Origin of the sequence: Enterobacter cloacae complex sp. SHL022 (assembly GCF_049237785.1) — a bacterium.
Taxonomy (GTDB): Bacteria; Pseudomonadota; Gammaproteobacteria; order Enterobacterales; family Enterobacteriaceae; genus Enterobacter; species Enterobacter hormaechei_C.
This window is the reverse complement of the sequence record NZ_JBMKJH010000007.1, coordinates 227,816-284,846: the sequence shown is the minus strand read 5'-3', so window position 1 is coordinate 284,846 and position 57,031 is coordinate 227,816. Positions and strand designations below refer to the sequence as shown.

Genomic DNA, 57,031 nt, shown 5'->3' with positions numbered 1-57,031 from the left:
TGGGGACCAAAGAACCGTACCGCATGTTTACTTCTCGTGCGGAATATCGCCTGATGCTGCGCGAAGACAATGCCGATCTGCGTCTGACCGAGGTGGGCCGCGAGCTGGGTCTGGTGGATGACGAGCGCTGGGCGCGCTTCAACGAGAAGCTGGAGCGCATTGAACAGGAACGTCAGCGCCTGAAAACCACCTGGGTGAATCCGCAGGCGGAAACTGCTGCTGAAGTGAATGCTCACTTAACAGCACCGCTGTCGCGCGAAGCCAGTGGGGAAGATCTGCTGCGCCGTCCTGAAGTCACCTACGAGAATCTGGTCAAACTGACGGCGTTCGCACCGGGCCTTGAAGACGCTGAAGCTGCCGAGCAGGTCGAAATTCAGGTGAAGTACGAAGGCTACATCGCGCGTCAGCAGGATGAGATCGAAAAACAGCAGCGCAACGAAAACACGCTGCTGCCGGAAATGCTGGACTACCGTCAGGTGACGGGCCTTTCCAACGAAGTGATCGCTAAGCTGAACGATCACAAACCTGTGTCGATTGGCCAGGCCTCACGTATCTCTGGCGTCACACCTGCCGCGATTTCGATTCTGCTGGTGTGGCTGAAAAAGCAGGGCATGCTGCGCCGTAGCGCGTAATGCTCTGTAAATAGCCCGGTGGCGCTGCGCTTACCGGGCCTACTGAACCCGTAGGGCGGGTTAGCGAAGCGCCACCCGCCACTTAAGTTTCTCAACAGGTATCCACCGTGCTCAATAAACTCTCTCGTCTGCTGGAACAGGCAGGTATTTCGCTCACCGATCACCAGAAAAATCAGCTGGTGGCCTATGTCGATATGCTGAACAAATGGAATAAAGCGTACAACCTCACCTCCGTACGCGATCCCAACGAGATGCTGATTCGCCATATTCTCGATAGCATCGTCGTGGCGCCGTATCTGAACGGTGAACGTTTTATCGATGTGGGCACCGGTCCGGGCTTGCCGGGCGTTCCGTTGTCTATTGTTCGACCGGAGAGTCATTTCACGCTGCTGGACAGCCTGGGCAAGCGCGTACGCTTTTTACGCCAGGTTCAGCATGAGCTGAAGCTGGAAAACATTACGCCCGTACAGAGCAGGGTAGAGGAGTTCCCGGCAGAGCCACCGTTTGACGGTGTTATCAGCCGCGCGTTTGCCTCACTCAATGACATGGTGAGCTGGTGCAAACACCTGCCAGCGGAGAAGGGGCGTTTTTATGCGCTGAAAGGGCAACTTCCGGGGGACGAAATCGAGCAGCTTCCGGACGGTTTTGTTGTCGAATCTATTGAGAAACTCCAGATCCCTCAGCTCGAAGGTGAGCGTCATCTGGTGATAATTAAGCCAAACACTTTTTAAAAAATTAATAAAAAATGTGGAATTTGTGCTGTTCTGATCGTGTTAAAAAGCAGCACATTCAGTCTGATTTGGTCGTCGTTAATTTAACCTTGTTGTTACCATGGATTTTCTTATGGTTAACCTGACGTGATTCGTTCACTCAGAGGATAGTCAACCATGAAATTATCAGTCTGCTAAAAGTGGGTAAAAGCAACAAGAATGGAATGTTAAATATTTATTAAGAATGTCAATAAAAGGTTTTTGTTGTATACGGCTCTGTTTTAAAAATAGTTGCGGTTTTTTTGCTTTAATTTCATGCAGATGAAATTAATCGTTTTACGTCTTTGATAAATACCATTTTATCGCAAATGTGTATTTTGTGATCTCGTGCACGCTTTATCACCAACGTTTCCGCGCTGTTTGCAGTTTTGCCTGAAGGTCAACGCTTGGGTCAAAAGTTGAAAAATAGGACTGGGGAAAAATATTTAAACATTTATTCACCTTTTCGCTACTTAATGTTTGAAATCACGGGTACGCACCGTATAATTTGACCGCTTTTTGATGCTTGACTCTGAGCCTTAAAGGACGTTTTATACGACACGCGGCATACCTCGAAGGGAGCAGGAGTAAAAACGTGATGTCTGTGTCGCTCTTGAGTAGAAACGTTGCTCGTAAGCTTCTGTTCATTCAGTTTCTGGCTGTGATAGCAAGTGGACTGCTGTTTAGCCTCAAAGACCCCTTCTGGGGCATCTCCGCCGCGTGCGGAGGTTTGGCGGTGGTTCTGCCAAACGTGTTGTTTATGATTTTTGCCTGGCGTCATCAGGCGCATACACCTGCCAAAGGCCGCGTGGCTTGGTCCTTCGCTCTCGGCGAAGTGTGTAAGGTGTTGCTGACCTTTGCTCTACTGGTGATGGCGCTGGCGGTTTTGAAAGTGGTATTCATGCCGCTGATAGCAACGTGGGTTTTGGTGCTGGTGGTACAAGTTCTGGCTCCAGCTGTAATCAATAACAAAGGGTAAAAGGCATCATGGCTTCAGAAAATATGACGCCGCAGGATTACATAGGTCACCATCTGAATAACCTTCAGCTGGACCTGCGTACATTCTCGCTGGTGGATCCACATAACCCCCCGGCCACCTTCTGGACGATCAACATCGACTCCATGTTCTTCTCGGTGGTTTTGGGTCTTCTGTTCCTGGCCATGTTCCGTAGCGTTGCTAAAAAGGCGACCAGCGGTGTTCCAGGGAAATTCCAGACGTTCATCGAGATGATCATCGGCTTCGTCCATGGCAGCGTGAAAGACATGTACCATGGTAAGAGCAAACTGATTGCTCCGCTGGCCCTGACCGTGTTCGTTTGGGTCTTCCTGATGAACCTGATGGACCTCCTGCCTATCGATTTCTTACCTTGGATCGGTGAGCACGTACTCGGCCTGCCTGCACTGCGCGTGGTTCCGTCTGCCGACGTGAACATCACCCTGTCGATGGCGCTGGGCGTATTTATCCTCATTCTGTTCTACAGCATCAAAATGAAAGGCGTAAGCGGCTTTGTGAAAGAGCTTACCTTGCAGCCGTTCAACCACTGGGCGTTTATTCCGGTCAACCTGATTCTGGAAGGCGTTAGCCTGCTGTCCAAACCTGTTTCACTGGGTCTGCGACTGTTCGGCAACATGTATGCGGGTGAGCTGATTTTCATTCTGATCGCGGGTCTTCTGCCGTGGTGGTCACAGTGGATTCTGAATGTGCCATGGGCCATTTTCCACATCCTGATCATTACGCTGCAAGCCTTTATCTTCATGGTTCTGACGATCGTCTATCTGTCGATGGCGTCTGAAGAGCACTGATTTTTTACCAACACTACTACGTTTTAATTGAAACAAACTGGAGACTGTCATGGAAAACCTGAATATGGATCTGCTGTACATGGCTGCCGCTGTGATGATGGGTCTGGCGGCTATCGGTGCTGCGATCGGTATCGGCATCCTCGGGGGCAAATTCCTGGAAGGCGCAGCGCGTCAACCTGATCTGATTCCTCTGCTGCGTACTCAGTTCTTTATCGTTATGGGTCTGGTGGATGCAATCCCAATGATCGCTGTAGGTCTGGGTCTGTACGTGATGTTTGCTGTCGCGTAGTAGTTGTTTTAAAACCCCAAGCCACAGAAATTTAAGAGGTATTGTGCTGTGAACATGAACGCAACAATCCTCGGCCAGGCCATCGCGTTTATTCTCTTTGTCTGGTTCTGCATGAAGTATGTATGGCCGCCTTTAATGGCTGCCATCGAAAAACGTCAGAAAGAAATTGCTGACGGTCTGGCTTCCGCAGAACGCGCTAAGAAAGATTTGGACCTTGCACAGGCCAACGCGACAGACCAGCTGAAAAAAGCGAAAGCTGAAGCTCAGGTAATCATTGAACAGGCTAACAAACGCCGTTCTCAGATCCTGGACGAAGCCAAAGCTGAAGCAGAACAGGAACGTACTAAGATCGTGACACAGGCTCAGGCTGAAATTGAAGCTGAGCGTAAACGTGCTCGTGAAGAACTGCGTAAGCAGGTTGCGATTCTGGCTGTTGCTGGCGCCGAGAAGATCATCGAACGTTCCGTGGATGAAGCTGCTAACAGCGACATCGTGGACAAACTTGTCGCTGAACTGTAAGGAGGGAGGGGCTGATGTCTGAATTTGTTACGGTAGCTCGCCCCTACGCCAAAGCAGCTTTTGACTTTGCTGTCGAACACCAAAATGTCGATCGCTGGCAGAATATGCTGGCGTTTGCCGCTGAGGTGACGAAAAACGAACAAATGGCCGAGTTGCTTTCTGGTGCGTTAGCGCCTGAAACCCTCGCCGCGTCGTTTATCGCCGTGTGCGGAGAGCAACTGGATGCCAACGGCCAGAACCTGATTAAGGTGATGGCGGAAAATGGTCGTCTCCGTGTGCTCCCGGATGTTCTCGAGCAGTTTGAGCACTTACGTGCCCTTAGTGAAGCTACCGCTGAAGTTGAAGTAACTTCCGCGACTGAACTGAGTGACGAACAGCTTGCGAAAATCACCGCCGCGATGGAAAAACGTCTGTCACGCAAAGTTAAGCTGAATTGCAAAATCGATAAGTCTGTAATGGCAGGCGTAATCATCCGCTCGGGTGATATGGTCATTGATGGCAGCGTACGCGGCCGTCTTGAGCGCCTTGCAGACGTCTTGCAGTCTTAAGGGGACTGGAGCATGCAACTGAATTCCACCGAAATCAGCGAACTGATCAAGCAGCGCATTGCTCAGTTCAATGTTGTGAGTGAAGCTCACAACGAAGGTACTATTGTTTCTGTAAGTGACGGTGTTATCCGCATCCACGGCCTGGCCGATTGTATGCAGGGTGAGATGATTTCCCTGCCGGGTAACCGTTACGCTATCGCACTGAACCTGGAGCGCGACTCCGTAGGTGCCGTTGTGATGGGTCCATACGCTGACCTCGCCGAAGGCATGAAGGTTAAGTGTACTGGCCGTATTCTGGAAGTGCCGGTTGGCCGTGGCCTGCTGGGTCGCGTTGTTAACACCCTGGGTGCGCCAATCGACGGTAAAGGTCCGGTTGAGCACGATGGCTTCTCACCAATCGAAGTTATCGCACCAGGCGTTATTGACCGTCAGTCTGTTGATCAGCCAGTACAGACGGGTTATAAGTCTGTTGATGCCATGATCCCAATCGGTCGTGGTCAGCGTGAACTGATCATCGGTGACCGTCAGACCGGTAAAACCGCGATGGCAATCGACGCCATCATCAACCAGCGTGACTCCGGCATCAAATGTGTGTACGTGGCTATCGGCCAGAAAGCGTCCACCATTTCCAACGTGGTTCGTAAACTGGAAGAGCACGGCGCACTGTCTAACACCATCGTTGTGGTAGCAACCGCGTCTGAATCTGCTGCACTGCAATACCTGGCACCATACGCCGGTTGCGCAATGGGCGAATACTTCCGTGACCGCGGTGAAGATGCGCTGATCGTATACGATGACCTGTCTAAACAGGCTGTTGCTTATCGTCAGGTTTCCCTGCTGCTCCGTCGTCCACCAGGACGTGAAGCATTCCCGGGCGACGTATTCTACCTCCACTCTCGTCTGCTGGAGCGTGCTTCCCGCGTTAACGCGGAATACGTCGAGAACTTCACCAAAGGTGAAGTGAAGGGTAAAACAGGTTCTCTGACCGCCCTGCCGATCATTGAAACCCAAGCGGGTGACGTTTCTGCGTTCGTTCCGACCAACGTAATCTCCATTACCGATGGTCAGATCTTCCTGGAAACCAACCTGTTTAACTCCGGTATTCGTCCGGCGGTTAACCCGGGTATCTCCGTATCCCGTGTGGGTGGTGCTGCTCAGACCAAGATCATCAAGAAACTGTCCGGTGGTATCCGTACCGCGCTGGCACAGTATCGTGAACTGGCTGCGTTCTCTCAGTTCGCATCCGATCTGGACGAAGCAACCCGTAAACAGCTGAGCCACGGTCAGAAAGTGACCGAGCTGCTGAAGCAGAAACAGTACGCGCCAATGTCTGTTGCTCAGCAGGGCCTGGTACTGTTCGCGGCTGAACGCGGTTACCTCGAAGATGTGGAACTGGCGAAAATCGGTAGCTTCGAAGCCGCTCTGCTGGCTTACGTCGACCGTGATCACGCTCCGCTGATGCAAGAGATCAACCAGACCGGTGGCTATAACGACGAAATCGAAGGCAAGCTGAAAGCTATCCTCGATTCCTTCAAAGCAACCCAATCCTGGTAATCGTCCGGCGGCTTGTCTCAGGACAAGCCGTCTGGCATTGAGGAGAAGCTCATGGCCGGCGCAAAAGAGATACGTAGTAAGATCGCAAGCGTCCAGAACACGCAAAAGATCACTAAAGCGATGGAGATGGTCGCCGCTTCCAAAATGCGTAAATCGCAGGATCGCATGGCGGCCAGCCGTCCTTATGCAGAGACCATGCGCAAAGTGATTGGTCACCTTGCAAACGGTAATCTGGAATATAAGCACCCTTACCTGGAAGAACGCGACGTTAAGCGCGTGGGCTACCTGGTGGTGTCGACTGACCGTGGTCTGTGTGGCGGCTTGAACATTAACCTGTTCAAAAAACTGCTGGCGGATATGAAAGGCTGGTCCGATAAAGGCGTTCAGTGCGATCTGGCACTGATTGGCTCTAAAGGCGTCTCTTTCTTTAACTCCGTTGGTGGCAACATTGTCGCTCAGGTGACCGGTATGGGTGATAACCCGTCCCTGTCCGAACTGATCGGCCCGGTTAAAGTGATGTTGCAGGCCTACGATGAAGGCCGTCTGGACAGACTGTACGTTGTCAGCAACAAATTTATTAACACCATGTCTCAGGTGCCTACGCTCACTCAGATGCTGCCGTTACCGGCATCAGAAGATGACGAGCTGAAACAGAAAGCCTGGGATTACCTGTATGAACCCGATCCGAAACCGCTGCTGGATACCCTGCTGCGTCGTTACGTTGAATCTCAGGTTTATCAGGGCGTTGTAGAAAACCTGGCCAGCGAGCAGGCCGCACGAATGGTGGCGATGAAAGCCGCGACCGATAATGGCGGCAGCCTGATTAAAGAGCTGCAGTTGGTTTACAACAAAGCTCGTCAGGCCAGCATTACTCAGGAACTCACCGAGATCGTCTCGGGGGCCGCCGCGGTTTAACCAGGTTTACGAATTACGTAGAGGATTCAAGATGGCTACTGGAAAGATTGTCCAGGTAATCGGCGCCGTGGTGGACGTCGAGTTCCCTCAGGACGCCGTACCACGCGTGTACGACGCGCTTGAGGTACAGAATGGTAACGAGAGCCTGGTGCTGGAAGTTCAGCAGCAGCTCGGCGGCGGTATCGTGCGTACCATCGCCATGGGTTCTTCCGACGGTCTGCGTCGTGGTCTGGAAGTAAAAGACCTTGAGCACCCGATCGAAGTCCCGGTAGGTAAAGCAACACTGGGTCGTATCATGAACGTATTGGGTCAACCAATCGACATGAAAGGCGACATCGGTGAAGAAGAGCGTTGGGCTATCCACCGCGCGGCACCTTCCTACGAAGAGCTGTCCAGCTCTCAGGAACTGCTGGAAACCGGCATCAAAGTTATCGACCTGATGTGTCCGTTCGCGAAGGGCGGTAAAGTCGGTCTGTTCGGTGGTGCGGGTGTAGGTAAAACCGTAAACATGATGGAGCTGATCCGTAACATCGCGATCGAGCACTCCGGTTACTCCGTGTTTGCGGGCGTAGGTGAACGTACTCGTGAGGGTAACGACTTCTACCACGAAATGACCGACTCCAACGTTCTGGATAAAGTATCCCTGGTTTACGGCCAGATGAACGAGCCACCAGGAAACCGTCTGCGCGTTGCGCTGACTGGCCTGACGATGGCTGAGAAGTTCCGTGACGAAGGCCGTGACGTTCTGCTGTTCGTTGATAACATCTACCGTTACACCCTGGCCGGTACTGAAGTATCTGCACTGCTGGGTCGTATGCCTTCAGCGGTAGGTTATCAGCCTACGCTTGCGGAAGAGATGGGTGTTCTTCAGGAACGTATCACCTCTACCAAAACTGGTTCTATCACCTCCGTTCAGGCGGTATACGTACCTGCGGATGACTTGACTGACCCATCTCCAGCCACCACCTTTGCTCACTTAGATGCAACCGTGGTACTGAGCCGTCAGATCGCGTCTCTGGGTATCTACCCGGCCGTTGACCCGCTGGACTCCACCAGCCGTCAGCTGGATCCACTGGTTGTTGGCCAGGAGCACTACGACACCGCGCGTGGCGTACAGTCCCTGCTGCAACGTTATCAGGAACTGAAAGACATCATCGCCATCCTGGGTATGGATGAACTGTCTGAAGAAGACAAACTGGTGGTAGCACGTGCGCGTAAGATCCAGCGCTTCCTGTCCCAGCCGTTCTTCGTTGCGGAAGTATTCACCGGTTCTCCAGGTAAATACGTTTCCCTGAAAGACACCATCCGTGGCTTTAAAGGCATCATGGAAGGCGAATACGATCACCTGCCAGAGCAGGCGTTCTACATGGTTGGTTCCATCGAAGAAGCCGTGGAAAAAGCCAAAAAACTTTAACGCCTTAATCGGAGGGTGATATGGCAATGACTTACCACCTGGACGTCGTCAGCGCAGAGCAACAAATGTTCTCTGGTCTGGTCGAGAAAATCCAGGTAACGGGTAGTGAAGGTGAACTGGGTATTTTCCCGGGTCACGCACCGCTGCTCACCGCCATTAAGCCTGGTATGATCCGCATCGTTAAACAGTTCGGTCATGAAGAGTTTATCTATCTGTCCGGCGGCATTCTTGAAGTGCAGCCAGGCAGTGTGACCGTTCTGGCCGATACCGCTATTCGTGGCCAGGATCTCGACGAAGCGCGAGCCCTGGAATCGAAGCGTAAGGCTGAAGAGCACATTAACAGCTCTCATGGTGACGTGGATTACGCTCAGGCGTCTGCGGAGCTGGCCAAAGCGATCGCGAAACTGCGCGTTATCGAGTTGACCAAAAAAGCGATGTAACACCGGCTTGAAAAGCACAAAAGCCAGTCTGGATCCCAGGCTGGCTTTTTTTTTCGGCCTTAATTCATGATGAAAAAGATGTAGAATTTTAAGCATCAAACGTTTTTACTTCTCACACAAACTACCGTCAGGATGCGTATGTTAAACAGTGCGATGAGCGTGGTGATCCTTGCCGCAGGCAAAGGTACCCGCATGTATTCCGATCTGCCTAAGGTGCTCCACACGCTGGCAGGAAAGCCAATGGTTCAGCATGTTATTGATGCAGCGAATGAATTAGGCGCCAGCCAGGTGCATCTGGTTTATGGACATGGCGGCGATCTGCTGAAAAAAACGCTGCGTGACGACAATCTCAACTGGGTGCTTCAGGCAGAACAGCTGGGTACGGGTCATGCAATGCAGCAGGCTGCACCCTTCTTCGCTGATGATGAAGATATCCTGATGCTCTACGGCGACGTCCCGCTGATCTCCGTTGAAACCCTCACCCGCCTGCGTGAAGCCAAACCGCAGGGTGGCATCGGTTTGTTGACCGTCGTGCTGGACGATCCAACCGGCTATGGCCGCATTACGCGTGAAAACGGCAACGTGACGGGGATTGTTGAGCATAAAGATGCCACTGACGAACAGCGCCAGATTCAGGAGATCAACACCGGCATCCTGATTGCGAACGGTGCGGATATGAAGCGCTGGCTGTCCAGACTCAACAATAACAACGCGCAGGGTGAATACTACATCACCGACATCATTGCGATGGCTTACCAGGAAGGGCGTGAGATTGCTGCCGTTCATCCGGCGCGTATCAGCGAAACGGACGGGGTAAACAACCGTCTCCAGCTTTCCCGTCTTGAGCGTATTTACCAGTCCGAGCAGGCAGAAAAGCTGTTGCTCGCGGGCGTTATGCTGCGCGATCCGGCGCGTTTCGATCTGCGTGGCACGCTGACCCACGGGCGCGACGTTGAAATAGATACTAACGTTATCCTGGAAGGTAACGTCACGCTGGGCAACCGCGTCAAAATCGGCACCGGCTGTGTGATTAAAAACAGCGCGATCGGTGACGACTGCGAAATCAGCCCGTACAGCGTGGTGGAAGATGCCCATCTTGAGGCGGCCTGTACGATTGGCCCATTTGCGCGTCTGCGCCCGGGCGCTGAGCTGCTGGAAGGTGCTCACGTAGGTAACTTCGTGGAAATGAAAAAAGCGCGTCTGGGTAAGGGCTCTAAAGCGGGTCATCTGACCTATCTGGGCGATGCGGAAATTGGCGACAACGTAAACATTGGTGCAGGGACGATTACCTGTAACTATGACGGCGCCAATAAGTTTAAAACCATCATTGGTGATGACGTGTTTGTAGGCTCCGATACCCAGCTGGTGGCGCCTGTTACCGTGGGCAAAGGCGTGACCATTGCCGCCGGGACAACCGTTACGCGCGATGTGGCCGAGAACGAGCTGGTGTTAAGCCGCGTTCCGCAGGTCAGCAAGCAGGGCTGGAAACGCCCGGTGAAGCAGAAGTAACGGATTTATACCCCTCACCCTAACCCTCTCCCCACAGGGGAGAGGGGATTGTTCGGTGCGGTGTTTTTCTCCCTCGCCCCTTTGGGGAGAGGGCCGGGGTGAGGGGATAACATAATCCTCCCCCCACAAGCAGTACCCATAAAAATAACCCCACTCTCTACAAGGCTCGGGGCGCCCGGAAAGGGCAAATACAGGTCAGCGACAACGCATGGCATAACGCCATAATCAGGAAATATAACTATGTGTGGAATTGTTGGCGCAGTTGCGCAGCGTGATATTGCTGAAATCCTTCTCGAAGGTTTACGTCGTCTGGAATACCGTGGTTACGACTCAGCCGGGCTGGCTGTCGTTGATGCAGAAGGTCATATGACCCGTCTGCGCCGTCTCGGTAAAGTACAGATGCTGGCCCAGGCTGCGGAAGAACATCCGCTGCACGGTGGCACCGGTATTGCGCATACCCGCTGGGCGACCCACGGTGAGCCATCTGAAGGCAACGCACACCCGCATGTGTCTGAACACATCGTGGTCGTGCATAACGGCATTATCGAAAACCACGAACCGCTGCGTGAAGAACTGAAAGCGCGCGGCTATACCTTCGTCTCTGAAACCGACACCGAAGTGATTGCTCACCTGGTGCACTGGGAGCTGGCAAAGGGCGGTACACTGCGTGATGCGGTGCTGCGCGCTATCCCTCAGCTACGTGGTGCTTACGGTACGGTGATCATGGATTCCCGCGACCCGTCCACGCTGCTGGCCGCGCGTTCCGGTAGTCCGATGGTGATTGGTCTGGGCATGGGTGAAAACTTTATCGCTTCCGACCAGCTGGCGCTGCTGCCGGTTACCCGTCGCTTTATCTTCCTCGAAGAGGGAGACATTGCCGAGGTGACACGTCGCAGCGTGACCGTATTCGACACGAAAGGCGAGCAGGTTAAGCGTCAGGAGATCGAATCAAACCTGCAATACGACGCGGGCGACAAAGGCGCTTACCGTCACTACATGCAGAAAGAGATCTACGAACAGCCAAACGCCATTAAAAACACCCTGACTGGTCGCATCAGCCATGGTGAAGTGGATCTGAGCGAGCTGGGCGCCAATGCCAACGAACTGCTGAGCAAAGTCGAGCACATTCAGATCGTGGCCTGCGGTACCTCTTACAACTCCGGTATGGTCTCGCGCTACTGGTTTGAATCCCTGGCGGGTGTGCCGTGTGATGTGGAAATCGCCTCTGAGTTCCGCTATCGCAAATCTGCGGTGCGTCGTAACAGCCTGATGATCACCCTTTCTCAGTCTGGCGAAACGGCCGATACCCTGGCGGCGCTGCGTCTGTCTAAAGAACTGGGTTACCTCGGCTCGCTGGCCATTTGTAACGTTCCGGGCTCTTCGCTGGTACGTGAATCCGATCTGGCGCTGATGACCAAAGCGGGTACCGAAATCGGCGTGGCTTCCACCAAAGCGTTTACTACTCAGCTGACCGTTCTGCTGATGCTGGTGGCGAAACTGGCGCGTCTGAAAGGCCAGGATGCTTCCGTTGAACACGACATCGTGCATGGCCTTCAGGCGCTGCCGAGCCGTATTGAGCAGATGCTGTCTCAGGACAAACGCATTGAGGCGCTGGCTGAAGATTTCTCTGACAAACATCACTCCCTGTTCCTGGGGCGTGGCGATCAGTATCCGATTGCGCTGGAAGGCGCACTGAAGCTCAAAGAGATCTCTTATATTCACGCTGAAGCCTATGCGGCAGGCGAGCTGAAGCATGGCCCGCTGGCGCTGATCGATGCGGATATGCCAGTTATCGTGGTGGCACCTAACAACGAACTGCTGGAAAAACTGAAATCTAACATCGAAGAAGTGCGCGCCCGTGGTGGTGTTCTGTACGTCTTTGCGGATAAAGATGCCGGTTTCGCCAGCAGCGACAACATGCACATCATCGAGATGCCGCATGTGGAAGAGGTGATTGCGCCGATCTTCTACACCGTACCGCTGCAACTGCTGGCTTATCACGTCGCGCTGATCAAAGGCACCGACGTAGACCAGCCACGTAACCTGGCGAAGTCCGTCACCGTAGAATAATCTCCAGCCTACCCGAGGCTGCCAGTATTCTGGCAGCCTCATAGCCCTCCCCTCAGCGATTATTTCTTTTTATCGCAACCTGTTTCTTTTTTCATTTTTTCTTACATTTTTGCTCTATCTGCTCATTTCACCTATGTCTGCTTAAAAAAGAATCTGATTTAGCTATGACAAAGAAAAGATATTGATAAATTCTTAAAAAAATAGAGAAGAGATATCAATAGCATTTTTTAATTATGTTTTGTTCTTATTTTTAAGGGTTTTTTTATTTTTAATTTTTATTGTTCCATTTTAAAGATATTTCATGTAGGAAAACATATTTGTCATAGAGCAGGAATGAACTGTACTATCGCCACGCGTTAAAGGATGGTGTGTTTTATTTGAATGTATAAATGAGACGCATACAAATAATGTAAATTATGGAGAGTTTCATGAAATTAAACGTTATAGCCACTTCACTGGTTTTATCTTCCGTCCTGTTTTCAGGTGCGACATTAGCGGCTGACGGTACTGTTCATTTCCGTGGCGAGGTGATTGATTCTACTTGTACAGTCACGACTGATACCAGTAATCAGACTGTTAATATTGGTCGTGTATCGGTAAAAACCTTCGCGGGTATTGATTCCACCGCGTCTGTTAAAGATTTCCACATCCGTCTGGAAGGCTGCCCGGCAACCTATACTCAGGCGGCGGTACGCTTTGACGGGACGGAAGATAAAGATACCATCGGTAAAGGTTATCTTTCAATCGGTACGCCGGTGAACGAAGACGGTACGGACGGTGAGTTCACTGGCAGCGGCGACGCCATTGCGGCGACGGGCGTGGCGATAAAACTGTTCAACCTGAGCGATGATACCGCGATCCCTTTGTATAACAATTCTAAATACGTTGCCATTGCAGATGGTAAAGCGGATATGGGATTCAAGGCGAAATTCGTCCAGACTCTGGCAACAGTGACGCCGGGTACTGCGAATGCTGACTCTCAGTTTACTATTGAATACCTGAAATAATCAGCGGTTATGGATTCGGAGCCTGTTAAGAACTTATTTACAGGCTCCTTTATATATAAGGACATTGGATTATGCCAGGGCGTATAGTGAATGTATTATTAGCGTGTTGTCTTACGGGTATTTCTACAATGGCATCGGCAGGTGTGGTTATCGGTGGCACACGAGTGGTTTATTCGAGTGATAAATCCGACGCAACCATTACTGTCAAAAATAACGAAGCGGCTATCCCTTATCTTATTCAAACATGGGTTGACCCCTTCAGTAATACAGGAACCGCGAAAAAACCACCGTTTACCGTCATTCCACCGGTATCTCGTCTGGAGGCTGGGCAGGAAAAAATTCTGCGCATTATGAAAACCGAGGGCAATTTACCGCAGGATCGGGAGTCGGTGTTCTGGCTGAACATCAAAAATATTCCCCCGGCGAGCAATAAGCCGAACGCGATGGAAATCGCCATTAAGACACGTATCAAGCTGATCTGGCGTCCGGCCTCGTTGAACATTACCCCGGAGCGCGCCGCCACGCAGGTGAAGTGGCACAGAGAAAATCGGCAGCTGGTAGTTGAAAATCCCACGCCGCTAAATATCAACGTTATGAATGTGACAGTGGACGGCAAAGATGTGCCGCTCAATATCGTCCATCCCTTTGAAACCCTGCGTTTACCCTTACCGGAAGGCGTGAATGGCCATGCGCTGGTTTGGCGGTATGTGAATGATTTCGGTGCGATTAGTCAGGATTTAAAAGCAGCGCTTTAAGCAAAGGATGGTTTATTTATGGAGTGTTACCGTATTTTCATCGCGCTTGCTTCCGGGATGGTGCTTGGTTTATCCGGCGAGGTGGCCGCGAGGGATATGTTTAACCCTGCGCTGCTTGAAATCGATCATCCGGTGGACGTGGATATCCACCAGTTTAATCGCGCGAACAGTCTGCCTGCCGGGAACTATAAGGTAAGCATCTATGTAAACGGCGAATATGTTGACCGCCGGGAGGTGACCTTTGTCGAAGATACTGCCACCAGCAACCTGCATCCTTGCTTCTCAGACATCAAAACCGTGCTCGCTGAGCTTGGGGTCAAAGTGGCGGCTATCAAGGCCCTTAACGACATAGATGACAAAGCCTGTCTGGACCCCGCGCCGCTCGTTCCTGGCTCAACCTGGACGTTTGATACGGATAAACTCCAGCTTAACGTCACGTTGCCGCAAATCTATATTGATGTATCGGCGCGCGGCTATATCAATCCCTCACGCTGGGATGAGGGCATCAATGCGCTGATGGTGAACTACGATTTTTCCGGCTCCAGCACGGTGCATTCGAACGAGGATGATAACAACGATTTTTATTATCTGAACCTGCGCAACGGTGCCAACCTGGGGGCATGGCGTTTACGTAACTACAGTACGCTAAACGTGACCGATGGCGAGTCTTCGTATCATTCGATCAATACCTATTTACAGCGCGATATCGCCGCGTTACGCAGCCAAATTATGCTGGGGGATACATGGACCGCAAGCGACGTGTTTGACAGCACGCAACTGCGAGGGATGCGTCTCTACACGGATGATGACATGCTGCCTTCGAGCCTGACGGGGTTTGCGCCAGTGGTTCGCGGCGTGGCGAAAAGCAATGCGACCGTGATTGTGCGGCAAAATGGTTACATCATTTACCAGTCTGCCGTACCGCAGGGAGCGTTTGCTCTCAAGGATTTAAACACCACCAATTCGGGTGGCGATCTGGATGTTACCATCAAAGAAGAGGATGGCAGCGAGCAACATTTTACCCAGCCTTACGCCTCACTGGCGATCCTGAAGCGTGAAGACCAAACCGATGTCGATATCAGCGCGGGTGAACTGCGCGATCAAAACGATTTTCAGCCGACCGTTTTTCAGGCGCAGGTGTTACACGGTTTTCCTGCGGGTATTACCCTCTACGGGGGCGTGCAGGGAACCAGCGATTACACCTCCGCCGCGCTTGGCGTGGGGAAAGATATGGGTTCGCTGGGCGCCCTTTCGCTGGACGTAACGCATGCCCGCTCGCGGTTTGAGGACGATGACGAAAGCGGGCAATCTTACCGTTTTCTCTATTCCAAACGTTTTGATGAAACGAACACAACGTTTCGGCTGGTGGGCTACCGCTACTCCACAGAGGGCTACTACACCCTGAACGAATGGGCGTCCCGGCAGAATAACGAGAGCGACTTCTGGACGACAGGTAACCGCCGTAGCCGTCTGGAGGGAACATGGACGCAGACCTTTGGCGACGGGATGGGAAATATTTATCTTACCCTTAGCCGCCAGCAGTACTGGAAGACGGATGAAGTCGAGCGGCTGGTGCAGCTGGGCTACAGCAATAGCTGGCGCGCTATTTCCTGGAACGTCTCCTGGAACTACACCGATTCACTCACCTCGGCCCAAAATAGCACCGACACTGACGTCAGCGACAGTCAGGGCAGCGAACAGATTTTTATGCTCTCCCTCTCCATACCGTTGTCAGGCTGGCTGCATGACAGCTACGTCAACTATGGGTACACCCAAAACAACCACGGAAAAGGGATGCACCAGGTGGGGCTGAGCGGTAACGCGCTGGATGCGCACAACCTCTCCTGGAACGTTCAGCAGTCTTACGATGCGGATAACGAAGATTACAACAACAGCGCAGGGGTGGGCTATGACGGCACCTATGGTTCGGTAAACGCCAGTTACGACTATACCCAGGACAACCAGCGCCTCAACTATGGAATGAAGGGCGGGATTCTGGCCCACAGCGATGGCATAACTTTCTCTCAGGAACTGGGGGAAACCGTCGCGCTGGTTAAAGCCCCGGGAGCTTCCGGCCTGGCGCTGGAGAATGGTACGGGTAAGGCGACGGACTGGCGCGGCTATACGGTACAGACGCAGCTCAACGCCTACGATGAAAACAGAGTGGAGATCGACAGCGATTACTTTGCGAAGGCCAACGTCGAAATCGACAACAGTATCCTCAGCGTTATCCCGACGCGCGGCGCGGTGGTACGGGCGGAGTTTGTCACTCACGTGGGCTATCGCGTCCTGTTCAATGTGCGGCAGAAGAGTGGCAAACCGGTGCCGTTTGGCGCCATGGCCTCGGCTGATTTACCCCACGGCAGCGTAACCGGCATTGTGGGCGAAAATGGCGAGCTTTATCTGTCCGGCATGCCGGAAGAGGGGGCGTTTGTCCTGAAGTGGGGCGCAGATAACACGATGACCTGCCCGGTTAACTACCACTTTACCCCGCCAGAAGGCGTCGAACTGATACAAATATCGGCAGTATGCCAATAGGGAAATAAGATGAAATTCAGGACACCTCTGTTTTTAAGCGCGTTGATAATATTTATGACGCCAGTATGCAAAGCGTACACCACGGGCGACGGGATTTGTCACTCCGAAGGTGGCGCTTATATCTATAACCTTAATCTGAACGGGCAGTCGATCCCGGCGGATAAAAATAAAGCAGGTACAGAGATCAGGGATCTGGAAACGCTCAGTTCATCTGCGAGTTACAAAGCGCAATGCAACTGTCTTACGCATTACTCTACGGGCTTTCGCCAAATCTACTACACCGCACGATCGTCGTTAAGTGAAGATGTGGTAAAGAACGGGTATACCTATTTTACCCTTAATAACAACCTCAGCATCGCCACGTCGATACTTGTGCTCGGCAGAGATTATATACCGGTACCTTTCAGCGCAGAACCAAACGTAATGTCTCATAGCTCCTATTGTTATGCGCCTGGTGAGGAAGGGAGCGAACCAACACTCAATACCGGTTCAAAAATAAAAATATCATTCTTAATTAACAAGCCGTTTATTGGCCGGGTGAGTGTGCCAGGTACGATAGTCGCCGATCTTTATGGCGGGCTGGATGCGGCCTCCTCGACCTCCAGCACCGAAAAAATGGCAGAGATCAAAATCGCTGGCGATATCGTCGTGCCGCAAAACTGCGAGATAGCGCCCGGGCAGACGCTTGAGATAGATTTTGGCAAAATCCCGGCCCCGGAATTTTCCGCTACCAAAGGCACCGCCGTGACGAGTCACAAGGTAAAAAAGACGATTCAGGTACAGTGCACAGGCATGCTGGATGAGAATATTGTCTACTCCACTTTCCATGGAGACCCTGTCGACGCCGATGCCACGATGATGAAAGTCAACGGCAATGATGATGTAGGCATTGTGGTATACGACAAGTGGGATCGTCAGGTCAGCGTCAACGGCGGCAGGATGGACATGGATAGGGGAGAAAACAATAACGGCGCCGAAAACAATTCGCTTACCTTTTCCGCTGCGCCTGCAAGCGCAACGGGGGCGCAGCCAAAACCTGGAACGTTTGAAGCGTACGCAACGGTCACGCTGGAAATTGAACATTAATCACCCAACGGCTGTTTATGACAGCCGTTGTCATTTTTCCTCTTTTGCACCAGGCTTATCCCTTTCTATATGACAACTCTATGATGCTCCCCTGAACAAATAATCATTAATATCAGTGGCTTATTTTACACTCTCTCATTGTCATAAAACTGTCATATTTCGTACATTTATCTGTCACCTGTTTGTCCTATTTTGCTCATCGTAGCCACTTAAACAATGATTTACGAAATCCTTGCAGGAGACATTATGAAAGTTATGCGTACCACTGTCGCAACTGTTGTCGCCGCGACCTTATCGATGAGCGCTTTCTCTGCCTTCGCAGCAGCAAGCCTGACTGGCGCTGGTGCAACCTTCCCTGCGCCGGTGTATGCCAAATGGGCGGATACCTACCAGAAAGAGACCGGTAACAAGGTCAACTATCAGGGTATCGGCTCCTCCGGTGGCGTAAAACAAATTACCGCGAATACCGTTGATTTCGGCGCATCCGACGCTCCGCTGTCTGATGAGAAACTGAATCAGGAAGGCCTGTTCCAGTTCCCGACCGTGATCGGCGGCGTTGTGCTGGCTGTTAACATCCCTGGCCTGAAATCAGGCGAGCTGGTGCTGGACGGCAAAACCCTGGGTGACATCTACCTGGGCAAAATCAAAAAATGGGATGACGAAGCCATCACTAAGCTGAACCCGGGCGTTAAGCTGCCTTCGCAGAATATCGCGGTGGTTCGTCGTGCTGACGGCTCTGGCACCTCTTTCGTGTTCACCAGCTACCTGGCGAAAGTGAACGAAGAGTGGAAATCTAAAGTCGGTTCCGGCTCTACCGTTAACTGGCCAACCGGTCTGGGCGGTAAAGGCAACGACGGTATCGCAGCCTTCGTACAGCGTCTGCCTGGCTCTATCGGCTACGTAGAGTACGCCTACGCTAAGCAGAACAATCTGGCCTACACCAAACTGGTTTCTGCCGACGGCAAACCGGTTAGCCCGACCGAAGAGAACTTCGCCAACGCCGCCAAAGGCGCTGACTGGAGCAAATCCTTCGCTCAGGACCTGACTAACCAGAAAGGTGAAGACGCGTGGCCAATCACCTCTACCACCTTCATTCTGGTTCACAAAGAGCAGAAGAAACCAGAGCAGGGCGCAGAAGTGCTGAAGTTCTTCGACTGGGCATACAAAAACGGCGGCAAACAGGCTAATGACCTGGATTACGCCAGCCTGCCAGACAGCGTGGTTGAGCAGATTCGTGCTGCATGGAAAACCAACGTGAAAGATAGCAGCGGTAAAGCGCTGTACTAACAGGATATTTTTAACGAAGATGGCGGGTGGCGCGCAGCGATCCCGCCCTACGGTTTACTCTGTAGGCCCGGTAAGCGTCAGCGCCACCGGGCATATTCGTAAGACGTCTCATAAAGAAGAGTAATTTATGGCTGCAACCAAGCCTGCATTTAACCCTCCGGGTAAAAAAGGTGACATGATTTTCAGCGCGCTGGTGAAACTGGCTGCGCTGATTGTGCTATTGCTGCTGGGCGGCATTATCGTGTCCCTGATTTTCTCCTCCTGGCCGAGCATTCAAAAATTTGGTTTCGCCTTCCTGTGGACCAAAGAGTGGGATGCGCCGAACGATATTTACGGTGCGCTGGTGCCGATTTACGGCACGCTGGTGACCTCTTTTATCGCCCTGCTAATTGCGGTTCCGGTGAGCTTCGGTATTGCCTTGTTCCTGACGGAACTGGCGCCAGGCTGGCTGCGGCGTCCGCTGGGTATCGCCATTGAACTGCTGGCGGCCATCCCAAGTATCGTTTACGGCATGTGGGGCCTGTTTATTTTTGCTCCGCTGTTTGCAACTTACTTCCAGGAGCCGGTCGGTAACGTGCTTTCTGCCGTTCCGTTTGTGGGGGCGCTGTTCTCCGGCCCGGCATTCGGTATCGGCATTCTGGCGGCGGGTGTGATCCTCGCCATCATGATTATTCCGTACATTGCGGCGGTCATGCGCGATGTCTTCGAACAAACCCCGGTGATGATGAAAGAGTCCGCCTACGGCATCGGCTGCACCACCTGGGAAGTTATCTGGCGCATCGTCCTTCCGTTCACCAAAAATGGGGTGATTGGCGGCATTATGCTGGGCTTAGGTCGCGCGCTCGGTGAAACCATGGCGGTCACCTTTATCATCGGCAACACCTACCAGCTCGATAGCGCTTCGCTCTATATGCCGGGGAACAGTATTACTTCTGCGCTGGCGAACGAATTTGCCGAAGCGGAATCCGGGCTGCACGTCGCGGCGCTGATGGAACTGGGCCTGATCCTGTTTGTTATCACCTTTATTGTGCTGGCTATCTCCAAGCTGATGATTATGCGTCTGGCTAAAAACGAGGGGGCACGCTAATGGCAACTCTCGATATGCAAAATACCGCTCAGCTTGCGGAATCCCGTCGCAAAATGCAGTCAAAGCGCCGGATTAAAAACCGCATTGCGCTGACGCTTTCCATGGCCACGATGGCGTTCGGCCTGTTCTGGCTGATCTGGATCCTGATGTCAACCATCACCCGCGGCATCGATGGAATGTCCCTGGCGCTGTTCACGGAAATGACGCCGCCGCCGAACACGGCGGGCGGTGGTCTGGCAAACGCCCTGGCGGGTAGCGGCCTGCTGATCCTGTGGGCGACCGTTTTCGGTACACCGTTGGGCATCATGGCGGGTATCTATCTGGCGGAGTATGGGCGCAAGTCCTGGATCGCTGAAGTCATCCGCTTTATTAACGACATTCTGCTTTCTGCCCCGTCGATTGTCGTGGGTCTGTTTGTTTACACCATCGTGGTGGCGCAAATGGAACACTTCTCCGGCTGGGCGGGTGTGATTGCGCTGGCGCTGTTGCAGGTGCCTATCGTTATTCGTACTACTGAAAACATGCTGAAACTGGTGCCGGACAGCCTGCGTGAAGCGGCTTACGCGCTGGGCACGCCGAAATGGAAAATGATTTCGGCGATCACCCTGAAAGCGTCCGTCTCGGGGATCATGACCGGTATCCTGCTGGCTATCGCCCGTATCGCCGGTGAAACCGCACCGCTGCTGTTTACCGCCCTCTCCAACCAGTTCTGGAGCACGGACATGATGCAGCCGATCGCCAACCTGCCGGTGACGATCTTTAAATTTGCGATGAGCCCATTCGCGGAATGGCAGCAGCTGGCCTGGGCCGGGGTGCTGATCATCACCCTTTGCGTACTGTTGCTGAACATTCTGGCGCGCGTCATTTTCGCGAAGAAGAAACACGGTTAAATTTTTACGGCGCGGCAGCTCGCGGCGCCGAATGAGGAAATGAGTCAATGAGTATGGTTGATACTGCCCCGGGTAAGATTCAGGTTCGTGATTTGAACTTCTACTACGGCAAATTCCATGCCCTGAAGAATATCAATCTGGATATCGCGAAGAACCAGGTAACGGCATTCATCGGTCCGTCCGGCTGTGGTAAATCCACGCTGCTGCGCACCTTTAACAAAATGTATTCGCTCTATCCGGAGCAGCGCGCAGAAGGTGAAATTCTGCTGGACGGTGACAACATCCTGACCAATACCCAGGATATCGCCCTGCTGCGTGCGAAAGTGGGGATGGTATTCCAGAAACCCACGCCGTTCCCGATGTCGATCTATGACAACATCGCCTTTGGTGTGCGTCTGTTTGAGAAGCTCTCCCGTGCGGATATGGACGAGCGCGTGCAGTGGGCATTGACCAAGGCCGCATTATGGAACGAAACCAAAGATAAACTTCACCAGAGTGGGTACTCTCTCTCCGGTGGTCAGCAGCAGCGTCTGTGCATTGCGCGCGGTATCGCCATTCGCCCGGAAGTCTTGCTGCTGGATGAGCCGTGCTCAGCCCTGGACCCGATCTCAACCGGGCGTATCGAAGAGCTGATCACCGAGCTGAAGCAGGATTACACCGTGGTGATCGTGACCCACAACATGCAGCAGGCTGCACGTTGTTCTGACCACACGGCGTTTATGTACCTGGGCGAGTTGATTGAGTTCAGCGATACGGATGCGCTGTTCACCCGTCCGGCGAAGAAACAAACCGAAGATTATATTACTGGCCGCTACGGTTGATTTGCCTTAGTGCATGTGGAGAAACCATGGACAACCTCAATCTTAATAAACACATTTCCGGCCAGTTTAACGCAGAGCTGGAAAGCATTCGCACCCAGGTGATGACCATGGGCGGCATGGTCGAGCAGCAGCTTTCTGATGCGATCACGGCGATGCACAACCAGGACAGCGAGCTGGCGAAGCGCGTTATTGAAGGCGACCACAACGTCAATATGATGGAAGTCGCCATCGACGAAGCCTGCGTGCGCATCATTGCGAAGCGTCAGCCGACGGCGAGCGACCTGCGTCTGGTGATGGCGATCATCAAAACCATCGCCGAGCTGGAGCGTATCGGTGACGTGGCCGATAAAATCTGCCGCACCGCGCTGGAGAAATTCTCCCAGCAGCACCAGCCGCTGCTGGTGAGTCTGGAGTCTCTCGGTCGCCACACCGTGCAGATGCTGCACGACGTGCTGGACGCTTTCGCGCGCATGGATCTGGACGAAGCGGTCCGTATCTACCGTGAAGACAAGAAAGTTGACCAGGAATACGAAGGCATAGTGCGTCAGCTGATGACCTACATGATGGAAGATTCCCGTACCATTCCAAGCGTACTCACCGCGCTGTTCTGCGCGCGCTCAATCGAGCGTATCGGTGACCGCTGCCAGAACATTTGCGAATACATCTTCTACTTCGTGAAGGGGCAGGATTTCCGACACGTGGGCGGCGACGAGCTGGACAAGCTGCTGGCGGGTAAAGATCCGAAAGAGTGATTTTTACCCTCACCCTAACCCTCTCCCACAGGGAGAGGGGACCATTCGGTTTTCTCCCTCTCCCTGTGGGAGAGGGCCGGGGTGAGGGGAAAACTCAGCGAGTAATATCCCACCCGCGCGCCTTCCACAACGCTGGCAGTTGCGCCAGATCGGTAAAGGTCGTCACTTTTGGATGATCGATCGGCTTGTTGTGCGGATCGGCGCAGAAGTAAAACACCTCCATCCCCGCATCAATCCCCGACTGCGCGCCCGCAGACGAGTCATCCACCAGGATGCAGTTCTCCACGTTGACGTTCATCGCCTTCGCCGCGTGGAACATCAATGCCGGATCCGGCTTCCAGCGCTGGATATCGTAGCCACTGAACAGTTTTTCCGGGAAGTGGTGCAACATGTTCAGCTTGCCGAGCGAGTGCTGCATTTTGCTGACCGGGCCGTTAGAGACCACGCAGATCGGCACCGTCATCGCATCCAGCAGCGTGTTAGCGCCAGCGATAACTTCCAGCTCGGCGTCGAAGAGGCGTGCGACCTCGGCGCGGTACACCGGTTCCAGATCCGCTTTCGCCAGATCCACCCCGTGCTCTTCGTTAATGATGTCGATGATCTCGTACAGCTTCACGCCCTTAAAGCGTTTAAACACCTCTTCGAGATCGAGCGTAATGCCAAATTCCTGGAACATGGCGACATACGCGCGGGAACAAATGACCTCACTGTCGACCAGCGTACCGTCACAGTCGAAAAATACCGCTTCAATTCCGGACATGCCTTTCCCTTTTAACAAGTTTAACGTTTTCGTACGGCAGTTCACCGGGACGCAATCGTTGCCGTATAAGCAAAATCAATGAAAAAAGTATCCCGTAACCGCCACTATTGTCGCATTTTGGTATAGGATAGCGACGAATTTTCCCTCCTTGTTCGGAAATTGATGATGAGTCAACAACACACTACCCAGACGTCTGGTCAGGGGCTGCTTGAGCGCGTGTTCAAACTGCGCGAGCACGGCACAACGGCACGCACCGAAGTGATCGCCGGTTTTACTACCTTCCTGACGATGGTCTATATCGTTTTCGTTAACCCGCAAATTCTGGGCGTGGCTGGCATGGACACCAGCGCCGTCTTCGTGACCACCTGTCTGATCGCGGCGCTTGGCAGCATCCTGATGGGCGTTTTCGCTAATCTGCCCGTGGCGCTGGCCCCGGCAATGGGTCTGAATGCGTTCTTTGCGTTCGTGGTGGTTCAGGCGATGGGCCTGCCGTGGCAGGTCGGGATGGGCGCTATTTTCTGGGGCGCGGTCGGCCTGCTGCTGCTGACCATCTTCCGCGTGCGCTACTGGATGATTGCGAACATTCCCGTGAGCCTGCGCGTGGGTATCACCAGCGGTATCGGTCTGTTTATCGGCATGATGGGGCTGAAAAACGCTGGCGTTATCGTGGCGAACCCGGAAACGCTGGTGAGCATTGGTAACCTGACCTCTCACAGCGTGCTGCTGGGCGTGCTGGGCTTCTTTATCATCGCGATCCTGGCGTCGCGCAACATCCATGCTGCGGTGCTGGTCTCTATCATTGTGACCACGCTGCTGGGCTGGATGCTGGGTGACGTACATTACAACGGTATCGTCTCTGCGCCACCAAGCGTCTCTACCGTGATTGGCCACGTTGATCTGGCGGGCTCGCTGAACCTGGGTCTGGCCGGGGTGATTTTCTCCTTCATGCTGGTCAACCTGTTTGACTCCTCCGGTACGCTGATTGGCGTGACCGACAAAGCGGGTCTGGCGGATGAAAAAGGCAAATTCCCGCGCATGAAGCAGGCGCTGTATGTGGATAGCATCTCGTCCGTCGCTGGCTCTTTCATCGGCACCTCGTCTGTTACCGCTTACATTGAATCCTCTTCCGGTGTGTCCGTGGGCGGTCGTACTGGCCTGACGGCGGTAGTTGTGGGTCTGCTGTTCCTGCTAGTGATCTTCCTCTCTCCGCTGGCGGGGATGGTGCCACCATACGCGGCAGCCGGCGCGCTGATTTACGTCGGCGTGCTGATGACCTCAAGCCTGGCGCGCGTGAAGTGGGAAGATTTGACGGAAGCCGTTCCGGCGTTTATTACCGCGGTGATGATGCCATTCAGCTTCTCGATCACCGAAGGTATCGCGCTGGGCTTTATCTCTTACTGCGTGATGAAGATCGGTACCGGCCGCTTCCGCGAACTCAGCCCGTGCGTGATTATTGTTGCGCTGCTGTTTGTGCTGAAGATTGTGTTTATTGATTCACACTAAAATGCTGGTGGTGTCAGGTGGCGCTTCGCTTACCTGACCTACGGGCAAAGTTCCCTCTCCCTGTGGGAGAGGGTTAGGGTGAAGGCTTACGCCTTCACCCGCTTAATATAATCCCCAAACGCGGTCAGCTGGCCAGAGAGATGGTCACGCGTACTCTGATCCACCACTTCACCCGTCTGCGGGTCGACCTTGTTCTGAATCACGCCGCCCATAAATTCCGGCTTGTTCATCACCATCGCATCCAGGAACACCAGGATCTGACGCAGGTGATACTGGCAGCGCGCGCCGCCAATGGCGCCCATTGAGCTGGTCTGGATCAGCACAGGTTTACCAGACAGCGGCTGCTCCGGTAAACGGGACAGCCAGTCAATGGCGTTCTTCAGACCACCCGGCACCGAGTAGTTATACTCAGGCGTCACAATCACCACGCCGTCAGCCTGACGGATCTGCTCGGCTATCGCTTCCACGCTTTGCGGGAACCCTTCTTCCTGCTGAACGTCAGCATCATAAAGCGGGATGTCGCCAATGGACGGCAGGGCACTGATCTCCATTCCCGCAGGCGCCAGCTGCGGCAGCGTACGGGCAACCATCCCGTTAAAAGAACCTTTGCGCAGGCTTCCCAGTAACGTAACAACTTTCAACGTATCAGACATGATTACTCCTGTTTCATCATGATGACCCTGGACGGATCAGCTATGGGTGTATGCTTTTTCTGCCGGTAAACTGGTTAATCGCATCAGGCGCGCGGCGGGCTCGTTGGCGCGCTCAGGGACATCCGGAAGACTACGCCAACCGCGAATACTGTCAAATTCCCAGATTTTCAGCCGTTCGATGGCGGGGCTCACCGCAACGGACCAGATCAGTACGTCCTCAGCGTCGCTGAGCGCCTCTACCAGCGAGGCTTTTGTCGCGCGCAGGCGTCCGGAGCCGGGGAGCAGCTGTAACAGGCTGGCGTCGTCTGACGCCGCGCCGTTCAGTTTGCGGATGCTCTGGCGAAGGGTGATGAGCTGCGCTCTGGCTTCAACAGGGTCGTTCTGGTTACGTATCCACAGCTTTTCATTGCTGGAGAGCGGGTATTCATCGAGCGCGTTAGCACCATGGAAGCTACGCGTGACGCGTTGCAGCTCCATATCCAGGCCACAATCACCTTCAGTCGTCAGCGCGACGCCAACAATGTTGCCGGTGTACGCAATGGAAAAATGGGGGAGTGCCGGGTCCGCAAAAACCGGGCGACCTTCTGGCTGGGTGAGTATGTCCGGTAGTTCGCTAGTGCCGTAGAGCATAAAAAGCAGTTCTGCGAGGAGCGCTCTGGAAGCTAAAAACCGCGTCCTGCGGTGTTCAGGTAGTTTGAGCGCCTCACTGTGACAGGCTGAAGAAAGTCTGGCCGATACGAGATGCCCTTCCGTTAATGTTCCTCGTGCAAAGTGCGTAGCCATTTTTCGCTCCTTGATAATGGTCGTAGTCGGTTAAACGGTTACATGATTATCGCTTAACTTAGCTTCTGTTTTAATCAGTAAATGGAAATAAGAGAAGCCTGAGCACCGAACTTTACATTATCTTAGGCAAAAACCTGATCTGGTGCGGTATACAGCGCTTTAATCGTCTCACGCAGCCAGAGGATTTTCGGATTATGGCTGTTCCGTTTATGCCAGATCAGCGTGAAGGGTACGGTGAGCTTTTCTGCCTGCGCCTCATCGATGGGAATGGGCAGACAGACCAGATTACGCTGGTGGAGTTGATTGTAGTGATGGCAGTAGTGCGGCGCAGTGGCTATGTAGTTGTGATCCGGCTGGGCCGCCATAAACATCGACTGTTCAAAACCGGGCAAACTCATGGCGATGTTACGCTCCCGGCCCATCTCCCTTAGCACCTCGTCGAGCGCCCAGGTGTCACTGCGTTCCCAGAAGATGCTGATATGCGGGTAGCGCAGAAACGTCTCCAGATCCCACGCTTCCTGGAGCGCGGGATGATCCTCGCGCAAATACACGCACGGACGGTCACTGAACAGGATTTCGTAGTCGATAAACCACGGCATCAGCTTTAGCAGTTCGCGCGAGCGAGGGTGCGTTTCACGCCCGGTGAAGCCCAGATCCACTTCTCCGCGCGTAATGGCGTCCAGCGAATCGTAATCCCATTGCCGCAGCTTCACCGTCGCCTGTGGGTAGCGCTCGTTCACCTGCTCCAGCAGGGTATTAAAGCGGATCAGCATCAGCGGTGTTTCGGCGGCGAGCACAAACTTAAGCCCGCCTGGAGAGCTATGGTGGAATTTATCGAGGATCTGATTGCCAATCTGCATCCAGTCGGCCAAATCCTGTTCCAGACTCACCGTCAGAGGCGTGGGCAGTAGCCCTAAAGGCGTTTTCACAAACAGCGGATCGTCGAACCAGTCGCGCAGCTTCGCCAGCGATTTACTCACCGCGGACGGCGTCACGTTCATCCGCTTCGCGGCTTTGGTGACGCTGCGCTCCTGCAACAAAAGTTGCAGGCAAAGTAAAAGATTAAGATCGAGACTGCTGATGGGCTTCTTCATAGTGCGCCGCGGGCTGGATGACCATAAGTAAGGTAATGCAGAGTATGCTACAGCCAATCAGAACCCCGATCAGCATATTCAGCGCGTTAAGGCCGATCACCGCCGCCAGCCAAATCCATAGCGAAGAACCGCAGACCTGCGCAATGCCCAGCACCGAGCTGGCCACGCCTGCCCGCAGCGAGAAGGGGCCAAGCGCCTGACTCATCGCCACACCAAAGCCGACGGAGAATCCGGCGCAGATCAGAGTAATGCCCACCAGCATTACAGCGTGTGAGGTGGCGGTCGCCAGGATCACGCCTGCGGCGAGAAACAGCGTCTGTGAGGTGAGCATCAGCGTGCGCTGGCGGAAGATGTTGAGCGCAAAGGGCGTTGAGAATGAAACCGCCATGCTCACCATCGCGGTTAGCGCCATCACCGTCGAATACTCACCGCGATCGAAGCCCATCGTCTCCATCAGCAACACCGGGGAAACGTTTACATAGGTGAGGATCACCGCCACGCTAAGCGTGGTGATTGCCAGCCGACTCAGGAAAAAGCGATTCACCAGCTTTTCAGCCGGATGGAGGGTTGCGGTGTGATATGGCTGTTGCGAACCGGGATGGGTCTCTTTCAGCACCGTCACGGACAGGATAAAGACGATGGCGCCCATGGCTGCCATGGTCCAGAAAAGACTCTGCCACGGAAATTTAAGCATAATCAGGTAGCCTACAACCGGTGCCAGCACCGGGATGATGCAGGTAATGCCGTTAAGCATCGACAGCACCTTGGCGCGGCGCTGGGCGCTCAAGGTATCGCGCAGAATGGCAAAGGCCACCACGTAACAGCCGCCTGCGCCAATGCCCTGGATAAAACGTCCTGACAGGAACATTGTGCTTTCCTGAGCCACTGAACAGAGTACTGATGCCAGCGCAAAGATAACTGCACCCGTAATCGCGACGGGCTGGCGGCCTGCTTTATCCGCGATTTTCCCGGCAAATACCATCGACGACGCCATTCCCGCGAGGTAGGCCGAAAACGCGATGTGCAGTTGCGCCTCGCTGGCACCCAGATCGCGGGCAATATGCGGTAGCCCCACCAGATACATATCAATGCCGGACGGATAAAGCAGAACTAATGCGAAACTACAAAACAGAAAACGCGCCATAAACCCCCCATAGATGCAGGCATGCAGGATAGGGGGTGAAAGGGGATTAGGCGAGTTGCCATTTGGACAATGGTGATTTCCCTGGAGGAAATCACCCTGTATTAACGTGAATTACTTACCAATGCAGAAGCTCGAGAAAATCCGTCCAAGCAGATCGTCCGACGTAAACTCCCCGGTGATCTCGCTCAGATTCTGTTGCGCCAGACGCAGCTCTTCCGCCAGCAGTTCACCGGCCCACGCGCCGATCAGCTGGGCTTTACCCTGCTCAAGGTGGCGAGCCGCCTCTTCCAGCGCCTGCAAGTGACGACGACGCGCCAGGAAGCCACCCTCCATGCTGGTGTCGAACCCCATGCTCTGTTTGAGATGGCTACGCAGGGCTTCCACGCCTTCACCGGTACGGGCCGACAGGCGAATAAGTGAGTGACCATTCACATCGCTGATGCCCAGCGTTTCGCCGGTCACGTCGGCCTTATTGCGCACCACGGTGATCGGCAGTTTAGCCGGGAGACGGGCGATAAAGTCTGGCCAGATTTCAGCCGGGTCAACGGCGTCGGTTGTGGTGCCGTCCACCATAAACAGCACGCGGTCGGCCTGCTCGATCTCCTGCCAGGCGCGTTCGATACCGATACGCTCGACTTCATCGCTCGCATCGCGCAGGCCAGCGGTGTCGATGATGTGCAGCGGCATTCCGTCGATGTGGATATGCTCGCGCAGCACGTCGCGGGTGGTGCCGGCTATGTCGGTGACGATCGCCGCTTCACGGCCCGCCAGGGCGTTCAGCAGGCTCGATTTCCCGGCGTTGGGGCGTCCGGCAATGACCACCTTCATGCCTTCACGCAGCAGGCTGCCCTGGCGCGCTTCGGCGCGGACGGCATCGAGATCGTTCATCACCTGGTTGAGCTGAGCTTCAATTTTACCGTCTGAGAGGAAGTCGATCTCCTCGTCCGGGAAGTCGATAGCCGCTTCGACATAGATTCGCAGGTGAGTAAGTGCTTCCACAAGGTGATTCACGCGTGCGGAAAACGCGCCCTGCAACGAGTTCAGCGCGGAGCGGGCCGCCTGTTCGGAGCTGGCGTCGATCAGATCAGCAATCGCCTCGGCCTGCGCCAGGTCGAGCTTATCGTTGAGGAAAGCACGCTCGGAGAACTCACCCGGCTTCGCAATGCGCAGGCCAGGCAGGGTCAGAATACGTTTTAACAGCAGGTCGAGGATCACCGGGCCGCCGTGGCCCTGAAGTTCCAGCACATCTTCGCCGGTAAAGGAGTTTGGGCCGGGGAACCACAGCGCGATGCCCTGGTCCAGCGGTGTGCCGTCAGCATCTTTAAACGGCAGATAATCAGCGTAGCGCGGCTTTGGCAGTTTACCCAGCACCGCTTCGGCCACCTCACGCGCCTTCAGGCCGGAGATACGCAGAATGCCTACACCACCGCGTCCCGGTGGGGTTGCCTGGGCGACGATAGTGTCGTTATGGCTCATGGTTGCTCTCGTTCAATACAAATAAAAAAGGCGGTCAATCGACCGCCCTTATTTTAGCGTTAAGTTACCGAATCAGGACTTTTTCTTTTCGCGGCTATGCAGGCCACGTTTTTCCAGACCACGGTAAATCAGCTGCTGCTGGATGATGGTCACCAGGTTGCTGACGATATAGTACAGCACCAGACCTGACGGGAACCACAGGAAGAACACGGTGAAGATGACCGGCATAAAGGTCATGATCTTCTGCTGCATCGGGTCGGTCACGGTGGTCGGAGACATCTTCTGAATGAAGAACATCGTCACGCCCATCAGGATCGGCAGGATGTAGTACGGGTCCTGTGCGGACAGGTCATGGATCCACAGGGCGAACGGCGCGTGGCGCAGCTCAACGGAACCCATCAGCATGTAGTACAGCGCAAGGAAGATTGGCATCTGAATCAGCAGCGGGAAGCAACCACCCAGTGGGTTCACTTTCTCTGCTTTATACAGGGCCATCATCTCCTGGCTCTGACGCTGTTTGTCATCGCCCAGACGCTCACGCATAGCCTGAATCTTCGGCTGTAGCATACGCATCTTCGCCATGGAGGTGTACTGCGCTTTAGTCAGCGGGTACATGATGCCACGAACGATAAAGGTGATAACGATGATGGAGAAGCCCCAGTTACCCAGGAAGCTGTGAATGAACTTCAGCAGCTTAAACAGCGGCTGAGAGATGAACCACAACCAACCGTAATCCACGGTCAGATCCAGGTGCGGCGCAACGGCAGCCATTTTGTCCTGGATTTCCGGGCCGACCCACAGGGTGCTTGCCAGTTTACCGGTTTGACCCGGCTGCACCAGAACCGGCTGAGATTTGTAGCCGATGGCTGCAATACCGTTGCCGAGGTTCGCGGTGTAGAAGTTGTTCGTACCGTCGTTATTCGGTACCCACGCCGTCGCGAAATACTGTTGCAGCATTGCGACCCAACCGCCTTTAGAGCTGACGTTCAGGTTTTCGTTATCGGCAATGGTGTCGAATTTGTATTTCTCGTACTTGGTATCTGGCGTGGAGTAAGCCGCGCCACGGAAGGTATGCAGCGCAAAGTTGCTGCTTCCGGTATCACGGTGAGACGGCAGATTGATGGACTGCTTCAGCTGACCAAAGGTAGAGATTTCCAGCGGTTTCGCACCGGCGTTCTGTACGCTGTAGCCCACGTTCACCGCATACTCACCGCGTTTCAGGGTGAAGGTTTTGGTGAAGGTGTTGCCTGCCGCGTCGGTGTAGGTCATCGGGATAACCAGTTCGTTCTGACCATCAGCCAGTACAAACGTGTCATTCTCGACGTTATACAGTGGACGCGCACCGTTAGCCGGATTATCCGGGCCATCACGACCGGTCAGGCCGCTCTGCGCCTGGTAGATAAATTCAGGCGTGGTTTCCAGTAACTGGAACGGTTCGGTAGACTTCAGTTCTTTCGGGTAGGTCAACAGCAGCGCCTGCTCAACATCACCACCACGGGTGTTGATAGTCAGCTCAAGCACATCGGTCTTAACCGTAATCTGTTTCCCCTGGCCACTGGCCGGTACGCCCTGGTCGGCGGCGCTACCCGCTGCGGTGGTCGTGGTCTGCGTGGTCTGCTGCTGGGGTTGAGGATTTTTATCCTGCTCCCATGCCTGCCAGATCATGAAAGACACGAACAACAAAGCGATGATAAGAAGATTGCGTTGCGAATCCATCGTTAGTGTTCTCTGGTATCAAAAGGTCCTGGAGGGACGGGGTCGTCTCCACCTGGGTGTAAAGGGTGGCATTTTAATACGCGTTTCACCGTCAACCAACTGCCTTTTATCACTCCAAACCTGCGCAATGCCTCAATTCCGTAGCTTGAGCATGTTGGCGTGAAACGGCAGTGTGGCCCGAGTAGCGGACTAATCAGGCGTTGATAGACCCGAATGAGGGCTATCAGGACCCGCGAGCCAGGCGACAGTGGCGGCGCCATAATTTTTCCAACGCTTCCGAGAGAGCACGGTTATCGAGGTCGGCAACCCCTTTTTTCGCCACCACCACGAAATCCATTGAAGGCAGTTCGTGCTGACGTAAACGGAAACTTTCACGCGTCAGACGTTTAATCCGGTTGCGTTCATGCGCACGCTTAACGTTTTTCTTGGCGACTGTGAGACCGATGCGGGGATGCCCCAGCGAATTTTGGCGGCCGAGGATGGTGATTTGCGGCGTGCCAGCCCGTTGTGGCTGCTGGAAGACGAAAGTGAAATGAGTGGGAGTTAACAAACGTAACTCCCTGGGAAATGCGAGCTTAACCACTCAGGGGTTAGCTTTATTACTTGGAAACGGTCAGACGAGCGCGGCCTTTAGCACGACGACGTGCCAGAACCTGACGACCATTTTTAGTAGCCATACGAGCACGGAAGCCGTGAGAACGGTTGCGCTTCAGTACAGACGGTTGAAAAGTGCGTTTCATGGCGATTTCTACCTAAACTTGAATAAATTCACTGACTTTTGCGTATACCCGAACGAGATTCGAACGACTAACGCCTCAGCGTGGGTGATTAAAGAGGCCGGATTGTAATAATTGTACACTCCGGAGTCAATTCTCTTTCCTTATTTCCCGCGTATTTCCGCACGATTTCGCGTGGAAAATGAGCAACGGACGACGCAGGAAGATGAGCATCACGCGCCGGGTCGAGGATTATACGGGCTCGCCAACAAAGCGCAAGGATCGTCCCGGATCTTCGTTAGATCATTTAAGCCAAAAATTGTCTGTGCTCATTAAATTTTCCAATATGCGGCCTAAATCGCGAGGCACTCGCGTCAGGATCGTTTACACTTACCCGATTCCGGATCTTCCTGTGGATAAATCGGGAAGAATCTGTGAGAAACAGAAGATCTCTGGCTAAGTTTAGGCTATGATCCGCGGTCCCGATCGGGATCCAGCGATCCTGGTCGGGCATAAACACAACATCGTTCAGGCTGTATCAACGATAGCGTGTATAACCGCAGATAGCGGTTCGCACATCACCCTGATGGGGTCATGTCGATGTGCGCCAACAATCATGAATATTCAATAGTTTTCTTTTTTTGTTCGAGTGGAGTCCGCCGTGTCACTTTCGCTTTGGCAGCAGTGTCTTGCCCGATTGCAGGATGAGTTACCAGCCACAGAATTCAGTATGTGGATCCGCCCGTTGCAGGCGGAACTGAGCGATAACACGCTGGCTTTGTATGCGCCAAACCGTTTCGTGCTCGATTGGGTAAGGGATAAATACCTTAATAACATCAATGGACTGCTGAATGATTTCTGCGGGTCAGATGCCCCACAGCTGCGTTTTGAAGTGGGCACAAAGCCGGTCACCCAAACCGTTCGTGAAGTTGTCAATGTGGCAGCCCCTGCACAGGCGGCGCCCGCTCCAGCGCCTCGCGTTGCACCGGCTCGTCAGGGCTGGGATAACGTTCCGGCCCCCGCTGAGCCTACCTACCGCTCTAACGTTAACGTGAAACACACGTTCGATAACTTCGTTGAAGGTAAGTCGAACCAGCTGGCGCGCGCGGCGGCTCGCCAGGTTGCCGATAACCCCGGTGGCGCTTACAACCCGCTGTTCCTGTATGGCGGCACGGGTCTCGGTAAAACGCACCTGTTGCATGCGGTGGGCAACGGCATTATGGCGCGTAAGCCCAATGCCAAAGTAGTGTATATGCACTCCGAACGCTTCGTTCAGGACATGGTAAAAGCCCTGCAAAACAATGCGATCGAAGAGTTTAAACGCTACTACCGTTCCGTTGATGCGCTGCTGATCGATGACATTCAGTTCTTTGCCAATAAAGAACGATCGCAGGAAGAGTTTTTCCATACCTTTAACGCCCTGCTGGAAGGTAATCAGCAGATCATTCTGACCTCGGATCGTTATCCAAAAGAGATCAACGGCGTTGAAGATCGTCTCAAATCCCGCTTCGGCTGGGGCCTGACCGTGGCGATCGAGCCGCCGGAGCTGGAAACCCGCGTCGCGATCCTGATGAAAAAAGCCGACGAGAACGACATTCGCCTGCCGGGTGAAGTGGCGTTCTTTATTGCCAAGCGCCTGCGTTCCAACGTGCGTGAGCTGGAAGGGGCGCTGAACCGCGTTATCGCTAACGCCAACTTCACCGGTCGTGCGATCACCATCGATTTTGTGCGTGAAGCACTGCGCGATTTATTGGCTTTGCAGGAAAAACTGGTCACTATCGACAATATTCAGAAGACGGTGGCTGAGTACTACAAGATCAAAGTGGCAGATTTACTGTCTAAACGTCGTTCCCGCTCGGTGGCGCGTCCGCGTCAGATGGCGATGGCGCTGGCAAAAGAGCTCACCAACCACAGCCTGCCGGAAATCGGTGATGCGTTTGGTGGCCGTGACCATACGACCGTGCTGCACGCTTGTCGCAAGATCGAGCAGCTACGCGAAGAAAGCCACGACATAAAAGAAGATTTTTCCAATTTAATCAGAACATTATCATCGTGACGCTATGAAATTTACCGTTGAACGTGAACATTTATTAAAACCGCTGCAACAGGTGAGTGGCCCATTAGGCGGCCGCCCTACGCTGCCTATTCTTGGAAACCTGCTGCTTCAGGTCGCGGACGGTACGCTGTCGCTGACCGGCACAGATCTGGAAATGGAAATGATCGCGCGCGTTACGCTGACTCAGCCGCACGACGCGGGCGCGACCACGGTTCCGGCACGTAAATTCTTTGATATTTGCCGCGGGCTGCCGGAAGGCGCTGAAATCGCCGTGCAGCTGGAGGGCGACCGCATGCTGGTGCGCTCTGGCCGCAGCCGTTTCTCCCTCTCCACGCTGCCCGCTGCGGACTTCCCGAACCTGGATGACTGGCAGAGCGAAGTTGAATTTACCCTGCCGCAGGCGACGATGAAGCGTCTGATTGAAGCCACGCAGTTCTCCATGGCGCATCAGGACGTTCGTTACTACTTAAACGGCATGCTGTTCGAAACCGAAGGTGAAGAGCTGCGTACCGTGGCGACCGACGGTCACCGTCTGGCGGTCTGTTCCATGCCGATTGGCGATTCACTGCCAAACCATTCGGTGATCGTACCGCGTAAAGGCGTAATTGAACTGATGCGCATGCTCGACGGCGGCGATACCCCACTGCGCGTGCAGATTGGCAGCAACAATATTCGTGCCCACGTGGGCGATTTTGTCTTCACATCGAAGCTGGTAGACGGTCGTTTCCCGGATTATCGCCGCGTATTGCCGAAGAATCCGGACAAAACGCTGGAGGCGGGTTGCGACATCCTCAAGCAGGCGTTTGCGCGTGCCGCTATTCTCTCGAACGAGAAATTCCGCGGCGTACGTCTGTACGTGAGTGAAAACCAGATCAAAATCACCGCCAACAACCCGGAGCAGGAAGAGGCAGAAGAGATTCTGGACGTCACCTACGCCGGGGCTGAGATGGAAATCGGCTTCAACGTCAGCTACGTGCTGGATGTGCTGAATGCACTGAAATGCGAGAACGTTCGCATCCTGCTGACTGACTCCGTTTCGAGCGTACAGATTGAAGATGCCGCATCACAGTCGGCTGCTTATGTTGTTATGCCAATGAGACTGTAATGTCGCTCACCCGTCTGTTGATCCGCGACTTTCGCAATATCGAAAGCGCGGATCTCGCTTTATCCCCTGGCTTTAACTTCCTGGTTGGCGCGAACGGCAGCGGCAAAACCAGCGTGCTGGAAGCCATCTATACGCTCGGCCACGGCCGGGCGTTTCGCAGTTTGCAGATTGGTCGCGTGATTCGCCACGAGCAGGATTCTTTTGTTCTGCACGGGCGTTTGCAGGGAGAGGAGCGAGAGACCGCCATCGGCCTGACCAAAGATAAGCAGGGTGACAGCAAGGTGCGCATCGACGGCACCGATGGCCACAAGGTGGCGGAGCTGGCGCTGCTGATGCCGATGCAGCTGATTACGCCCGAGGGGTTTACTTTACTCAACGGCGGCCCCAAATACAGAAGAGCGTTCCTCGACTGGGGATGCTTTCACAATGAAGCCGGTTTCTTTAACGCCTGGAGCAACCTGAAGCGTCTGCTTAAACAGCGTAACGCCGCATTGCGCCAGGTCACGCGCTACGCCCAGCTACGTCCGTGGGACATGGAACTCATCCCTCTAGCGGAACAAATCAGCCGCTGGCGTGCCGAATACAGCGCAGGTATCGCCGAAGACATGGCCGACACCTGCAAACAGTTTTTACCCGAGTTCTCTCTCACCTTCTCTTTCCAGCGTGGCTGGGAAAAAGAGACGGACTATGCCGAGGTGTTAGAGAGAAGCTTCGAGCGCGATCGCATGTTGACCTACACCGCGCACGGCCCGCACAAGGCGGATTTCCGCATTCGTGCCGACGGTGCGCCGGTGGAAGACACGCTGTCGCGCGGGCAGCTGAAGCTCCTGATGTGTGCGCTGCGCCTGGCGCAGGGGGAGTTCCTCACCCGCGAAAGTGGGCGACGCTGCCTGTACCTGATAGATGATTTTGCCTCGGAACTTGACGACGCGCGGCGCGGGCTGCTTGCCAGCCGCCTGAAAGCCACGCAGTCGCAGGTTTTCGTCAGCGCCATTAGCGCTGAACACGTTATGGACATGTCGGACGAAAATTCGAAGATGTTTACCGTGGAAAAGGGTAAAATAACGGATTAACCCAAGTTGAAATGAGCGAGAAACGTTGATGTCGAATTCTTATGACTCCTCCAGTATCAAAGTCCTGAAAGGGCTGGATGCGGTGCGTAAGCGCCCGGGTATGTATATCGGCGACACGGATGACGGCACCGGTCTGCACCACATGGTATTCGAGGTGGTAGATAACGCTATCGACGAAGCGCTCGCGGGTCACTGTAAAGACATCGTGGTCACGATCCATGCGGACAACTCCGTGTCCGTTACCGATGACGGTCGTGGCATCCCAACCGGTATTCACCCGGAAGAGGGCGTCTCCGCGGCGGAAGTCATCATGACCGTTCTGCACGCAGGCGGTAAGTTCGATGATAACTCCTATAAAGTTTCCGGCGGTCTGCACGGCGTAGGCGTATCCGTAGTAAACGCCCTGTCGCAGAAGCTGGAGCTGGTTATCCAGCGCGAAGGCAAAATTCACCGTCAGATCTACCAGCACGGCGTGCCTGAAGCGCCGCTGGCCGTCACGGGTGATACCGAGAAAACCGGTACCATGGTGCGTTTCTGGCCGAGCCTTGAAACCTTCACCAACGTCACCGAATTCGAGTACGACATTCTGGCGAAACGCCTGCGTGAACTGTCGTTCCTGAACTCCGGCGTGTCGATTCGTCTGCGCGACAAACGCGACAACAAAGAAGACCACTTCCATTACGAAGGTGGTATCAAGGCGTTCGTTGAGTATCTGAACAAGAACAAAACGCCAATTCACCCGAATATCTTCTACTTCTCTACTGAAAAAGACGGTATCGGCGTGGAAGTGGCCTTGCAGTGGAACGACGGTTTCCAGGAAAACATTTACTGCTTCACCAACAACATTCCACAGCGCGACGGCGGTACGCACCTTGCGGGCTTCCGCGCGGCGATGACTCGTACCCTGAACGCTTACATGGACAAAGAAGGCTACAGCAAAAAAGCGAAAGTCAGCGCCACCGGTGACGATGCCCGTGAAGGCCTGATTGCCGTGGTCTCCGTGAAGGTGCCGGATCCGAAGTTCTCCTCACAGACCAAAGACAAGCTGGTCTCTTCTGAGGTGAAATCGGCGGTTGAACAGCAGATGAACGAACTGCTGAGCGAATACCTGCTGGAAAACCCGTCCGACGCGAAAATCGTGGTGGGTAAAATTATCGATGCGGCGCGTGCCCGTGAAGCGGCGCGTAAAGCGCGTGAAATGACCCGTCGTAAAGGCGCGCTGGACCTGGCAGGCCTGCCGGGCAAACTGGCTGACTGTCAGGAACGCGACCCGGCGCTGTCTGAACTGTACCTTGTGGAAGGGGACTCCGCGGGCGGTTCTGCAAAGCAGGGCCGTAACCGCAAGAACCAGGCGATTCTGCCGCTGAAGGGTAAAATCCTCAACGTTGAGAAAGCGCGCTTCGACAAGATGCTTTCTTCTCAGGAAGTGGCGACGCTCATCACCGCGCTCGGCTGCGGCATTGGTCGCGACGAGTACAACCCGGACAAACTGCGTTATCACAGCATCATCATCATGACCGATGCGGACGTCGACGGCTCGCACATCCGTACGCTGCTGTTGACCTTCTTCTATCGTCAGATGCCGGAAATCGTTGAGCGCGGCCACGTCTACATTGCGCAGCCACCGCTGTACAAGGTGAAAAAAGGCAAGCAGGAACAGTACATTAAAGATGACGACGCGATGGATCAGTACCAAATCGCGATCGCCCTTGATGGTGCGACCCTGCACGCAAACTCCAGCGCGCCAGCGCTGGCCGGTGAGCCGCTGGAGCGTCTGGTTTCCGAGTTCAACGCCACGCAGAAAATGATTGGCCGTATGGAGCGTCGCTATCCGAAAGCGCTGCTGAAAGAGCTGATTTATCAGCCGACCCTGACCGAAGCCGATCTGAGCAACGAGCAGAACGTCACCCGCTGGGTGAACACCCTGGTGAGCGAGCTGAACGAGAAAGAGCAGCACGGCAGCCAGTGGAAGTTCGACGTTCAGCAGAACGCTGAGCAGCAGTTCGAGCCGATTGTTCGCGTGCGTACCCACGGCGTCGATACCGACTACCCGCTGGAGCACGAGTTTGTTACCGGTCCGGAATACCGCCGTATCTGCACCCTCGGCGAGAAGCTGCGTGGTCTGATCGAAGACGACGCGTTTATCGAACGTGGCGAACGTCGTCAGCCGGTAGCCAGCTTCGAACAGGCGCTGGAGTGGCTGGTGAAAGAGTCCCGTCGTGGCCTCTCTATTCAGCGTTATAAAGGCCTAGGCGAAATGAACCCGGATCAGCTGTGGGAAACCACCATGGATCCGGAAAGCCGTCGCATGCTGCGCGTCACCGTTAAAGACGCGATTGCAGCGGATCAGCTGTTCACGACCCTGATGGGCGATGCGGTTGAACCACGTCGCGCCTTCATCGAAGAGAACGCCCTGAAAGCGGCGAATATCGATATTTAATCGTCGCTTTACGACAACATAACTGGCCGCGCTTTAGCGCGGCTTTTTTATGGACGCAGGAAACTCCAGCGACATCACTGCCGGTAAACGTTTGACCAGCATATCTATGGCAATTCTTACCCTTAGCGGCAGGTGTGGCGTCTGCTGCCAGACGGCATGAACGTCGAAGCGTACATCCGGGGCCTGCTTAAAGAGCGGGACAAGATTTCCCTGATGAATTTCTTTGATGACCATCCAGCAGGGTAACCATGCAATACCGTGGCCGGCCAGCGCCGCGTCGCAGATCGCCTGCAAATCATCCATATTGAGGGATGAGCGGGGAATAAACGTGCGCGACGTGCCATCGTAATCCATCAGCTGCCAGGGTAAGACTCTGCCCGCACGCGTGTAGTTAATGGCCGTATACTGGCGTAAATCATCAACGCTTTGCGGCTGGCCATTCTTAATCAGATAATCCGGCGCGGCACACAGAACCATTCGGTGCACTCCCAGCCTTCTGGCGACCAGCACGGCGCTGTCAGCCAGGGTGCCATTGCGCACCGCCATATCAAACCCTTCTTCCACAAGATCCACGATGCGGTCGCTAAAGGACATTTCAAGCTCAAGCCCGGGATGCTCCTGCGCCAGCTCTATTAGCAGCGGGGCGATACACTGGCGACCAAACAGCACCGGCATGGCAACACGCAGCCGACCGCTGACCTGATGTTTTCCGGTTTCAAGCTGCGATTCAGCGCCACGGATCTCTTCCAGCGCGCGCAGGCAGCGTTCATAAAAAAGCGCGCCGTTATCGGTCAGCCTCTGGCTGCGGGTGGTCCGATGAAACAGACGAACCCCCAGCCTCTCTTCAAGACGAGCAATGCTTTTTCCTACCGCCGAGCGCGACAAATGCAGACGGACGGCGGCCTGGGCAAAACTTCCTGCCTCAACGGAGGCAACGAAAACGGGAATATCTTTCAGCGTATCGGTCATGGATGAATTGTATCAATTTGGTCATCAATGAAGGGAAAACTTATCGCCACTGGTGACGCTGAGTCAACGGTAGACTGTCAGAACTGAAAATCATCTGATGACAGGAGAAAAAAATGACAGCAACAATGCAACGCTGGTCAATGGATGCCCTTGGTCGTGAAAGCCTCAGGCTCGTTCAGGAGCCTGTTCCACAGCCAGGCCCGGGAGAGGTCCGCGTACGGGTTAATGCCGTTGCGCTCAACTACCGGGATAAAATGGTGATTGAAGGCACGATGCCGATTCCGCTTTCCTTCCCGTTTACCCCAGCATCTGACATGGCAGGCGTGGTGGACAGCATCGGTGAAGGCGTTACGCGTTTCAAACCCGGCGCACGCGTCATCTCAACCTTCTTCCCGGAATGGATCGACGGCAAGCCGCAGGCAGACGCGCGCGATTTGCCCTATAAAACGTCCGGTGGATACTTCCAGGGCATGCTGGCCGAATATGTGATTGTGAGTGAAAACGCGCTGGTGGCGTCCCCGGAAAGCCTGGATGACGCTGAGGCCAGTACGCTTCCTTGCGCGGGGCTTACCGCATGGTTCGCGCTGGTGGAGCGCGGTCATTTACGCGCCGGGCAATCGGTGCTGGTACAAGGGACGGGCGGTGTGGCGCTATTCGCTTTGCAGATAGCAAAAGCGCACGGCGCAGAGGTGTTTGTCTCCTCGGGAAGTGATGAAAAACTGGCGCGGGCCAAAAAGCTGGGGGCCAGCCAGGGCATCAACCGACTGAAAGGCGACTGGGCTGAAAATACGCTGGCACTGACGCAGGATCGCGGCATCGACCATATTATCGAAACCGTGGGTGGGGAGAACCTGAGACATTCCCTGCGCGCCGTTGCCGTTCATGGGCGGATATCGGTCATTGGCGTGCTGGCCGGGACAGAAATTTCTCTGCCTGCAAGCGAGCTGTTGCTGAAATCCCCCGTCATTCAGGGGATTGGGGTTGGACACCGCCGGGCGCTGGAAGATTTTGTCCGTGCTGTTGATGTCACGGAGTTAAAACCGGTGATTGAGCATCGCTACCGCTTTGACGAGCTGGAACAGGCGCTTGAGCATCTGGATCGCGGTGCGTTTGGCAAAATCGTTCTCACCCGCGAGTGAGTTCCCGTTCCCGGAATAAACGTAAAAGGGGCTTTTTGTTGCGCAAGGTAGCTCTATTTTTGTGTGCTTAATCGCGTTAGCATGAGGTAGCACTCATTTATCCCGGGGACCCCATGGCCATCAAACTCATTGCAATCGATATGGACGGCACGCTGCTGCTGCCAGACCACACTATCTCTCCTGTCGTTAAAAATGCGATCGCCGCCGCACGCGAAAAAGGCGTGAATGTGGTGCTCACCACCGGACGCCCGTATGCCGGGGTGCACAGTTACCTGAAAGAGCTGCACATGAACCAGCCTGGCGATTACTGCATCACCTATAACGGCGCGCTGGTGCAAAAGGCAGCCGATGGCAGCACGGTGGCGCAAACGGCACTGAGCTATGATGACTACCGGTTCCTGGAAAAACTCTCCCGCGACGTGGGCTCTCACTTCCACGCGCTCGATCGCAATACGCTTTACACCGCCAACCGCGATATCAGCTACTACACGGTGCACGAGTCCTACGTTGCAACCATTCCACTGGTGTTCTGTGAAGCGGAGAAAATGGATCCGGCGACACAGTTCCTGAAAGTGATGATGATTGATGAACCTGCGGTTCTCGACAAAGCCATTTCACGCATTCCGGCTGAGGTAAAAGAGAAATACACCGTACTGAAAAGTGCGCCGTACTTCCTCGAAATTCTCGATAAACGCGTCAATAAAGGCACGGGCGTCAAATCGCTTGCCGATGCGCTGGGCATCAAGCCTGAGGAGATCATGGCGCTGGGCGACCAGGAAAACGATATTGCGATGATCGAATATGCTGGCATGGGCGTGGCGATGGATAACGCCATCCCGTCGGTAAAAGAAGTGGCGAACTTCGTGACCAAATCTAACCTGGAAGACGGCGTTGCCTGGGCGATCGAGAAATTTGTCCTCTCCTAGCAGCTGTCTGTAATCATCAGCCTCGGTTATCTACCGGGGCTTTTTTTGGCCCTGAATTTATCGAATTGTTCTTTTTGTGATCTGGATTGTAGTACAACATTAACTGATTGTACTACATTGTCACCACGGCAAAGACGAAAGGCCTCACGTTTGTACTGCAAAAGTGAGGCGAAATTCAGCGGTCGCGGTAAAGTAGTGATGGACTTACAGAGCACAAGGACTCTCCATGACACTCAATAAAACCGATCGCATTGTCATCACGCTGGGCACTCAGATTGTGGGTGGCAAATACGTTCCCGGTTCGCCGCTGCCAGCAGAGGCGGAACTGTGCGAGGAGTTTGAAACCTCGCGCAACATCATCCGGGAAGTGTTCCGCTCGCTGATGGCGAAGCGGCTGATTGAAATGAAGCGCTATCGCGGCGCGTTTGTGGCGCCGCGTAACCAGTGGAACTACCTCGATACCGATGTTCTGCAATGGGTACTGGAAAACGACTACGACCCACGGCTTATCGGCGCGATGAGCGAAGTCCGAAATCTGGTGGAACCGGCCATTGCCCGCTGGGCGGCAGAGCGCGCAACGTCAGGTGACCTGGCACAGATTGAGTCGGCTTTAAACGACATGATCGCCAATAACCAGAATCGGGAGGCGTTCAACGAGGCGGACATTCGCTACCACGAGGCGGTATTGCAGTCGGTGCATAACCCGGTGTTACAGCAGCTTAGCGTGGCGATCAGCTCGCTACAGCGAGCAGTATTTGAACGTACCTGGATGGGCGATGAGGCCAACATGCCGAAAACGCTTCAGGAACATAAAGCGCTGTTCGATGCGATACGGCATCAGGACGGCGATGCGGCAGAGCAGGCGGCGCTGACCATGATCGCCAGCTCGACACGAAGGTTGAAGGAAATCACATGACATCACGCTACATCGCAATTGACTGGGGATCGACCAATCTGCGCGCCTGGCTCTACCAGGGTGAGCAGTGCCTGGAAAGCAGGCAATCAGAAGCAGGTGTGACGCGCCTGAACGGTAAATCCCCAGCAGCGGTGTTAGCAGAGGTGACACAAAACTGGCGCGACGGTACTACGCCAGTGGTGATGGCCGGAATGGTCGGCAGTAACGTAGGCTGGAAGGTTGCGCCTTATCTGTCGGTTCCGGTGCATTTCACTGCCGTTGGCGAGCAGTTAACGTCCGTTGGCGACAATGTCTGGATTATCCCCGGTTTATGCGTCTCTCGCGACGATAACCATAACGTGATGCGCGGTGAAGAGACGCAACTGCTCGGGGCGCGCACGCTTTCTCCTTCTTCTGTCTACGTCATGCCCGGGACGCACTGCAAATGGGTCCAGGCGGATGCTGAGCAAATTCATGACTTTCGCACCGTGATGACCGGCGAATTGCACCACTTGCTGCTTAAGCATTCGCTGGTGGGGGCCGGTTTGCCGGAGCAGACCCCTTCGCCGGAAGCGTTTGCCGCCGGGCTTGAGCGCGGGATCGCATCCCCTGCCGTTTTGCCGCAACTTTTTGAGGTTCGCGCCTCGCACGTGCTGGGAAATCTTCCGCGCGAACAGGTCAGCGAATTTCTGTCCGGCCTGCTGATTGGCGCAGAGGTCGCCACTCTGAGCGACGCGTTCGCCGGGCAGCAGGCCATCACGCTCGTCGCGGGTTCATCGCTGACGTCTCGTTACCGCCAGGCGTTCCACGCTATCGGACGGGATGTTGCTGCGGTGGAAGGCGACACGGCATTTCAGGCAGGCATAAGGAGCATCGCTCATGCAGTGGCAAACTGAACTTCCCCTGATCGCGATTTTGCGCGGTATCACGCCCGGTGAGGCCTTAGCGCACGTTGGCGCGGTGATCGACGCCGGGTTCGACGCGGTGGAAATCCCGCTCAACTCCCCGGAGTGGGAAAAAAGCATTCCGGCAATTGTGAAGGCGTTTGGTGATAAGGCGCTGATTGGCGCTGGCACCGTATTACAGCCGGAGCAGGTGGATGAACTGGCGAAGATGGGCTGCAAGCTTATCGTCACACCGAATATCAACCCCGAGGTGATCCGCCGGGCGGTGGAGTACGGCATGACCGTTTGCCCGGGTTGCGCCACGGCTACAGAAGCCTTTGCCGCCCTCGATGCAGGCGCACAGTCTCTCAAAATTTTCCCGTCGTCGGCCTTTGGTCCGGATTACATCAAAGCGCTGAAAGCGGTCTTACCCGCCAGCGTGCCGGTCTTTGCCGTGGGCGGCGTCACGCCGGAAAACCTGGTGCAGTGGATAAAAGCGGGCTGTGTGGGCGCCGGGCTGGGCAGCGATCTCTATCGTGCCGGACAGCCCGTTGAGCGTACCGCACAGCAGGCGGCAGCATTTGTGAAAGCGTATCGAGAGGCAGTGCAATGAAAATAATCAAACTCACCACGTACCGTTTACCCCCGCGTTGGATGTTCCTGAAAATCGAAACCGACGAAGGCGTGGTTGGCTGGGGCGAGCCGGTGATTGAAGGCCGTGCGCGCACCGTTGAAGCCGCGGTTCACGAGCTGGGCGAATACCTGATTGGCCAGGATCCGGCGCGCATCAACGACCTGTGGCAGGTCATGTACCGGGCGGGATTTTACCGTGGCGGTCCGATCCTGATGAGCGCCATCGCCGGTATTGATCAGGCGCTGTGGGATATCAAAGGCAAAGTGCTGAATGCCCCGGTCTGGCAATTAATGGGCGGCCTGGTGCGCGACAAAATCAAAGCCTACAGCTGGGTGGGCGGTGACCGCCCTGCGGAAGTGATCGACGGTATCCGGCAACTGCGCAACATCGGTTTTGACACCTTCAAACTCAACGGCTGCGAAGAGATGGGCGTTATCGACAACTCGCGCGCGGTAGACCGGGCGGTGAATACCGTGGCGCAAATCCGTGAGGCTTTCGGCAACGAGATTGAGTTTGGCCTGGATTTCCACGGCCGCGTCAGCGCGCCAATGGCCAAAGTGCTGATTAAAGAGCTGGAGCCGTATCGCCCGCTGTTTATCGAAGAGCCGGTGCTGGCCGAGCAGGCGGAATACTATCCGAAACTGGCTGAACAGACGCACATTCCCATCGCGGCGGGTGAACGCATGTTCTCGCGCTTCGAGTTTAAACGCGTGCTGGAAGCGGGCGGCATTGCGATCCTGCAACCGGACCTCTCCCACGCGGGTGGCATCACCGAATGCTACAAAATTGCCGGAATGGCAGAAGCCTACGATGTGGCGCTGGCCCCGCACTGTCCGCTTGGGCCAATTGCGCTTGCGGCCTGTCTGCACGTCGACTTCGTCTCGCGCAATGCGGTGTTCCAGGAACAAAGCATGGGCATTCACTATAACAAGGGCGCGGAGCTGCTCGACTTTGTGAAAAACAAGGAAGACTTCAGCATGGAAGGCGGTTTCTTTAAACCGTTAACGAAGCCGGGCCTTGGCGTGGAGATCGACGAAGCCAAAGTCATTGAGCTGAGTAAAAGTGCGCCGGACTGGCGTAACCCACTGTGGCGTCATGAAGACGGTTCCGTAGCCGAGTGGTAAATGCGCGTCATACTTCGCGCTGGTGATGCGTTGGCTGCGTTTTCTTACCCCGGTCACATACTTTTGTATGCTCCCGGGGATGCGAAAACTTGCCGCCTTCCCCCAGCACGAATTATTTAGCGTATTCCGTTTACGTTTTTAATTAAAAAAACCAAATACACCCTCTGTAAATTACAGGGCATGGTGAGCGGCTTCGCTATGCCCAAAATCTGGAGACAGATTGTGATGGATATTCCAGTTACTGCTGCAAAAACCGGGCGTCGTCGTTACCTGACGCTGATCATGATCTTTATTACCGTGGTCATCTGTTATGTCGACCGCGCCAACCTTGCCGTGGCATCGGCTCATATTCAGGAAGAGTTTGGCATCACCAAAGCGGAAATGGGCTACGTCTTCTCGGCGTTTGCCTGGCTGTATACGCTCTGCCAGATCCCGGGCGGCTGGTTCCTTGACCGCGTGGGGTCGCGTCTGACCTACTTTATCGCTATTTTTGGCTGGTCCGTGGCGACCCTGTTCCAGGGCTTCGCCACCGGGCTGATGTCACTGATTGGCCTGCGCGCCATCACCGGGGTGTTTGAAGCGCCCGCGTTTCCGACCAACAACCGCATGGTGACCAGCTGGTTCCCGGAACACGAACGCGCTTCCGCTGTTGGTTTTTACACCTCCGGGCAGTTTGTTGGCCTGGCATTTCTGACGCCGCTGTTAATCTGGATCCAGGAGCTACTGAGCTGGCACTGGGTGTTCATCGTCACCGGCGGGATCGGCATTATCTGGTCGTTAATCTGGTTTAAGGTTTATCAGCCGCCGCGCCTGACCAAAAGCATCACCAAAGCCGAACTGGACTACATCCGCGACGGCGGTGGCCTGGTGGACGGCGATGCGCCCGTGAAAAAAGAGGCGCGCCAGCCGCTGACCAGAGCGGACTGGAAGCTGGTCTTCCACCGTAAGCTGGTGGGCGTATATCTGGGCCAGTTCGCGGTGACTTCCACGCTGTGGTTCTTCCTCACCTGGTTCCCGAACTATCTGACCCAGGAAAAAGGGATTACCGCGCTGAAGGCGGGCTTTATGACCACCGTACCCTTCCTTGCGGCGTTTTTCGGCGTCCTGCTCTCGGGCTGGCTGGCGGACAAACTGGTGAAAAAAGGCTTCTCACTGGGCGTTGCGCGTAAAACGCCGATTATCTGCGGCCTGCTGATCTCTACCTGCATCATGGGAGCGAACTACACCAACGATCCGGTGTGGATCATGACCTTGATGGCGGTAGCGTTCTTCGGGAACGGTTTTGCCTCCATCACCTGGTCGCTGGTGTCGTCGCTGGCGCCGATGCGTCTGATTGGCCTGACCGGCGGCGTGTTTAACTTCGTTGGCGGCCTGGGCGGGATCACCGTGCCGCTGGTCATCGGTTACCTGGCGCAGGACTACGGCTTTGGTCCGGCGCTGGTGTATATCTCTGCCGTGGCGCTGATCGGGGCGCTCTCCTATATCCTGCTGGTCGGCGACGTGAAACGAGTAGGCTAATCCCTTCGGATGTTTTACCCTGATGCGATAACCGCGCATCAGGGTATTTTCATGAAACAAATCACCTTCGCTTCCCGCAACCACCAGCTCACCAACATCAACACCTGGACGCCAGACAGCCAGTGGCTTGTCTATGATGTCCGCCCGTCCGGCGCGTCGTTTACCGGTGAAACCATTGAGCGGGTCAATGTTAGTACGGGCGAGGTTGAGGCGATCTACCGTGCGACTGACGGCGCGCATGTTGGCGTGGTAACCGTTCATCCGGCGCAGGACAAATATGTTTTTATCCACGGCCCGAAAAACCCGGATGCAGACTGGCAGTATGATTTTCACCATCGTCAGGGGGTGATTGCGCACAATGGTCAGGTGAGCAATCTTGATGCGATGGATATCACCGCGCCTTACACGGCAGGTGCGCTGCGTGGCGGCACCCACGTTCACGTTTTTAGCCCGAACGGGCAGTTCGTCAGCTTTACCTATAACGACCATGTGCTGCACGCGCGCGATCCGCAGCTGGATTTGCGTAACGTCGGGGTGGCGGCGCCTTTTGGCCCAGTAAACCCACAGGGGAACCATCCGCGGGAATATGCCGGCACCTTCTGGAGCGTACTGGTAAGCCGGACAACGCCGAACCCGAAACCGGGCAGCGATGAGGTAAACCGCGCCTATGAAGAGGGCTGGGTGGGCAACGACAGGCTGGCGTTTATCGGCGATACGGTGTCTGCGAAAGGCGAGAAAGTGCCCGAACTGTTTATTGTCGATCTTCCCAAAGACGAGCAGGGCTGGAAACGAGCGGGCGATGCGCCGTTGCAGGGAACGCCGGATACAATGCCCGCGCCGCCTGCGGGCGTCATGCAACGCCGCCTTACCTTCACCCATCAGAAGGCGTATCCGGGGCTGGTGAACGTGCCGCGCCACTGGGTGCGCAGCAATCCACAGGGGACGCAGGTTGCGTTTTTAATGCGGGACGATAACGGCGTTGTGCAGCTGTGGCTTATCTCCCCTGAGGGCGGCGAGCCGCGCCAGCTGACCCACAGTGAAAGTGATATCCAGTCGGCTTTTAACTGGCATCCTTCTGGCCGCACACTTGGGTTTGTGCTCGAAAGCCGCATTGCCTGCTGCGATGCGCAGACCGGTGAGGTGACGTTTTTGACCTCCGATCATGGCAATCCGCCGTCTGCTGACGCTGTGGTGTTTTCCCCGGACGGACGATTTATTGCATGGATGGAAGCGAAGGACGGTTTCCGCCAGCTGTGGCTAACAGAAACCGCACAGAATTAGCGTGGAGGCATCGCTGCGGGCGGGATGACGGAGTTGGTTGCCAGCGTCTCCTGCTCGCTTTTCTCAACGCGCGAACGCACTGAGCTGTCGGTGCGGAACATATCCCACGGCAGCAAAAGCGTATCGGCAACCGCCGTAAACGGCATATCAAGAATCGCCAGAGATTTGGTACCCCAGTTTGTCTCATCATCAGAGATCATTGCGGCACTGGCGCGCGTCCCCGGATATGTTCCTTCTTTACCGCCGGTGTGCGACATCACGCTCGAACACCCGCAAAGTAAAACAACCCCGCTGAACGTCGCCAGCTTAATCAGAACATTTCTCATCATCACTCAGTCATCATTAGTAGCACGGCATTGACCTGCAACTCAGGGTTATAGCGAGGCGCGTCCAAAATGGATAGCTCCAAACTCCCGCACTGTGGTCGCCATCGCAATTTAACCCTTTGTGCTGTGCCCCTGAGTCTATGCGACAACCAGCAAAGTGCAAAAAAATCTCACATCAACAGGCTTGAAAAGGCCGTATCCATACCCATTTTAAGAATGTAACCCGATAACGGACACGCCTGATGGGTGTTCGGGGAAGCAGAAGCCTGTCCATGGTGGAAGGCTACATTTTCTCGCTGATTTCAGGAGCATTTATCTATGCGTAATTTCGATCTCTCTCCGCTATACCGTTCTGCCATTGGTTTTGATCGTCTGTTCAACCACTTAGAAAACAACCAGAGCCAGAGCAACGGCTATCCTCCATACAACGTTGAACTGGTTGACGAAAACCACTATCGCATTGCGATTGCTGTTGCCGGTTTCGCAGAGAGCGAACTGGAGATCACCGCGCAGGACAATCTGCTGGTGGTGAAAGGCTCCCATGCGGGCGAGCAGAAAGAACGAACCTACCTCTACCAGGGTATCGCAGAGCGTAACTTTGAACGCAAGTTCCAGCTGGCTGAGAACATCCACGTCAAGGGCGCGAACCTGGTGAACGGCCTGCTGTTTATCGAACTGGAACGTGTGATTCCGGAAGAGAAAAAACCGCGTCGTATCGAAATCAATTAATTAAGCGGGTCGCGGCTGCGGCCCACCTGAAATTGCTTGCCGTAAAGGGAGCATATGCGAATCCGCAAGGGTTTGCAGGTACAACTGTGCACAAAATTAAACTGTGCCGAACTCGCTTCTCAGAAGGAGATTTAGTATGCGTAACTATGATTTTTCCCCTCTGCTGCGTCAGTGGATCGGTTTTGACAAACTGGCTAACGCGCTGCAAAGCGCAACCGAACAGCAGACCTTTCCGCCGTACAACATCGAAAAAAGCGATGATAACCACTACCGCATCACGCTTGCGCTGGCCGGGTTCCGCCAGGAAGATCTCGACATCCAGCTTGAGGGTGCGCGCCTGACCGTGAAAGGGTCACCGGAAAAACCAGACACCGAGACCAAATGGCTGCATCAGGGGCTTGTCACTCAGCCGTTTAGCCTGAGCTTTACCCTGGCAGACCATATGGAAGTTTCTGGCGCGACGTTCACTAACGGGCTGCTGAACATTGACCTCACCCGTAACGTGCCGGAAGCCATTGCGCCTCAACGCATCGCCATTAGCGAACGCCCGGCGTTGAATAGCTAATCGTGTGCGGGCTGGTGCCCTCACCCCGACCCTCTCCCTGTGGGAGAGGGTGCAAACACTAAAAACGGTCACCTTCGGGTGACCGTTTTGCGTTTACCTTCGGCTTTTTTGTGCGCCATCGCCCATACAACCGCCGCCAGCTCTGAGAGAATCCTTATCATAACTAAGGTTATACACAGGATGTGGAACATGAGTGATATCGCGTTAACCGTCAGCGTGTTGGCCCTTGTCGCGGTAGTGGGGCTATGGCTGGGGAATATCAAAATCCGCGGCGTCGGGTTTGGGATTGGCGGGGTGCTGTTCGGCGGGATTTTTGTCGGCCATTTTGCCGACCAGCTTGGGTGGGTGCTCAGCGCCGATATGCTGCATTTCATCCAGGAGTTCGGCCTGATCCTCTTTGTGTATACCATCGGTATTCAGGTGGGGCCGGGCTTCTTCGCTTCCCTGCGCATCTCCGGTTTACGCCTTAATCTCTTTGCCTTCGGCATCGTCGTGATGGGTGGGCTGGTTACCGCCATTCTGCATAAACTCTTCGCGATTCCGCTGCCCGTCGTGCTGGGCATCTTCTCCGGCGCCGTCACGAATACGCCCGCGCTCGGGGCGGGCCAGCAAATTCTGCGCGATCTGGGTATCCCTGCTGATGTCGTCGATCAGATGGGGATGAGCTACGCCATGGCCTATCCGTTTGGCATTTGCGGTATTTTGCTCTCGATGTGGCTGGTACGCGTGCTGTTCCGCGTTAACGTTGGACAGGAGGCGAAGGAGCATGAAAGCACGCTGACCAACGGCCATGCGCTCATTAAAACCATCAACATTCGCGTCGAAAACCCTAATCTGAACAATATGGCGATTCAGGATGTTCCCATTCTGAACAGCGCGACCATTATCTGTTCCCGCCTGAAACGTGATGACACGCTGATGGTGCCTTCACCGGATACCCTTATTCAGCACGGCGATCTCCTGCATCTGGTAGGGCAACCGGCGGATTTAAACAATGCCCGGCTGGTGATTGGTCAGGAGGTGGATACCTCACTCTCAACCCGTGGAACGGACATGCGCGTGGAGCGCGTGGTAGTGACCAATGAGAAGGTTCTGGGCAAGAAAATACGCGATTTGCAGGTTAAAGAGCGTTATGACGTGGTGATCTCCCGGCTTAACCGCGCCGGTGTCGAGCTGGTGGCCAGCCAGGATGCCAGCCTGCAATTCGGTGATATTCTCAACCTTGTCGGGCGTCCTTCATCTATTGATGCCGTAGCAGACATGGTGGGCAACGCCCAGCAAAAACTCCAGCAGGTGCAGATGCTGCCGGTCTTTATCGGCGTCGGGCTTGGCGTCATGCTTGGCTCCATCCCCCTGTACGTGCCCGGCTTCCCGGTAGCACTGAAGCTGGGTCTGGCAGGCGGGCCGCTCATTATGGCGCTTATCCTCGGGCGTATCGGCTCCATCGGTAAGCTCTACTGGTTTATGCCGCCGAGCGCTAACCTGGCGCTGCGGGAGTTGGGCATCGTGCTGTTTCTGGCGGTGGTGGGGCTGAAATCCGGCGGCGATTTTGTCGATACTCTGGTGAACGGCGAAGGGATGAGCTGGGTAGGATACGGCATATTTATTACCGCTATCCCACTGATAACTGTCGGGTTATTGGCGCGTATGTTCGCTAAAATGAACTATCTCACGCTGTGCGGCATGCTGGCCGGTTCCATGACCGATCCGCCCGCGCTGGCGTTCGCCAATAACCTGCACGCCACCAGCGGCGCGGCGGCGTTATCCTACGCCACGGTTTATCCGCTGGTGATGTTTCTGCGCATCATCACCCCGCAGCTACTGGCGGTGCTATTCTGGGGGATGGGCTAATAAGTCTTCCGGGTGGATACGCCGCAGATGGTAGTCCACCTGGTAATCGCTTGTGTTCCGGAACATCACGGAATAATTGAGGAACTCGCCGCTGTCGCTGTAGGAAAGGGAAGTGATGCGCAGCAGCGGCGTCTGTTCCGGCACATTCATATAACCGGCCAGCTGTTTATCTGCCAGCACCGGCGTCAGGCTCTCGTAATTGCCGCTGATGGTGATCCCACACTCCTTCTCGATGTAATCAAACTTAGACCCTTCGAGATGCGCCAGGGAAAGATTGCGGAACAGCTTCACCGGCATAAAGCTGTCCTCCAGCATCAGCGGTTTTCCGTCCACGTAACGCACCCGCCTTGAAAAATAGATCCGCTCATCAACCTGAATCCGCAGCTGGCTGGCGATGGCGGGCGGCGCGGGCATCACTTCAAACTGCAACACCTTGCTTTGCACTTCTTTCCCCTGCTGGCGCAATACCTCCACCAGCCCAGTCAGGTTAGTCGTTTCATGATGAACGTCTTTGCGCGCCACGAACGTCCCGCTACCGTGTCGACGTTCAACCAGCCCCCAGCTTACCAGCAGATCCAGCGCTTTGCGGACGGTCATCCGGGCTACGCCAAACTCCTTTGCCAGCGCTTTTTCTCCGGGTAACGGACTGCCAATGTTGTAGTCCGAAGAATTCAGCCGCAGCCGTAGCCGATCGGCAATTGATTTGTAGATCACCAGTAGACCTCTCTGCGCACATCATGGCGTGGAATACGTCTTAACTTGTCCATGTTTAGTTTAAAAAGTAGACCTGATTGGTCAAATTAAAACCATGAATGCGATCACGAATCGCAGCGGCACGCCATGTTCCCGCATCAGTAACTTCTTATGCTCACCTCAGGCCAGTAAAAAACCATAAAGGCCTCTATCCCCTACAGGTTGTTTCATGAGGATTTAAAAATGCTCAGTCAAATACAACGCTTTGGCGGCGCCATGTTCACCCCGGTTTTGCTGTTTCCCTTTGCCGGGATCGTGGTTGGGATCGCCATCATGCTTCGCAATCCGCTGTTTGTCGGTGAGGCCTTAACCGCGCCTGATAATCTGTTCGCGCAAATTGTTCACATCATCGAAGAGGGCGGCTGGGCGGTGTTCCGTAATATGCCGCTGATTTTTGCTGTCGGCTTACCGATTGGCCTGGCAAAGCAGGCGCAGGGCCGCGCCTGTCTGGCGGTGCTGATTAGCTTTCTGACCTGGAACTACTTTATCAACGCGATGGGGATGACCTGGGGCCACTTCTTTGGCGTCGACTTCTCTGCTGAACCCACTGCCGGCAGCGGGCTGGCGATGATTGCCGGAATCAAAACGCTTGATACCAGCATCATCGGGGCGATTATCATTTCCGGGCTCGTCACCGCCATCCACAACCGATTTTTCAACAAGCCGTTGCCGGTCTTTCTGGGGATTTTCCAGGGCACCTCGTTTGTCGTTATCCTCGCGTTCTTCGTGATGATCCCCTGCGCCTGGCTGACGCTGCTGGGCTGGCCGAAAGTGCAGATGGGCATTGAGTCGTTGCAGGCCTTTCTACGTACCGCTGGCGCGCTGGGCGTATGGGTTTATACCTTCCTGGAACGCATTCTGATCCCAACCGGATTACACCACTTTGTCTACGGTCCGTTTATCTTCGGCCCGGCTGCGGTAGAAGGCGGCATTCAGGTCTACTGGGCACAGCACCTTCAGGAATTCAGCCAGAGCACTGTGCCGCTTAAAACGCTGTTCCCGGAGGGCGGATTCGCGCTGCACGGCAACTCTAAGGTGTTTGGCTCAGTCGGTATTGCGCTGGCTATCTGGTATACCGCGTCGCCGGAGAACCGCGTCAAAGTGGCAGGTCTGCTGATCCCGGCCACGCTTACCGCCGTGCTGGTGGGCATTACCGAACCGCTGGAGTTCACCTTCCTGTTTATCTCGCCGTTGCTGTTTGCCATCCACGCCGTGCTGGCCGCAACGATGGCGACGGTGATGTATATCTTCGGGGTGGTGGGGAACATGGGCGGCGGTCTGCTGGACCAGTTCCTGCCGCAAAACTGGATCCCGATGTTCCATAACCACGCCTCGACGGTATTCACCCAGATTGGCATCGGCCTCTGCTTCACCGGGATCTACTTCGTGGTCTTCAGAACGCTTATCGAACGTCTGAATCTCAAAACGCCGGGCCGGGAAGAGAGCGAAATCAAGCTCTACAGCAAGGCCGACTATAAGGCCGCTCGTGGGCAAACCACCGCCCCGGCGGCAGCCAGCCAGCAGGTCGGACAGGCCGCTGGGTTCTTACAGGCGCTCGGCGGCGCAGCGAATATCGAAAGTATCAATAACTGCGCCACCCGCCTGCGTATCGCCCTGGTGGATATGACGAAAACCCAAAGCGATGACGTCTTCAAAGCCCTGGGCGCACACGGTGTGGTGCGGCGCGGCAACGGCATACAGGTGATTGTCGGTCTGCACGTTCCTCAGGTGCGCGACCAGCTGGAATCGCTGATGAAAACCCCTTTAACAAACGAACAAACCACTCTGACAGAGGCTATATCATGAAAAAATTCTCAGTTGTTATTGCAGGCGGCGGCAGTACATTCACGCCTGGTATCGTCCTGATGCTGTTAGCCAACCGTGACCGTTTCCCGCTGCGTGCGCTGAAGTTCTATGACAATGACGGAGCACGTCAGGAGATCATCGCCGAGGCGTGTAAAATCATCCTTAAGGAGCAGGCGCCGGAGATTGAATTTAGTTACACCACCGATCCTGAAGCGGCCTTTACCGATGTGGATTTCGTGATGGCGCATATTCGCGTTGGCAAATATCCCATGCGTGAAAAGGATGAAAAAATCCCGCTGCGCCACGGCGTGCTGGGCCAGGAAACGTGCGGGCCGGGCGGCATCTCCTACGGCATGCGCTCCATCGGCGGCGTGCTGGAGCTGGTGGATTACATGGAGCAGTACTCCCCGAACGCGTGGATGTTGAACTACTCCAACCCGGCGGCGATTGTCGCGGAAGCCACGCGCCGCCTGCGTCCGAACGCGAAAATCCTCAACATCTGCGATATGCCGATCTGCATTGAAGGGCGTATGGCGCAAATCGTGGGCCTGAAAGACCGCAAAGAGATGCGCGTGCGCTACTACGGTCTGAACCACTTCGGCTGGTGGACGTCGATTGAAGATCAGAACGGCAACGATCTGATGCCGAAGCTGCGCGAATACGTGGCGAAAAACGGTTATGTTCCGCCTTCGGAAGATGTGCATACTGAAGCGAGCTGGAACGATACCTTCGCCAAGGCCAAAGACGTACAGGCGCTGGATCCGGACACCATGCCGAACACCTACCTGAAGTATTACCTGTTCCCGGACTATGTGGTCGCCCATTCCAATCCGGAGCGTACCCGCGCCAATGAAGTGATGGATCACCGTGAGAAGCATGTATTCAGTTCATGTCGGGCGATTATCGAAGCCGGTCATTCTTCTGCCGGTGAACTGGAAATTGACGAACATGCGTCGTACATCGTCGATCTGGCGACCGCGATTGCCTTTAACACCCAGGAACGCATGCTGCTGATTGTGCCTAACAATGGGGCTATCCATAACTTTGACGCTGACGCGATGGTAGAAATCCCTTGTCTGGTCGGCCACAACGGACCGGAGCCGCTGACCGTGGGTGATATTCCGCACTTCCAGAAAGGGCTCATGAGCCAGCAGGTGGCGGTGGAAAAACTGGTGGTGGACGCCTGGGAGCAGCGCTCGTATCAGAAACTCTGGCAGGCGATTACCCTGTCGAAAACCGTACCGAGCGCATCGGTGGCGAAGGCGATTCTGGACGATCTGATTGAAGCGAATAAGGATTACTGGCCAGAGCTGCACTAATCTTTCTGACCGGCATCGCCTGATGCCGGTCTCCTTGTCCTGGCTGAATTACGCTATGCTGAAGCCTGCATGCAGCACGACAAGGAACTTTCATGAACATTTCCCGCCTCGGTGAAGCACCGGACTACCGCTTCTCACTGGCTAACGAACGCACGTTCTTAGCGTGGATCCGCACCGCCCTGGGCTTTCTGGCCGCAGGCGTCGGCCTTGATCAGCTCGCCCCCGATTTTGCCACCCCGTTGATTCGCGAAGTGCTGGCCCTGCTACTGTGCCTGATTGCCGGCGTGCTGGCGATTTATGGCTATCTGCGCTGGCTGAGAAATGAAAAGGCGATGCGTCTGAAGCAGGATCTCCCCTACACGCGCGGCTTGCTCATTATCAGTACGATTTTGCTGATGGTTGCGGGCGTAGTGATGTTACTGGTGCTGTATGCCGGATAGCCGCAAAGCGCGGCGGGAAGCGGACCCCGGCCTTCAGCCAGAGCGAACCTCGCTGGCCTGGCTGCGCACGCTGCTGGGGTATGGCGCGCTGATCGCTCTTGCCATTAAGCACAACTGGCACCGCACGGGGGTGCCATTCTGGATCTCCATTGTTGTGCTGGCGCTGGTAGCCATCATTTTATGGCGCTACACCCGCAGCCGTAACCTGATGGACGTGTCGCAGAACGACTTTGCGCAGCCGAAAGCGGTGCGGGATAAGTTCCTCATCGCCCTGGCCGTGCTGTCGTTGTCACTGCTGTTTGCGGTAACCCACATTCAACAAATTTTGCACCTGTAGGCCGGGTAAGGCGCAGCCGCCACCCGGCATAATTACTTCCCTTTCGCTAAATATTTCGCCATCTCGTCTTCCGGCACCATGCCGCCGCCGGTCGCCCACACCAGGTGGGTAACGTTCTCATCGGCATCGACGCGCAGCGGCCCGGCCATCCCCGCCAGCGCCGACGGCTCCAGGCGAATCCTTTCCTCCTGCGCCAGCCAGCCGAGCATGTCGTACATGCTTTGATCGGAGAGGGTATAGAACCCGTCGAGCAGGCGCTCCATCGCGCGGCCCACGAAGCCGGAGGCACGTCCTACCGCCAGTCCGTCCGCCGCCGTCACGTTATCAATACCCAGGTCCTGCACGGCGATT

General features: G+C 54.9%; 56 protein-coding genes, 1 pseudogene and 1 other annotated feature (2 of these 58 cut by a window edge). Of the genes and pseudogenes, 42 read left to right on the top strand and 15 right to left on the bottom strand.

Annotation, left to right across the window (positions count from 1 at the left end):
- The 22 genes from mnmG to phoU form a co-directional block, all read left to right on the top strand.
- Positions 1–632, top strand: the end of a protein-coding gene (gene mnmG / locus ACOTZD_RS16390; protein ID WP_003862379.1) for a tRNA uridine-5-carboxymethylaminomethyl(34) synthesis enzyme MnmG. 1,258 nt of this gene lie to the left of the window's left edge; only the last 632 of its 1,890 coding nucleotides appear in the window; its start codon lies off the left edge, out of view; it ends in the stop codon at positions 630–632.
- A 107-nt stretch (positions 633–739) separates the two neighbouring features.
- A complete protein-coding gene (gene rsmG / locus ACOTZD_RS16385; RefSeq protein ID WP_003862377.1) occupies positions 740–1,363 on the top strand; it encodes a 16S rRNA (guanine(527)-N(7))-methyltransferase RsmG in 624 nt (207 codons plus the stop codon).
- A gap of 616 nt (positions 1,364–1,979) precedes the next feature.
- Complete coding sequence (atpI, locus tag ACOTZD_RS16380; protein WP_003862375.1) at positions 1,980–2,360, top strand: F0F1 ATP synthase subunit I; 381 nt, start codon at positions 1,980–1,982, stop codon at positions 2,358–2,360.
- A gap of 8 nt (positions 2,361–2,368) precedes the next feature.
- Entirely contained in the window at positions 2,369–3,184 is an 816-nt protein-coding gene (atpB, locus tag ACOTZD_RS16375; protein WP_003862373.1) for a F0F1 ATP synthase subunit A, read from the top strand.
- Positions 3,185–3,233: 49 nt separating this feature from the next.
- On the top strand, positions 3,234–3,473 hold the full coding sequence (gene atpE / locus ACOTZD_RS16370) for a F0F1 ATP synthase subunit C (protein WP_000429386.1): 240 nt from the start codon (positions 3,234–3,236) through the stop codon (positions 3,471–3,473).
- Between the two features lie 48 nt (positions 3,474–3,521).
- A complete protein-coding gene (gene atpF / locus ACOTZD_RS16365; RefSeq protein WP_003862370.1) occupies positions 3,522–3,992 on the top strand; it encodes a F0F1 ATP synthase subunit B in 471 nt (156 codons plus the stop codon).
- Between the two features lie 14 nt (positions 3,993–4,006).
- A complete protein-coding gene (gene atpH, locus ACOTZD_RS16360) occupies positions 4,007–4,540 on the top strand; it encodes a F0F1 ATP synthase subunit delta (RefSeq protein WP_003862369.1) in 534 nt (177 codons plus the stop codon).
- Between the two features lie 12 nt (positions 4,541–4,552).
- Positions 4,553–6,094, top strand: a complete 1,542-nt coding sequence (gene atpA / locus ACOTZD_RS16355; protein ID WP_003862367.1) for a F0F1 ATP synthase subunit alpha — start codon at positions 4,553–4,555, stop codon at positions 6,092–6,094.
- Positions 6,095–6,145: 51 nt separating this feature from the next.
- Positions 6,146–7,009, top strand: a complete 864-nt coding sequence (gene atpG, locus ACOTZD_RS16350) for a F0F1 ATP synthase subunit gamma (protein ID WP_003862364.1) — start codon at positions 6,146–6,148, stop codon at positions 7,007–7,009.
- A gap of 31 nt (positions 7,010–7,040) precedes the next feature.
- Entirely contained in the window at positions 7,041–8,423 is a 1,383-nt protein-coding gene (gene atpD, locus ACOTZD_RS16345) for a F0F1 ATP synthase subunit beta (RefSeq protein ID WP_003862362.1), read from the top strand.
- A 20-nt stretch (positions 8,424–8,443) separates the two neighbouring features.
- Positions 8,444–8,863: a F0F1 ATP synthase subunit epsilon gene (locus ACOTZD_RS16340; RefSeq protein ID WP_003862360.1), complete on the top strand. Its 420-nt coding sequence runs from the start codon at positions 8,444–8,446 to the stop codon at positions 8,861–8,863.
- 138 nt (positions 8,864–9,001) lie between these two features.
- Complete coding sequence (glmU, locus tag ACOTZD_RS16335; protein ID WP_023315069.1) at positions 9,002–10,372, top strand: bifunctional UDP-N-acetylglucosamine diphosphorylase/glucosamine-1-phosphate N-acetyltransferase GlmU; 1,371 nt, start codon at positions 9,002–9,004, stop codon at positions 10,370–10,372.
- A gap of 240 nt (positions 10,373–10,612) precedes the next feature.
- Entirely contained in the window at positions 10,613–12,442 is a 1,830-nt protein-coding gene (gene glmS, locus ACOTZD_RS16330; protein ID WP_023315070.1) for a glutamine--fructose-6-phosphate transaminase (isomerizing), read from the top strand.
- Positions 12,443–12,870: 428 nt separating this feature from the next.
- Entirely contained in the window at positions 12,871–13,449 is a 579-nt protein-coding gene (locus ACOTZD_RS16325; protein ID WP_003861165.1) for a chaperone-usher fimbrial major subunit, read from the top strand.
- Positions 13,450–13,520: 71 nt separating this feature from the next.
- The gene (locus tag ACOTZD_RS16320) at positions 13,521–14,204 is read left to right on the top strand and encodes a fimbrial chaperone (RefSeq protein ID WP_022652100.1); all 684 of its coding nucleotides are present in this window, start codon (positions 13,521–13,523) and stop codon (positions 14,202–14,204) included.
- An 18-nt stretch (positions 14,205–14,222) separates the two neighbouring features.
- Positions 14,223–16,742 carry a fimbria/pilus outer membrane usher protein gene (locus ACOTZD_RS16315; protein WP_003861163.1) on the top strand — a complete coding sequence of 840 codons (2,520 nt, stop codon included), beginning with the start codon at positions 14,223–14,225 and terminating at the stop codon, positions 16,740–16,742.
- Positions 16,743–16,751: 9 nt separating this feature from the next.
- Complete coding sequence (gene stgD, locus ACOTZD_RS16310) at positions 16,752–17,828, top strand: fimbrial protein StgD (protein WP_022652103.1); 1,077 nt, start codon at positions 16,752–16,754, stop codon at positions 17,826–17,828.
- A 246-nt stretch (positions 17,829–18,074) separates the two neighbouring features.
- Positions 18,075–19,115, top strand: a complete 1,041-nt coding sequence (pstS, locus tag ACOTZD_RS16305; protein WP_022652104.1) for a phosphate ABC transporter substrate-binding protein PstS — start codon at positions 18,075–18,077, stop codon at positions 19,113–19,115.
- A gap of 127 nt (positions 19,116–19,242) precedes the next feature.
- Positions 19,243–20,202: a phosphate ABC transporter permease PstC gene (gene pstC / locus ACOTZD_RS16300; RefSeq protein ID WP_003861158.1), complete on the top strand. Its 960-nt coding sequence runs from the start codon at positions 19,243–19,245 to the stop codon at positions 20,200–20,202.
- Positions 20,202–21,092 carry a phosphate ABC transporter permease PstA gene (gene pstA, locus ACOTZD_RS16295; protein WP_003861156.1) on the top strand — a complete coding sequence of 297 codons (891 nt, stop codon included), beginning with the start codon at positions 20,202–20,204 and terminating at the stop codon, positions 21,090–21,092. Before pstC ends, pstA begins: the two co-directional genes overlap by 1 nt.
- Positions 21,093–21,139: 47 nt before the next feature.
- Positions 21,140–21,913 (top strand): phosphate ABC transporter ATP-binding protein PstB, encoded by a 774-nt coding sequence (gene pstB / locus ACOTZD_RS16290; RefSeq protein WP_003861154.1) that lies wholly within the window; start codon positions 21,140–21,142, stop codon positions 21,911–21,913.
- A 26-nt stretch (positions 21,914–21,939) separates the two neighbouring features.
- A complete protein-coding gene (gene phoU, locus ACOTZD_RS16285) occupies positions 21,940–22,665 on the top strand; it encodes a phosphate signaling complex protein PhoU (RefSeq protein WP_003861153.1) in 726 nt (241 codons plus the stop codon).
- Between the two features lie 94 nt (positions 22,666–22,759).
- On the opposite strand, the gene yieH is transcribed toward phoU, so the two are convergent.
- Entirely contained in the window at positions 22,760–23,425 is a 666-nt protein-coding gene (gene yieH, locus ACOTZD_RS16280; RefSeq protein WP_003861151.1) for a 6-phosphogluconate phosphatase, read from the bottom strand.
- A gap of 165 nt (positions 23,426–23,590) precedes the next feature.
- Between yieH and adeP the strand changes: the two genes are divergently transcribed.
- Positions 23,591–24,928: an adenine permease AdeP gene (adeP, locus tag ACOTZD_RS16275; protein WP_003861149.1), complete on the top strand. Its 1,338-nt coding sequence runs from the start codon at positions 23,591–23,593 to the stop codon at positions 24,926–24,928.
- An 86-nt stretch (positions 24,929–25,014) separates the two neighbouring features.
- Here adeP and ACOTZD_RS16270 read toward each other — a convergent pair whose 3' ends face one another.
- The 10 genes and pseudogenes from ACOTZD_RS16270 to ACOTZD_RS16225 form a co-directional block, all read right to left on the bottom strand.
- On the bottom strand, positions 25,015–25,581 hold the full coding sequence (locus ACOTZD_RS16270; RefSeq protein WP_003861147.1) for an NADPH-dependent FMN reductase: 567 nt from the start codon (positions 25,579–25,581) through the stop codon (positions 25,015–25,017).
- 36 nt (positions 25,582–25,617) lie between these two features.
- Complete coding sequence (locus ACOTZD_RS16265) at positions 25,618–26,364, bottom strand: 4'-phosphopantetheinyl transferase family protein (protein WP_003861145.1); 747 nt, start codon at positions 26,362–26,364, stop codon at positions 25,618–25,620.
- Between the two features lie 122 nt (positions 26,365–26,486).
- The gene (yidZ, locus tag ACOTZD_RS16260) at positions 26,487–27,458 is read right to left on the bottom strand and encodes an HTH-type transcriptional regulator YidZ (RefSeq protein ID WP_022652106.1); all 972 of its coding nucleotides are present in this window, start codon (positions 27,456–27,458) and stop codon (positions 26,487–26,489) included.
- The gene (locus tag ACOTZD_RS16255; protein ID WP_003861141.1) at positions 27,427–28,602 is read right to left on the bottom strand and encodes an MFS transporter; all 1,176 of its coding nucleotides are present in this window, start codon (positions 28,600–28,602) and stop codon (positions 27,427–27,429) included. Before ACOTZD_RS16255 ends, yidZ begins: the two co-directional genes overlap by 32 nt.
- Before the next feature lie 111 nt (positions 28,603–28,713).
- Positions 28,714–30,078: a tRNA uridine-5-carboxymethylaminomethyl(34) synthesis GTPase MnmE gene (mnmE, locus tag ACOTZD_RS16250; protein ID WP_015570136.1), complete on the bottom strand. Its 1,365-nt coding sequence runs from the start codon at positions 30,076–30,078 to the stop codon at positions 28,714–28,716.
- A gap of 72 nt (positions 30,079–30,150) precedes the next feature.
- Positions 30,151–31,794 carry a membrane protein insertase YidC gene (yidC, locus tag ACOTZD_RS16245; protein ID WP_003861138.1) on the bottom strand — a complete coding sequence of 548 codons (1,644 nt, stop codon included), beginning with the start codon at positions 31,792–31,794 and terminating at the stop codon, positions 30,151–30,153.
- A 2-nt stretch (positions 31,795–31,796) separates the two neighbouring features.
- Complete coding sequence (yidD, locus tag ACOTZD_RS16240) at positions 31,797–32,054, bottom strand: membrane protein insertion efficiency factor YidD (RefSeq protein WP_001307474.1); 258 nt, start codon at positions 32,052–32,054, stop codon at positions 31,797–31,799.
- Positions 32,018–32,377, bottom strand: coding sequence for a ribonuclease P protein component (rnpA, locus tag ACOTZD_RS16235; RefSeq protein WP_003861126.1), 360 nt, complete (start codon positions 32,375–32,377; stop codon positions 32,018–32,020). The genes yidD and rnpA overlap by 37 nt, the downstream gene beginning before the upstream one ends.
- A gap of 16 nt (positions 32,378–32,393) precedes the next feature.
- The gene (gene rpmH / locus ACOTZD_RS16230; RefSeq protein ID WP_000831330.1) at positions 32,394–32,534 is read right to left on the bottom strand and encodes a 50S ribosomal protein L34; all 141 of its coding nucleotides are present in this window, start codon (positions 32,532–32,534) and stop codon (positions 32,394–32,396) included.
- Positions 32,535–32,762: 228 nt separating this feature from the next.
- A pseudogene (locus tag ACOTZD_RS16225) lies at positions 32,763–32,813 on the bottom strand (hypothetical protein); the annotation flags it as partial.
- Positions 32,814–33,171: 358 nt separating this feature from the next.
- Between ACOTZD_RS16225 and dnaA the strand changes: the two are divergent.
- The 4 genes from dnaA to gyrB are packed head-to-tail and all read left to right on the top strand — an operon-like array spanning position 33,172 to position 39,184.
- The gene (dnaA, locus tag ACOTZD_RS16220; protein ID WP_003861124.1) at positions 33,172–34,566 is read left to right on the top strand and encodes a chromosomal replication initiator protein DnaA; all 1,395 of its coding nucleotides are present in this window, start codon (positions 33,172–33,174) and stop codon (positions 34,564–34,566) included.
- Positions 34,567–34,570: 4 nt separating this feature from the next.
- Entirely contained in the window at positions 34,571–35,671 is a 1,101-nt protein-coding gene (gene dnaN / locus ACOTZD_RS16215; RefSeq protein WP_003861122.1) for a DNA polymerase III subunit beta, read from the top strand.
- Positions 35,671–36,744 carry a DNA replication/repair protein RecF gene (gene recF / locus ACOTZD_RS16210; protein ID WP_003861121.1) on the top strand — a complete coding sequence of 358 codons (1,074 nt, stop codon included), beginning with the start codon at positions 35,671–35,673 and terminating at the stop codon, positions 36,742–36,744. Before dnaN ends, recF begins: the two co-directional genes overlap by 1 nt.
- 28 nt (positions 36,745–36,772) lie before the next feature.
- The gene (gyrB, locus tag ACOTZD_RS16205) at positions 36,773–39,184 is read left to right on the top strand and encodes a DNA topoisomerase (ATP-hydrolyzing) subunit B (RefSeq protein WP_045336045.1); all 2,412 of its coding nucleotides are present in this window, start codon (positions 36,773–36,775) and stop codon (positions 39,182–39,184) included.
- 33 nt (positions 39,185–39,217) lie between these two features.
- Here gyrB and ACOTZD_RS16200 read toward each other — a convergent pair whose 3' ends face one another.
- Complete coding sequence (locus ACOTZD_RS16200; RefSeq protein ID WP_003861115.1) at positions 39,218–40,153, bottom strand: LysR family transcriptional regulator; 936 nt, start codon at positions 40,151–40,153, stop codon at positions 39,218–39,220.
- A 113-nt stretch (positions 40,154–40,266) separates the two neighbouring features.
- On the opposite strand from ACOTZD_RS16200, the gene ACOTZD_RS16195 reads away from it, so the two are divergent.
- From ACOTZD_RS16195 to ACOTZD_RS16160, 8 genes are all read left to right on the top strand, one after another.
- A complete protein-coding gene (locus tag ACOTZD_RS16195; protein WP_023323911.1) occupies positions 40,267–41,292 on the top strand; it encodes a zinc-dependent alcohol dehydrogenase family protein in 1,026 nt (341 codons plus the stop codon).
- Between the two features lie 113 nt (positions 41,293–41,405).
- Entirely contained in the window at positions 41,406–42,218 is an 813-nt protein-coding gene (gene yidA, locus ACOTZD_RS16190; protein WP_421636338.1) for a sugar-phosphatase, read from the top strand.
- 226 nt (positions 42,219–42,444) lie between these two features.
- Positions 42,445–43,134 carry a D-galactonate utilization transcriptional regulator DgoR gene (gene dgoR / locus ACOTZD_RS16185; protein WP_003861109.1) on the top strand — a complete coding sequence of 230 codons (690 nt, stop codon included), beginning with the start codon at positions 42,445–42,447 and terminating at the stop codon, positions 43,132–43,134.
- The gene (locus tag ACOTZD_RS16180) at positions 43,131–44,009 is read left to right on the top strand and encodes a 2-dehydro-3-deoxygalactonokinase (protein ID WP_003861107.1); all 879 of its coding nucleotides are present in this window, start codon (positions 43,131–43,133) and stop codon (positions 44,007–44,009) included. Before dgoR ends, ACOTZD_RS16180 begins: the two co-directional genes overlap by 4 nt.
- Positions 43,993–44,610 (top strand): 2-dehydro-3-deoxy-6-phosphogalactonate aldolase, encoded by a 618-nt coding sequence (locus tag ACOTZD_RS16175; protein WP_003861105.1) that lies wholly within the window; start codon positions 43,993–43,995, stop codon positions 44,608–44,610. The genes ACOTZD_RS16180 and ACOTZD_RS16175 overlap by 17 nt, the downstream gene beginning before the upstream one ends.
- Positions 44,607–45,755, top strand: a complete 1,149-nt coding sequence (gene dgoD / locus ACOTZD_RS16170; RefSeq protein WP_174402163.1) for a galactonate dehydratase — start codon at positions 44,607–44,609, stop codon at positions 45,753–45,755. The genes ACOTZD_RS16175 and dgoD overlap by 4 nt, the downstream gene beginning before the upstream one ends.
- 180 nt (positions 45,756–45,935) lie before the next feature.
- On the top strand, positions 45,936–47,273 hold the full coding sequence (locus ACOTZD_RS16165) for an MFS transporter (protein ID WP_162270443.1): 1,338 nt from the start codon (positions 45,936–45,938) through the stop codon (positions 47,271–47,273).
- Positions 47,274–47,324: 51 nt separating this feature from the next.
- Complete coding sequence (locus tag ACOTZD_RS16160; RefSeq protein WP_072199889.1) at positions 47,325–48,554, top strand: DUF3748 domain-containing protein; 1,230 nt, start codon at positions 47,325–47,327, stop codon at positions 48,552–48,554.
- Here the strand turns inward: ACOTZD_RS16160 and ACOTZD_RS16155 are convergent.
- Positions 48,551–48,883 (bottom strand): YceK/YidQ family lipoprotein, encoded by a 333-nt coding sequence (locus ACOTZD_RS16155; protein WP_003861096.1) that lies wholly within the window; start codon positions 48,881–48,883, stop codon positions 48,551–48,553. The two genes, ACOTZD_RS16160 and ACOTZD_RS16155, sit on opposite strands and share 4 nt — an antisense overlap.
- A gap of 247 nt (positions 48,884–49,130) precedes the next feature.
- Positions 49,131–49,205 (top strand) — a sequence feature (ROSE (Repression Of Heat Shock gene Expression) occurs in the 5'-region of heat shock genes and acts as an RNA thermometer to modulate expression.).
- On the opposite strand from ACOTZD_RS16155, the gene ibpA reads away from it, so the two are divergent.
- The 3 genes from ibpA (at position 49,199) to ACOTZD_RS16140 (ending at position 52,025) form a co-directional block, all read left to right on the top strand.
- Positions 49,199–49,609, top strand: a complete 411-nt coding sequence (gene ibpA / locus ACOTZD_RS16150; protein ID WP_003861094.1) for a small heat shock chaperone IbpA — start codon at positions 49,199–49,201, stop codon at positions 49,607–49,609. Its footprint overlaps the feature before it by 7 nt.
- Before the next feature lie 136 nt (positions 49,610–49,745).
- The gene (gene ibpB / locus ACOTZD_RS16145) at positions 49,746–50,174 is read left to right on the top strand and encodes a small heat shock chaperone IbpB (protein WP_003861091.1); all 429 of its coding nucleotides are present in this window, start codon (positions 49,746–49,748) and stop codon (positions 50,172–50,174) included.
- A gap of 189 nt (positions 50,175–50,363) precedes the next feature.
- A complete protein-coding gene (locus tag ACOTZD_RS16140; protein WP_058659829.1) occupies positions 50,364–52,025 on the top strand; it encodes a putative transporter in 1,662 nt (553 codons plus the stop codon).
- On the opposite strand, the gene ACOTZD_RS16135 is transcribed toward ACOTZD_RS16140, so the two are convergent.
- On the bottom strand, positions 52,005–52,739 hold the full coding sequence (locus tag ACOTZD_RS16135) for a GntR family transcriptional regulator (protein ID WP_003861087.1): 735 nt from the start codon (positions 52,737–52,739) through the stop codon (positions 52,005–52,007). The genes ACOTZD_RS16140 and ACOTZD_RS16135 overlap by 21 nt on opposite strands.
- 222 nt (positions 52,740–52,961) lie before the next feature.
- Between ACOTZD_RS16135 and ACOTZD_RS16130 the strand changes: the two genes are divergently transcribed.
- The 4 genes from ACOTZD_RS16130 to ACOTZD_RS16115 all read left to right on the top strand — a co-directional run bounded on the left by ACOTZD_RS16130 (position 52,962) and on the right by ACOTZD_RS16115 (position 56,680).
- Positions 52,962–54,584 carry an alpha-glucoside-specific PTS transporter subunit IIBC gene (locus ACOTZD_RS16130; protein WP_129319017.1) on the top strand — a complete coding sequence of 541 codons (1,623 nt, stop codon included), beginning with the start codon at positions 52,962–52,964 and terminating at the stop codon, positions 54,582–54,584.
- The gene (locus ACOTZD_RS16125; RefSeq protein WP_174402162.1) at positions 54,581–55,903 is read left to right on the top strand and encodes a 6-phospho-alpha-glucosidase; all 1,323 of its coding nucleotides are present in this window, start codon (positions 54,581–54,583) and stop codon (positions 55,901–55,903) included. The genes ACOTZD_RS16130 and ACOTZD_RS16125 overlap by 4 nt, the downstream gene beginning before the upstream one ends.
- Before the next feature lie 92 nt (positions 55,904–55,995).
- Complete coding sequence (locus ACOTZD_RS16120; RefSeq protein ID WP_003861080.1) at positions 55,996–56,343, top strand: YidH family protein; 348 nt, start codon at positions 55,996–55,998, stop codon at positions 56,341–56,343.
- Entirely contained in the window at positions 56,333–56,680 is a 348-nt protein-coding gene (locus tag ACOTZD_RS16115; RefSeq protein WP_421636337.1) for a DUF202 domain-containing protein, read from the top strand. The genes ACOTZD_RS16120 and ACOTZD_RS16115 overlap by 11 nt, the downstream gene beginning before the upstream one ends.
- Positions 56,681–56,712: 32 nt before the next feature.
- On the opposite strand, the gene dsdA is transcribed toward ACOTZD_RS16115, so the two are convergent.
- Positions 56,713–57,031: the 3' portion of a D-serine ammonia-lyase gene (gene dsdA, locus ACOTZD_RS16110; protein WP_022650093.1), read on the bottom strand. The gene runs 968 nt beyond the window's last position; the window shows 319 of its 1,287 coding nt (coding positions 969–1,287); its start codon lies beyond the right edge, outside the window; it ends in the stop codon at positions 56,713–56,715.

Coding starts and splice junctions, on each gene's coding strand:
- ACOTZD_RS16140 (WP_058659829.1), top strand. CDS start 50,364: ATGAGTGATATCGCGTTAACCGTCAGCGTGTTGGCCCTTGTCGCGGTA.
- ACOTZD_RS16320 (WP_022652100.1), top strand. CDS start 13,521: ATGCCAGGGCGTATAGTGAATGTATTATTAGCGTGTTGTCTTACGGGT.
- pstS (WP_022652104.1), top strand. CDS start 18,075: ATGAAAGTTATGCGTACCACTGTCGCAACTGTTGTCGCCGCGACCTTA.
- atpI (WP_003862375.1), top strand. CDS start 1,980: ATGTCTGTGTCGCTCTTGAGTAGAAACGTTGCTCGTAAGCTTCTGTTC.
- ACOTZD_RS16270 (WP_003861147.1), bottom strand. CDS start 25,581: ATGTCTGATACGTTGAAAGTTGTTACGTTACTGGGAAGCCTGCGCAAA.
- atpD (WP_003862362.1), top strand. CDS start 7,041: ATGGCTACTGGAAAGATTGTCCAGGTAATCGGCGCCGTGGTGGACGTC.
- glmU (WP_023315069.1), top strand. CDS start 9,002: ATGTTAAACAGTGCGATGAGCGTGGTGATCCTTGCCGCAGGCAAAGGT.
- ACOTZD_RS16130 (WP_129319017.1), top strand. CDS start 52,962: ATGCTCAGTCAAATACAACGCTTTGGCGGCGCCATGTTCACCCCGGTT.
- yidZ (WP_022652106.1), bottom strand. CDS start 27,458: ATGAAGAAGCCCATCAGCAGTCTCGATCTTAATCTTTTACTTTGCCTG.
- ACOTZD_RS16265 (WP_003861145.1), bottom strand. CDS start 26,364: ATGGCTACGCACTTTGCACGAGGAACATTAACGGAAGGGCATCTCGTA.
- ACOTZD_RS16325 (WP_003861165.1), top strand. CDS start 12,871: ATGAAATTAAACGTTATAGCCACTTCACTGGTTTTATCTTCCGTCCTG.
- ACOTZD_RS16120 (WP_003861080.1), top strand. CDS start 55,996: ATGAACATTTCCCGCCTCGGTGAAGCACCGGACTACCGCTTCTCACTG.
- atpE (WP_000429386.1), top strand. CDS start 3,234: ATGGAAAACCTGAATATGGATCTGCTGTACATGGCTGCCGCTGTGATG.
- yidD (WP_001307474.1), bottom strand. CDS start 32,054: ATGGCGCCGCCACTGTCGCCTGGCTCGCGGGTCCTGATAGCCCTCATT.
- atpB (WP_003862373.1), top strand. CDS start 2,369: ATGGCTTCAGAAAATATGACGCCGCAGGATTACATAGGTCACCATCTG.
- pstC (WP_003861158.1), top strand. CDS start 19,243: ATGGCTGCAACCAAGCCTGCATTTAACCCTCCGGGTAAAAAAGGTGAC.
- glmS (WP_023315070.1), top strand. CDS start 10,613: ATGTGTGGAATTGTTGGCGCAGTTGCGCAGCGTGATATTGCTGAAATC.
- recF (WP_003861121.1), top strand. CDS start 35,671: ATGTCGCTCACCCGTCTGTTGATCCGCGACTTTCGCAATATCGAAAGC.
- ACOTZD_RS16180 (WP_003861107.1), top strand. CDS start 43,131: ATGACATCACGCTACATCGCAATTGACTGGGGATCGACCAATCTGCGC.
- dgoR (WP_003861109.1), top strand. CDS start 42,445: ATGACACTCAATAAAACCGATCGCATTGTCATCACGCTGGGCACTCAG.
- pstA (WP_003861156.1), top strand. CDS start 20,202: ATGGCAACTCTCGATATGCAAAATACCGCTCAGCTTGCGGAATCCCGT.
- atpG (WP_003862364.1), top strand. CDS start 6,146: ATGGCCGGCGCAAAAGAGATACGTAGTAAGATCGCAAGCGTCCAGAAC.
- ACOTZD_RS16160 (WP_072199889.1), top strand. CDS start 47,325: ATGAAACAAATCACCTTCGCTTCCCGCAACCACCAGCTCACCAACATC.
- stgD (WP_022652103.1), top strand. CDS start 16,752: ATGAAATTCAGGACACCTCTGTTTTTAAGCGCGTTGATAATATTTATG.
- ACOTZD_RS16125 (WP_174402162.1), top strand. CDS start 54,581: ATGAAAAAATTCTCAGTTGTTATTGCAGGCGGCGGCAGTACATTCACG.
- yieH (WP_003861151.1), bottom strand. CDS start 23,425: ATGTCCGGAATTGAAGCGGTATTTTTCGACTGTGACGGTACGCTGGTC.
- phoU (WP_003861153.1), top strand. CDS start 21,940: ATGGACAACCTCAATCTTAATAAACACATTTCCGGCCAGTTTAACGCA.
- ACOTZD_RS16195 (WP_023323911.1), top strand. CDS start 40,267: ATGACAGCAACAATGCAACGCTGGTCAATGGATGCCCTTGGTCGTGAA.
- ACOTZD_RS16200 (WP_003861115.1), bottom strand. CDS start 40,153: ATGACCGATACGCTGAAAGATATTCCCGTTTTCGTTGCCTCCGTTGAG.
- adeP (WP_003861149.1), top strand. CDS start 23,591: ATGAGTCAACAACACACTACCCAGACGTCTGGTCAGGGGCTGCTTGAG.
- gyrB (WP_045336045.1), top strand. CDS start 36,773: ATGTCGAATTCTTATGACTCCTCCAGTATCAAAGTCCTGAAAGGGCTG.
- ACOTZD_RS16165 (WP_162270443.1), top strand. CDS start 45,936: ATGGTGAGCGGCTTCGCTATGCCCAAAATCTGGAGACAGATTGTGATG.
- rpmH (WP_000831330.1), bottom strand. CDS start 32,534: ATGAAACGCACTTTTCAACCGTCTGTACTGAAGCGCAACCGTTCTCAC.
- ibpB (WP_003861091.1), top strand. CDS start 49,746: ATGCGTAACTATGATTTTTCCCCTCTGCTGCGTCAGTGGATCGGTTTT.
- ACOTZD_RS16340 (WP_003862360.1), top strand. CDS start 8,444: ATGGCAATGACTTACCACCTGGACGTCGTCAGCGCAGAGCAACAAATG.
- dgoD (WP_174402163.1), top strand. CDS start 44,607: ATGAAAATAATCAAACTCACCACGTACCGTTTACCCCCGCGTTGGATG.
- atpA (WP_003862367.1), top strand. CDS start 4,553: ATGCAACTGAATTCCACCGAAATCAGCGAACTGATCAAGCAGCGCATT.
- ACOTZD_RS16255 (WP_003861141.1), bottom strand. CDS start 28,602: ATGGCGCGTTTTCTGTTTTGTAGTTTCGCATTAGTTCTGCTTTATCCG.
- pstB (WP_003861154.1), top strand. CDS start 21,140: ATGAGTATGGTTGATACTGCCCCGGGTAAGATTCAGGTTCGTGATTTG.
- ACOTZD_RS16315 (WP_003861163.1), top strand. CDS start 14,223: ATGGAGTGTTACCGTATTTTCATCGCGCTTGCTTCCGGGATGGTGCTT.
- yidA (WP_421636338.1), top strand. CDS start 41,406: ATGGCCATCAAACTCATTGCAATCGATATGGACGGCACGCTGCTGCTG.
- ibpA (WP_003861094.1), top strand. CDS start 49,199: ATGCGTAATTTCGATCTCTCTCCGCTATACCGTTCTGCCATTGGTTTT.
- dnaN (WP_003861122.1), top strand. CDS start 34,571: ATGAAATTTACCGTTGAACGTGAACATTTATTAAAACCGCTGCAACAG.
- ACOTZD_RS16115 (WP_421636337.1), top strand. CDS start 56,333: ATGCCGGATAGCCGCAAAGCGCGGCGGGAAGCGGACCCCGGCCTTCAG.
- atpH (WP_003862369.1), top strand. CDS start 4,007: ATGTCTGAATTTGTTACGGTAGCTCGCCCCTACGCCAAAGCAGCTTTT.
- ACOTZD_RS16175 (WP_003861105.1), top strand. CDS start 43,993: ATGCAGTGGCAAACTGAACTTCCCCTGATCGCGATTTTGCGCGGTATC.
- mnmE (WP_015570136.1), bottom strand. CDS start 30,078: ATGAGCCATAACGACACTATCGTCGCCCAGGCAACCCCACCGGGACGC.
- yidC (WP_003861138.1), bottom strand. CDS start 31,794: ATGGATTCGCAACGCAATCTTCTTATCATCGCTTTGTTGTTCGTGTCT.
- ACOTZD_RS16155 (WP_003861096.1), bottom strand. CDS start 48,883: ATGATGAGAAATGTTCTGATTAAGCTGGCGACGTTCAGCGGGGTTGTT.